Annotated in this window: 48 protein-coding genes, 1 pseudogene and 1 riboswitch (2 of these 50 cut by a window edge); of the genes and pseudogenes, 21 read left to right on the top strand and 28 right to left on the bottom strand. The window is 44.3% G+C overall.

Annotation, left to right across the window (positions count from 1 at the left end):
• Together EV690_RS09685 and EV690_RS09680 are read left to right on the top strand one after the other, a co-directional pair.
• A protein-coding gene (locus tag EV690_RS09685; RefSeq protein WP_131912811.1) for a methyl-accepting chemotaxis protein crosses the window boundary here: on the top strand, positions 1–462 show its 3' end. 1,527 nt of this gene lie to the left of the window's left edge; the window shows 462 of its 1,989 coding nt (coding positions 1,528–1,989); its start codon lies beyond the left edge, outside the window; its stop codon occupies positions 460–462.
• A 55-nt stretch (positions 463–517) separates the two neighbouring features.
• Complete coding sequence (locus EV690_RS09680) at positions 518–1,498, top strand: zinc transporter ZntB (protein ID WP_131912810.1); 981 nt, start codon at positions 518–520, stop codon at positions 1,496–1,498.
• 333 nt (positions 1,499–1,831) lie between these two features.
• Here the strand turns inward: EV690_RS09680 and EV690_RS09675 are convergent, their stop codons facing one another.
• Positions 1,832–2,872, bottom strand: coding sequence for a HoxN/HupN/NixA family nickel/cobalt transporter (locus EV690_RS09675; RefSeq protein ID WP_207907524.1), 1,041 nt, complete (start codon positions 2,870–2,872; stop codon positions 1,832–1,834).
• Between the two features lie 408 nt (positions 2,873–3,280).
• Here EV690_RS09675 and EV690_RS09670 point away from each other — a divergent pair, with 408 nt between their 5' ends.
• From EV690_RS09670 to EV690_RS09660, 3 genes are all read left to right on the top strand, one after another.
• Positions 3,281–4,603, top strand: coding sequence for an aspartate aminotransferase family protein (locus EV690_RS09670; protein WP_224055015.1), 1,323 nt, complete (start codon positions 3,281–3,283; stop codon positions 4,601–4,603).
• A 124-nt stretch (positions 4,604–4,727) separates the two neighbouring features.
• Entirely contained in the window at positions 4,728–5,078 is a 351-nt protein-coding gene (gene cutA / locus EV690_RS09665) for a divalent-cation tolerance protein CutA (protein WP_131912808.1), read from the top strand.
• Positions 5,079–5,190: 112 nt separating this feature from the next.
• A complete protein-coding gene (locus EV690_RS09660) occupies positions 5,191–6,237 on the top strand; it encodes a GMP reductase (protein ID WP_131912807.1) in 1,047 nt (348 codons plus the stop codon).
• Positions 6,238–6,366: 129 nt separating this feature from the next.
• Here EV690_RS09660 and EV690_RS09655 read toward each other — a convergent pair whose 3' ends face one another.
• A complete protein-coding gene (locus tag EV690_RS09655; protein WP_131912806.1) occupies positions 6,367–6,675 on the bottom strand; it encodes a LysR substrate-binding domain-containing protein in 309 nt (102 codons plus the stop codon).
• Positions 6,676–6,764: 89 nt separating this feature from the next.
• Between EV690_RS09655 and EV690_RS09650 the strand changes: the two genes are divergently transcribed.
• From EV690_RS09650 to EV690_RS09640, 3 genes are all read left to right on the top strand, one after another.
• Complete coding sequence (locus EV690_RS09650; RefSeq protein ID WP_131912805.1) at positions 6,765–7,010, top strand: hypothetical protein; 246 nt, start codon at positions 6,765–6,767, stop codon at positions 7,008–7,010.
• Positions 7,011–7,078: 68 nt separating this feature from the next.
• Positions 7,079–7,963: a hypothetical protein gene (locus EV690_RS09645; protein WP_131912804.1), complete on the top strand. Its 885-nt coding sequence runs from the start codon at positions 7,079–7,081 to the stop codon at positions 7,961–7,963.
• Positions 7,964–8,162: 199 nt separating this feature from the next.
• A complete protein-coding gene (locus tag EV690_RS09640; protein WP_131912803.1) occupies positions 8,163–8,546 on the top strand; it encodes a VOC family protein in 384 nt (127 codons plus the stop codon).
• Positions 8,547–8,778: 232 nt separating this feature from the next.
• Here EV690_RS09640 and EV690_RS09635 read toward each other — a convergent pair.
• The 7 genes and pseudogenes from EV690_RS09635 to dalD all read right to left on the bottom strand — a co-directional run.
• Positions 8,779–9,192 (bottom strand): annotated as a pseudogene (locus EV690_RS09635) (SDR family NAD(P)-dependent oxidoreductase); the annotation flags it as partial.
• Positions 9,193–9,456: 264 nt separating this feature from the next.
• On the bottom strand, positions 9,457–9,690 hold the full coding sequence (locus EV690_RS09630) for a LysR family transcriptional regulator (protein ID WP_165872716.1): 234 nt from the start codon (positions 9,688–9,690) through the stop codon (positions 9,457–9,459).
• Between the two features lie 307 nt (positions 9,691–9,997).
• Positions 9,998–10,972 (bottom strand): ABC transporter permease, encoded by a 975-nt coding sequence (locus tag EV690_RS09625; protein ID WP_131913115.1) that lies wholly within the window; start codon positions 10,970–10,972, stop codon positions 9,998–10,000.
• A 28-nt stretch (positions 10,973–11,000) separates the two neighbouring features.
• Complete coding sequence (locus EV690_RS09620) at positions 11,001–12,497, bottom strand: sugar ABC transporter ATP-binding protein (protein WP_131912800.1); 1,497 nt, start codon at positions 12,495–12,497, stop codon at positions 11,001–11,003.
• 59 nt (positions 12,498–12,556) lie between these two features.
• Complete coding sequence (locus EV690_RS09615; protein WP_165872740.1) at positions 12,557–13,516, bottom strand: substrate-binding domain-containing protein; 960 nt, start codon at positions 13,514–13,516, stop codon at positions 12,557–12,559.
• Positions 13,517–13,543: 27 nt separating this feature from the next.
• On the bottom strand, positions 13,544–15,010 hold the full coding sequence (gene xylB, locus EV690_RS09610; RefSeq protein ID WP_131912799.1) for a xylulokinase: 1,467 nt from the start codon (positions 15,008–15,010) through the stop codon (positions 13,544–13,546).
• Positions 15,011–15,021: 11 nt separating this feature from the next.
• Entirely contained in the window at positions 15,022–16,416 is a 1,395-nt protein-coding gene (dalD, locus tag EV690_RS09605) for a D-arabinitol 4-dehydrogenase (RefSeq protein WP_131912798.1), read from the bottom strand.
• 187 nt (positions 16,417–16,603) lie between these two features.
• Here dalD and EV690_RS09600 point away from each other — a divergent pair, with 187 nt between their 5' ends.
• On the top strand, positions 16,604–17,572 hold the full coding sequence (locus tag EV690_RS09600; RefSeq protein ID WP_131912797.1) for a sugar-binding transcriptional regulator: 969 nt from the start codon (positions 16,604–16,606) through the stop codon (positions 17,570–17,572).
• 413 nt (positions 17,573–17,985) lie between these two features.
• Here the strand turns inward: EV690_RS09600 and atzF are convergent, their stop codons facing one another.
• The 10 genes from atzF to EV690_RS09545 all read right to left on the bottom strand — a co-directional run bounded on the left by atzF (position 17,986) and on the right by EV690_RS09545 (position 30,742).
• Positions 17,986–19,743: an allophanate hydrolase gene (gene atzF / locus EV690_RS09590; RefSeq protein ID WP_131912796.1), complete on the bottom strand. Its 1,758-nt coding sequence runs from the start codon at positions 19,741–19,743 to the stop codon at positions 17,986–17,988.
• Positions 19,736–23,350 (bottom strand): urea carboxylase, encoded by a 3,615-nt coding sequence (gene uca / locus EV690_RS09585; RefSeq protein ID WP_131912795.1) that lies wholly within the window; start codon positions 23,348–23,350, stop codon positions 19,736–19,738. The genes atzF and uca overlap by 8 nt, the downstream gene beginning before the upstream one ends.
• A gap of 89 nt (positions 23,351–23,439) precedes the next feature.
• Positions 23,440–24,081, bottom strand: a complete 642-nt coding sequence (locus tag EV690_RS09580; protein WP_131912794.1) for an urea amidolyase associated protein UAAP2 — start codon at positions 24,079–24,081, stop codon at positions 23,440–23,442.
• A 14-nt stretch (positions 24,082–24,095) separates the two neighbouring features.
• A complete protein-coding gene (locus EV690_RS09575; protein WP_131912793.1) occupies positions 24,096–24,818 on the bottom strand; it encodes an urea amidolyase associated protein UAAP1 in 723 nt (240 codons plus the stop codon).
• Positions 24,811–25,608, bottom strand: coding sequence for an ABC transporter ATP-binding protein (locus EV690_RS09570; protein WP_131912792.1), 798 nt, complete (start codon positions 25,606–25,608; stop codon positions 24,811–24,813). The genes EV690_RS09575 and EV690_RS09570 overlap by 8 nt, the downstream gene beginning before the upstream one ends.
• Positions 25,605–26,435: an ABC transporter permease gene (locus EV690_RS09565; RefSeq protein WP_131912791.1), complete on the bottom strand. Its 831-nt coding sequence runs from the start codon at positions 26,433–26,435 to the stop codon at positions 25,605–25,607. The genes EV690_RS09570 and EV690_RS09565 overlap by 4 nt, the downstream gene beginning before the upstream one ends.
• 15 nt (positions 26,436–26,450) lie before the next feature.
• Complete coding sequence (locus tag EV690_RS09560) at positions 26,451–27,515, bottom strand: putative urea ABC transporter substrate-binding protein (protein WP_131913112.1); 1,065 nt, start codon at positions 27,513–27,515, stop codon at positions 26,451–26,453.
• Positions 27,516–27,571: 56 nt separating this feature from the next.
• Positions 27,572–27,668, bottom strand: a riboswitch (guanidine-I (ykkC/yxkD leader).
• Between the two features lie 389 nt (positions 27,669–28,057).
• Positions 28,058–28,522, bottom strand: a complete 465-nt coding sequence (locus EV690_RS09555; protein ID WP_131912790.1) for a DMT family transporter — start codon at positions 28,520–28,522, stop codon at positions 28,058–28,060.
• Positions 28,523–28,897: 375 nt separating this feature from the next.
• Positions 28,898–29,767: an aldo/keto reductase family oxidoreductase gene (locus EV690_RS09550; RefSeq protein ID WP_131912789.1), complete on the bottom strand. Its 870-nt coding sequence runs from the start codon at positions 29,765–29,767 to the stop codon at positions 28,898–28,900.
• Positions 29,768–29,830: 63 nt separating this feature from the next.
• Positions 29,831–30,742 (bottom strand): LysR family transcriptional regulator, encoded by a 912-nt coding sequence (locus EV690_RS09545; protein WP_131912788.1) that lies wholly within the window; start codon positions 30,740–30,742, stop codon positions 29,831–29,833.
• Positions 30,743–30,851: 109 nt separating this feature from the next.
• Here EV690_RS09545 and EV690_RS09540 point away from each other — a divergent pair, with 109 nt between their 5' ends.
• The 3 genes from EV690_RS09540 (at position 30,852) to EV690_RS09530 (ending at position 34,179) form a co-directional block, all read left to right on the top strand.
• The gene (locus tag EV690_RS09540) at positions 30,852–31,844 is read left to right on the top strand and encodes an aldo/keto reductase (protein ID WP_131912787.1); all 993 of its coding nucleotides are present in this window, start codon (positions 30,852–30,854) and stop codon (positions 31,842–31,844) included.
• A 190-nt stretch (positions 31,845–32,034) separates the two neighbouring features.
• Positions 32,035–32,661 (top strand): LysE family translocator, encoded by a 627-nt coding sequence (locus EV690_RS09535; protein ID WP_131912786.1) that lies wholly within the window; start codon positions 32,035–32,037, stop codon positions 32,659–32,661.
• A 702-nt stretch (positions 32,662–33,363) separates the two neighbouring features.
• Positions 33,364–34,179 (top strand): endonuclease/exonuclease/phosphatase family protein, encoded by an 816-nt coding sequence (locus EV690_RS09530; protein ID WP_131912785.1) that lies wholly within the window; start codon positions 33,364–33,366, stop codon positions 34,177–34,179.
• 634 nt (positions 34,180–34,813) lie between these two features.
• On the opposite strand, the gene EV690_RS09525 is transcribed toward EV690_RS09530, so the two are convergent.
• The 7 genes from EV690_RS09525 to EV690_RS09495 form a co-directional block, all read right to left on the bottom strand.
• Entirely contained in the window at positions 34,814–36,271 is a 1,458-nt protein-coding gene (locus tag EV690_RS09525) for an aspartate kinase (protein ID WP_224055016.1), read from the bottom strand.
• 91 nt (positions 36,272–36,362) lie between these two features.
• Positions 36,363–36,767 carry an ectoine synthase gene (locus tag EV690_RS09520; protein ID WP_131912783.1) on the bottom strand — a complete coding sequence of 135 codons (405 nt, stop codon included), beginning with the start codon at positions 36,765–36,767 and terminating at the stop codon, positions 36,363–36,365.
• A gap of 82 nt (positions 36,768–36,849) precedes the next feature.
• A complete protein-coding gene (ectB, locus tag EV690_RS09515; RefSeq protein ID WP_131912782.1) occupies positions 36,850–38,154 on the bottom strand; it encodes a diaminobutyrate--2-oxoglutarate transaminase in 1,305 nt (434 codons plus the stop codon).
• A gap of 56 nt (positions 38,155–38,210) precedes the next feature.
• Positions 38,211–38,690: a diaminobutyrate acetyltransferase gene (gene ectA / locus EV690_RS09510; protein ID WP_131912781.1), complete on the bottom strand. Its 480-nt coding sequence runs from the start codon at positions 38,688–38,690 to the stop codon at positions 38,211–38,213.
• Between the two features lie 506 nt (positions 38,691–39,196).
• Positions 39,197–40,195 (bottom strand): LacI family DNA-binding transcriptional regulator, encoded by a 999-nt coding sequence (locus EV690_RS09505; RefSeq protein ID WP_131912780.1) that lies wholly within the window; start codon positions 40,193–40,195, stop codon positions 39,197–39,199.
• A gap of 58 nt (positions 40,196–40,253) precedes the next feature.
• Complete coding sequence (locus EV690_RS09500) at positions 40,254–41,693, bottom strand: 6-phospho-beta-glucosidase (RefSeq protein WP_131912779.1); 1,440 nt, start codon at positions 41,691–41,693, stop codon at positions 40,254–40,256.
• 15 nt (positions 41,694–41,708) lie between these two features.
• Entirely contained in the window at positions 41,709–43,613 is a 1,905-nt protein-coding gene (locus tag EV690_RS09495; RefSeq protein ID WP_131912778.1) for a glucose PTS transporter subunit IIA, read from the bottom strand.
• A gap of 372 nt (positions 43,614–43,985) precedes the next feature.
• Here EV690_RS09495 and EV690_RS09490 point away from each other — a divergent pair, with 372 nt between their 5' ends.
• A complete protein-coding gene (locus EV690_RS09490; protein WP_131912777.1) occupies positions 43,986–44,393 on the top strand; it encodes an NUDIX hydrolase in 408 nt (135 codons plus the stop codon).
• Between the two features lie 50 nt (positions 44,394–44,443).
• On the opposite strand, the gene EV690_RS09485 is transcribed toward EV690_RS09490, so the two are convergent.
• The gene (locus tag EV690_RS09485; RefSeq protein ID WP_131912776.1) at positions 44,444–44,989 is read right to left on the bottom strand and encodes a glutathione peroxidase; all 546 of its coding nucleotides are present in this window, start codon (positions 44,987–44,989) and stop codon (positions 44,444–44,446) included.
• 320 nt (positions 44,990–45,309) lie between these two features.
• On the opposite strand from EV690_RS09485, the gene EV690_RS09480 reads away from it, so the two are divergent.
• Positions 45,310–46,188, top strand: coding sequence for a formate dehydrogenase accessory sulfurtransferase FdhD (locus EV690_RS09480; protein ID WP_131912775.1), 879 nt, complete (start codon positions 45,310–45,312; stop codon positions 46,186–46,188).
• Between the two features lie 10 nt (positions 46,189–46,198).
• Positions 46,199–48,511 carry an FdhF/YdeP family oxidoreductase gene (locus EV690_RS09475; RefSeq protein WP_131912774.1) on the top strand — a complete coding sequence of 771 codons (2,313 nt, stop codon included), beginning with the start codon at positions 46,199–46,201 and terminating at the stop codon, positions 48,509–48,511.
• Positions 48,512–48,645: 134 nt separating this feature from the next.
• Here EV690_RS09475 and EV690_RS09470 read toward each other — a convergent pair whose 3' ends face one another.
• Positions 48,646–49,098 carry a MarR family winged helix-turn-helix transcriptional regulator gene (locus EV690_RS09470; protein WP_165872715.1) on the bottom strand — a complete coding sequence of 151 codons (453 nt, stop codon included), beginning with the start codon at positions 49,096–49,098 and terminating at the stop codon, positions 48,646–48,648.
• 1,094 nt (positions 49,099–50,192) lie between these two features.
• On the opposite strand from EV690_RS09470, the gene ndhC reads away from it, so the two are divergent.
• The 6 genes from ndhC to nuoG all read left to right on the top strand — a co-directional run.
• On the top strand, positions 50,193–50,636 hold the full coding sequence (gene ndhC / locus EV690_RS09465; protein ID WP_131912772.1) for an NADH-quinone oxidoreductase subunit A: 444 nt from the start codon (positions 50,193–50,195) through the stop codon (positions 50,634–50,636).
• 10 nt (positions 50,637–50,646) lie between these two features.
• Positions 50,647–51,321, top strand: a complete 675-nt coding sequence (locus EV690_RS09460; protein ID WP_131912771.1) for a NuoB/complex I 20 kDa subunit family protein — start codon at positions 50,647–50,649, stop codon at positions 51,319–51,321.
• Between the two features lie 29 nt (positions 51,322–51,350).
• Positions 51,351–53,159, top strand: a complete 1,809-nt coding sequence (nuoC, locus tag EV690_RS09455; protein WP_207907523.1) for an NADH-quinone oxidoreductase subunit C/D — start codon at positions 51,351–51,353, stop codon at positions 53,157–53,159.
• Positions 53,160–53,161: 2 nt separating this feature from the next.
• The gene (gene nuoE / locus EV690_RS09450; protein WP_131912769.1) at positions 53,162–53,680 is read left to right on the top strand and encodes an NADH-quinone oxidoreductase subunit NuoE; all 519 of its coding nucleotides are present in this window, start codon (positions 53,162–53,164) and stop codon (positions 53,678–53,680) included.
• On the top strand, positions 53,677–55,008 hold the full coding sequence (gene nuoF / locus EV690_RS09445) for an NADH-quinone oxidoreductase subunit NuoF (protein WP_131912768.1): 1,332 nt from the start codon (positions 53,677–53,679) through the stop codon (positions 55,006–55,008). The genes nuoE and nuoF overlap by 4 nt, the downstream gene beginning before the upstream one ends.
• Before the next feature lie 69 nt (positions 55,009–55,077).
• Positions 55,078–57,671, top strand: the 5' portion of a protein-coding gene (nuoG, locus tag EV690_RS09440; RefSeq protein WP_131912767.1) for an NADH-quinone oxidoreductase subunit NuoG. It continues 127 nt past the right edge of the window; the window shows 2,594 of its 2,721 coding nt (coding positions 1–2,594); it begins with the start codon at positions 55,078–55,080; its stop codon lies off the right edge, out of view.

Raw genomic sequence — 57,671 nt, 5'->3', positions numbered from 1 at the left:
TTAAACGCAGCCATTGAAGCCGCTCGAGCCGGCGACCATGGCCGTGGGTTTGCAGTGGTTGCAGATCAAGTGCGTCATCTAGCGACTCAAACGCAAAGTTCGACACAGGAAATTTTGCAAGTGATCCAGACGTTGCAATCGCAATCAGAGAAAAGTGTTCAGATGATACAAACCGGACAACAGATGACCCAAGAGTGTGTAGAACAAGTTAATCGTAATGATTCAACGTTACAGTCAATTGCTGAGCAACTGAATACAACCCAACAATATAGCGAGCAGATCATGGAGCAGGCTCGTCAGGCATTGGCTGTGGTGAATGATGTCAGTGAACATTCTCAACAAATTGTTCATCTAAGTCAGCAAGCCGATCATGAGGCCTCTGTGCAACAAGACGGAAGTGTGGCGTTAAAAGATCGCTCTGAACAGCAATTAAGACGGATGGACCAATTTAAACTTGCATAATAGTAAAAATTTGCCAAAGTTGAATCAATAACTTACTTCATAAAGAGCAAGTTGCATGGAAACATCAAATGATATTTTTATATGCGCGCTATTGTTTGATGGACAAGGTGGCGCTCAACCACTTGATGCCGAGCAGATAGAAAATTGGCAGCCGGATCAAGGTTTACTGTGGTTGCATATTGATTGTGCTAACGAAGCGGGGCGGCAGTGGTTAGTGCATCAAAGTGGGATTGATGAAGTTTTAAGCACAGCTTTGTTAGATGAAGATACTCGACCTCGAGTCACTCATTTTAGCGCCCTACAATCATTGGTTTTTTTAAGAGGGGTTAATTTAGCACAGGGTGCTGAGCCTGAAGATATGGTCTCATTGCGCATTTTTGCTACTCGTGAGCGCATTTTAACAACGCGCTGGCGCAAGTTAATGTCTGTTAGTGACATTATTGCGGCGTTAAAAAGAGGCGAAGGTCCAGTGAGTACGAGTGACTTTTTAGCTCAGATTAGCGACTTGTTGCTTAATCGTATCGATACGGTTGTTGAAGAACTTGAAGAGCAGATGGATGAACTTGAAGAAACGCTGATTGATGAAAATGCCCAGCGTTTAAGAGGTGATTTAAATGCTTTGCGACGGCGTAGTATTAAATTACGCCGTTATTTGGGGCCGCAGCGTGAAGCGTTGGCAAAACTGGCTACTGAAAGAAGGAGTTGGATCGATGAGGATAGTCGGTTGCAGTTGCAGGAATGCACTGATCGCTTAGTTCGTTTTGTTGAAGAGCTCGATGTCATTCGTGAACGGGCCATTGTTGCCCAAGAAGAGCTAACCAGTCAGGTTTCAGATCAGATCAACCAACGTATGTATGTTATGTCGTTGATTGCTGCGATCTTTTTACCATTAAGTTTTATTACAGGGCTTTTAGGCATTAATGTCGGTGGCATCCCATGGGCACAAAGTCCTTTGGGATTTGTCATCGTAAGTAGTTTGCTGATTGTGATCGGTGGACTTATTCTGGTCCTGTTTAAATTCAAAAAATGGTTCTAGTGGTTCCTCGCATTTCTGTATTGATTACATTCCATATTGATAGCAATGCTGTGAATGACGCTCTTACGACAGTTAACTCCATTTCATTCTATTTCTAACTGAATGTAGGTGTTTTTAGCATGTAGTTGATTGACTGTTTGGTCATCACTAATTTTTGTTGAGTTGATAGAAAACGGCGCGTTGTTCTAATCCTCCTTCACGAGGATGGGAGCAGACTGACTATAATGGCGAAACACCGAACAAAAAATTTTATGATTCAACTGAGTGATGTTATGTTGCTATAAAGTGACTTGACCTATGAATTATCTTCTATTTAGGTCAAGCCAGGTTTGTTTATAAGTTTGAGTGATCGAAGGTCAGTTTGTGATAGCCGCGCAAACGATAATTGAGAAGTGAGCAGAGCCAGCAGGCTATCATAATCCCGACAATCCAAAAGCCGATATTGCCTAGATGACTATTCGCATTTTCGATCCATTGGCTGAAACCTGACTGCCAATCGCCTTTCTCGGCTAGGATACCTAGCGCCTCAAAACCACCGATTACAAACGCAATAATTAACGATGATGCAGTAATGGTAAGGTTATAATAGAGTTTACGAAAGGGTTGTTCAAAAGCCCAGCCATACGCTTTAACCATAATGACGTTATCAACTGAATCGATCAAAGCCATGCCTGCAGCAAACAGAGCAGGGAAGATTAAAATAGAACTCAGTGGTAATCCATGAGATGAACTTGCCGCTGAAATTGCCAGTAGCCCGACTTCGGTTGCGGTATCAAAACCAAGACCAAATAAAAAACCAACTAGGTACATTTGCCAGCTGTGATTAATAAAACGAAATAGTCGGCGATATAACCATGTCATAATGCCTCCGCCCAGAGGCTCGTCAATAGCGGTATGTATCCCTTGATAATTCCCTTTTTTTACCTGCCGGAATTTTTTTAAAATATCTTTAAAAATTAAAAAGTTGATAAATGCTAGGAGTAATAAAAACAGTGCTGAAACGGTCGTCCCAATGGTGCCACCAACATCCTGAAACCAGCTTAATTTACTGCTAAATTCACTCGTTGCGACTCCGACTAAAATTGAGGCCAGTACAACAATGGTTGAGTGCCCCAAAGAGAAAAATGCCCCGACAGCAACGGGCTCTTTGTCTTGTTGCATCATTTTTCGAGTCACGTTATCAATTGCGGCAATATGGTCAGCATCGACAGCATGGCGCAACCCATACGTCCAGGCCAACAATGCCGTGCCGATTAAAGCAGGGTGGTGATTAAAGGTGATAAACGCCCAAATCCAGATCACTAGATTTAAAGCACTCAGGCTGCTTAGCAGTAGCAGTCCCTTGGTTCGGATTGAAACTGTATGTGACACAATAACGGCCTCTTGTTGATGGCAGAGCTGAACGATTTCATCCATGAGAACGTGTTATGACTTAGGCAAGCTCATCAATGCATCGTTTCGGTAAAATCGCCAAAAAATATACTCTTTTTGCCCACTGAGAACTATCTTAAAGTATGCATTTTTTTAGAAAAAGTATGATTTAAGTCATTCAATTTGCGATCGGTCTAGATGTCTTAATGTGCCGTTCACTCTGATCGCAATAAGAAGAATTGTGCAATGGTTGTCTCTTCATTCTTTGGGTTAAGGGGCAGTTGGGGGGCATCTAAAGACTGATGGATAGAATTAGAATTAAGAGTCAATTCATCTGGCTAGTTTCTATGGCACAACTGGCTCTATGGGCAATGAATATTTGTTTTTAAGCTGTTCTAAAATGCTTAATCCATGAGTAAGGAAGCAATGATGGAAGTAACCAACGACTATGTTTATCAACTGGACCGAGAGTATGTGTTTCATTCGTGGTCCGTTCAATCACAAATCGATCCATTGGTCATTGCCGGAGCACAAGGATGTAAGTTGTGGGATTATCAAGGCAAAGAGTATTTGGATTTTTCCAGCCAGTTGGTCAACGTTAATATTGGCTATGCTCACCCTAAAGTAATTGAAGCCGTGCAAAAACAGGCTCAGGAGCTGTCGATGATTGCGCCTGCTACTGCGAATTTAGCCCGTGGTGAGGCGGCCAAACGTATTATCGCGCACGCTCCAGATACTTTTAAAAAAGTGTTTTTTACGAATGCTGGTGCCGATGCCAATGAAAATGCGATTCGTATGGCTCGTATTTTTACCGGAAAATCAAAAATCCTATCTGGTTATCGTTCTTACCATGGCAATACCGGCAGTGCGATTGTTGCAACGGGTGATCCCCGCCGTATTCCTAATGAATATGCACACGGCCATGTTCATTTTTTCCAACCGTACCTGTATCGCAGTGAGTTTTACGCCGAAGATGAAACACAAGAATGCGAGCGCGCACTTGCTCATCTGCGTCGGGTGATTGAGCTAGAAGGTCCTGATGCGATTGCAGCTGTATTACTTGAATCGATTCCCGGAACTGCTGGCATTTTGGTGCCGCCTCAGGGTTATTTAAAAGGGGTTCGCCAGCTGTGTGATGAATTTAATCTGGTGATGATTTTAGATGAAGTTATGGCTGGTTTTGGCCGGACCGGAAGCTGGTTTGCATTTGAACAGTTTGGTGCCGTACCTGATTTAGTGACCTTTGCTAAAGGCGTTAATTCTGGATACGTGCCAACGGGCGGAGTGATGCTGAGTGAATCTATCTCTGAGTTTTTTAATGATCACTTTTTCCCTGGGGGGCTGACATATAGTGGCCATCCGTTAGCTATGGCAGCCATTATTGCGACACTTGATGCGATGGATGAAGAAAAAATTGTCGAAAATGCAGCGAGTATTGGCGCGAATGTATTGTCATCGGGGTTAGCGGCACTTGGAGAAAAACATGCGATGATCGGTGATGTCCGTGGGAGCGGTGTATTCTGGGCATTGGAACTGGTGAGTCATCCTGAGACTAAATCACCATTGGCATTAGAGAAAGTTGCTGCAATTAAAATGGATTTAGTCAAGCATGGGTTATTGCCATTTGTTGCTGGTAATCGTATTCATATCGTTCCGCCATGTGTGATTAGTAAAGAACAAGCAATGCAAGGCCTTAACATCCTTGATGATGTTCTGGGCAAACATACAATTTAAGTTGTAACAAGCTCATGTTAAAGCCGCAGTTCATTGGAGCTGCGGCTTTTTTATTGCATGGATTATTAGGCAAGTTTTATGTCAGACTAGAAAAGGTTCAAGCTTAATCATTAAGGAATGTTAAATGAGCCAATATTGCATGGTGTTAACGACAGTAGACAGCCAAGCTAACGCTGAGCTGATTGCCCAAAGCCTACTAAGAGAAAAGTTAGCCGCTTGCGTACAAATTCAGCCGATTGAAAGTTATTACTCATGGCAAGGTGGTATTGAGCATCAAGCAGAGCTGATGTTACGGATTAAAACTCGATGTGATTGCTACGAACGATTGCAACAGCATCTTTTAAAGATACATCCTTATGATGTCCCGCAAATTATTCAAGTGCCTATCATGACCGGTCTTCCTGATTATCTGGCGTGGTTGGATGAAAACTGCTTGGCAACTGGAACGAATAACGAACAACAATTCAGTGAATAGCTAAAGAGTGAAATTCAGGCATACAAAAAACAGCCACGAAGGACTGTTCAAATGGCCAGTAATACGATATGCTCCTCAGGTTTGTGTCTAAGAAATTATAAAGAGGAAAGCTATGCGCATAGAATCAGACTTGAAATTGGGCTTCAAGGACGTTTTGATTCGGCCAAAGCGCTCAACACTTAAGAGCAGGTCTCAGGTTGAAGTTACTCGGCAGTATACGTTTAAACATTCTAAGTGTCAATGGTCTGGTGTACCTATTATCGCTGCCAATATGGACACGGTTGGTACCTTTGACTTAGCTAAGGCGTTGGCTGCTCATCAGATGGTGACCGCGGTTCATAAACATTATAGCGTTGCGCAGTGGCAGGAATTTTTAGGTGAAATCCCCGCAGACTACCAGCATTATTTGATGGTGAGCACTGGTACGAGTGAGAATGATTTTACCAATACTCGCAAAATCATGGCATTGAGCGATAAACTCCAGTTTATCTGCATTGATGTGGCAAATGGTTATTCAGAACATTTCGTTCAATTCGTCGCGAAAATTCGGAATGAATTCCCAGGCAAAACCATCGTTGCTGGTAATGTTGTGACAGGGGAGATGGCTGAAGAATTAATTATTAGCGGCGCGGATATTATCAAAGTAGGCATTGGTCCTGGGAGTGTTTGCACGACGCGAGTTAAAACGGGGGTTGGTTATCCGCAACTTTCAGCGATTATTGAATGTGCGGATGCAGCACATGGATTAGGTGGCCATATTATTGCTGATGGTGGATGTACGTGTCCTGGTGATGTTGCTAAAGCCTTTGGTGGCGGTTCTGATTTTGTCATGCTCGGAGGTATGTTAGCTGCTCATAATGAGTGTGGTGGTGAAGTGGTTGAGCACGATGGTAAACAGTTTATGCGCTTTTATGGCATGAGCTCTCAGGCCGCTATGACTAAGCATTCTGGTGGTGTTGCCGATTATCGTGCCGCAGAAGGGAAGATTGTTGAATTACCTTTACGCGGCAGTGTCGAGCATACCGTGCAAGATATCTTAGGCGGCGTTCGCTCTGCTTGTACTTATGTCGGAGCAAGCTGTTTAAAAGAGCTCAGCAAACGAACCACTTTTGTGCAAGTGCGTGAACAAGAAAATAATGTATTTGGTAAAGAGAAATAGATTGCCGCGCTAAATAGAGAAGGCGATAGTGTATATCGCCTTGTTTAGAAAATTCGTATTTGATTTAATTATGCAGTCTCATTATGACATTAATGATGCCAAGCTAATCCCTTAAATTCATTTATATCATCAGATAGCTACTGGATCGGTGAACTTTCTTAATGCCTTGTCAATGAAAACCTGAACTTTGGCTCGACGCTTAGGCTCAGCTGGATAAATAAGATGCATTTGTCGAGGTGGCGGCGTGAATTCATTGAGAATAGTGAGCAATTTTCCGGTTATTAGAAATTCTTGTACAAGCACTCGCGGAGCCATGACGATTCCCTCTCCAGCTAGTGCAGCTCGAAGCAGTGCATGGCTATCATTTACTCTGAGCCTTGCAAATATGGATTGTACAAATTTTTGTCCGTCTTGATTAAAGGGCGAGTTGCGAATCACTTATATGACAAGTTAACGTCTGTCATTACCTATTTTTTATCGTTTTAGGCAGTGGATATAGCCTGTATTGTCACCATGGAATTCCATCGTTGACTCAGGTGTTTGAAATTGGCGTGATGATCGGCTTTTTACTAGGTGGCTATCTGTTAGCCAAAGACAATATCAATGGTTGGTTTTGTTTTTCGTTGATGAATTTATCGATGAGAATGTTAATGCTGATTCAGCACAAGCCCATTTTGGCCATTCAACAGGTCGTTTCATTAGCGTTTGTATTGTTTGGCTTAATCGAAATTATTAAAAATTATAAACGGCATACTGCCCCTTTAGTGCATTAAATAAACTGGTTTTCCCTGTCACAGTTTCACTGTAATGTATGATGGTGACTGTGATTGAGGGAACATTTATGGAAAGTGTAGTTGACCGGGAGATTAGCAAGTTTGAGCGGATTTATATTAACAGAACATTACGCCATCAACGGGTTGGTACAACTATCGGGAAGGTGCTTCTATGCGGGTTAATTGCTGCAATCTTTTTGCCGTGGGTGATTCTTTTTTATAAATCCAAGCTGGTTATTTTATCCTCAATGATAGTCGTAGGGTTTATGATTAGACCTATTTCTAATATGTTTAAGAATATTACTATTTATGACAATTATGCTCGTACTTGCCAGACTGTAATAGATTCGCAGACACAAACAATAAGTTCGGGTCAACCCGGTGCAGAAACACATATTCAGAAATTTTATGTTTATGGTAAAGAGCTACTTATTCCACCTGGTAGCGAAGGTGTTGTCTCTGAATGTGAGGATAAAGAAGTTACGTTGACTTACGTTGCTTGTCATCAGCTCCATACACCAAGTTTGTTAAAGTGCTTTATGTTTCCAGAAGGGCTCATTCTACTGGCTCTTCATTGTGATGATGAAACACTCATTGATATCCATAATATGTTGAAGATTTATGGGACCCGGCCATTTGCATCTAATTTTATGAGCAACCTTGTTACACTCGTATCAATGATTGCTACAGCAGCGCTTTTTTTCTATTGTTGGGTTGAAGTAGATTGGTTACATGGCAATGGTTTTTTTGAGATAGTAATTATGATAGGTGGAGTTATTCTTTGGCCGATTACTTCACTAGCCATTATACTGATTCCCTATTTCCTTTATGTAAAAATCAGAAAAATATTTAACCCCTATTATAGGGAAGACCCATTGAGTTATGAAGAAAAGCTTAAAGGAAAAACAAGCCATATTGAACTTGAAAAAAGCGATTTGTTTACTCGTAAATAATTGGGTATGTTACGTGTGATTAGATTAAATAAAGTGGCTATGTTTGGATGTGCAATATTTAGCAACATGTTATCACAGCTTTTTTAATAACATGTGGCTAAAGTAGTGATTGAACGGCTTGGCTAAAGGTTACTTAGATAAACGATTCATGAATTGAGTATGTTGGAAAATAATAATGTTCTGTAATTAAAGGTGAAATATGATCGACCATGTTACGATGGCAGTCAGCGATATAGAGCGGAGTAAACGCTTTTACGAGCAGGCGTTTAAGCCGCTTGATTATGAGGTTTCTTTTGGCGATGAAGGCTCGTTCTGGGCGTTTGATATTGGCAAAGGATTGTTTGAAATTTATCAGTCAAAAGAAGACAAAGATCTCACTCATTTTCATATTGCATTTCGAGCCCCTAGCCGCGATAAAGTTCATGAATTTTATGAGGCGGCAATCGCTGCAGGCGGCCGTGATAATGGCAAACCTGGGCCGCGGCCACAGTACACCGAGAATTACTACGCCTGTTTTGTTTATGACCCCGATGGCAATAATATTGAAATGGTGCACGATATCTGGAAGGACTGGGAAATGTAGTGACTAGAGACTGTTGATCTTTGGTGGTTGAATTTTGTTTAAATGAACCCCAAGGGCTGTATCTGAGAGGAATTTATCCAGCGTTAAACGTTCTTTGTGGAGAATAACTACATGGCATAACGTTTGCCTTGCCTAAACCTCTCTCAGATTTCTGTAAAACTAATCACAAAAGGTCAACAGTCCCTAATAAAGGCGGCTGAAAGATGTTCTCTGCCGCCTTTATTATCAATGTTTATAAGATCATACCGCCAGATGCTTCGATTCGTTGGCCGGTAATCCAATCAAATCCTTCACTAAACATAGCTGCCACTGCTTTACCGATATCTTGCGCTTCACCGACGCGATTAAGTGCCGTCACGGAAGCAACCATTGATTTTGCTTGTTCGCTGTCGCGAATGGCTCCACCTCGAAAATCAGTGGCGATAGCACCGGGGGCTAATGTGTTCACGCGAATCTTTCTGTTGGCAAATTCTTTGGCCATATAGCGAGTCATCACTTCAACAGCGCCTTTCGCCATCGCATAGGCCACAGATCCTGGAAACGAAAAACGGGCCAGACCTGATGAGATATTAATAATGTGTCCACTATCAGCTATGAGCGGCAGGATTTTCTGGGTGAAGAAAAACGGCCCCTCCAACGCCGGATTATTTATCATTGTCGCTCTTTCAAATCAGTAACAGTTTGTGACTAAGCATTTATAATTGTGGCAAGAGCATTTTACGCACTATGCCTCACTCAATCTGATGCAAGCACAGAGCATTGAGTTGTTGATGGGAGGTTATTTCGCGAAGATATACTGAGATATTAAGGGCTATGAGCGAAGTTGGTTGACGAAATCTGGCAGATATTGATAGATGGAACTTGCCACAAAACTTAAAGTCACTTGTCCTTGTTCGCCGCACGCAATTCGCTATGCTTTTTGCGTTGCATGGCTTGCTAAATCAAGCAGTTGCTGAGCCTCAACTAAAAATGCTTCTCCTGCTGGGGTGAATTTTACCGAGCGTGTTGAGCGCGATAGCAATGTTACGCCTATTTGATGCTCTAGTATCTGTATTTGGCGAGTTAGTGATGGCTGCATCATGTTTAAAGGCTGTGCTGCTTGGCTAAAATTCAGCTCCTGAGCAACCGCTACAAAGCAATTCACCTGAGTTAAATTAAGCAGTTATACAAGTCCTGAATAAATAGATTCAATGTTCGCATTAGATAGTATTAATGCTCTAGCGCAAGCTAGTAACGCATTGTTTCCTCTGTATAAGGACTAATTTGACCATGAGCACAAATACTAAAAATAGCGTTCAAGATGCGATTCGCCAGATCACTTTAACTAGCATTGAGGTACTACTAACCATGGCGGTGAGTGATGCTAAATAAAAACCCCGCCTTATCGGAGGCGGGGAAGGGGTTGCTATAAGTATTTGAACAACGGATTGATTCCAATCAACTACTTTTACTTAGGTTCGTTTGGATTTATAGCTTTCCAGCATCACCGCTAGAATGATGATCAGACCTTTGACTACCTGCTGGTTGTAACCGGAAATGTTCATCAAGTTCATTAGGTTGGAAATAATACTTAAGATCAGTACCCCGATGATGGTGTTCACCACGGTTCCTTTCCCTCCGGCCAAGCTGGCTCCGCCGACCACAACGGCAGCGATTACATCCAGTTCAAAACCAAGCGCTAGTACAGGAGAGCCCACCCCAGTTCGAGTTGCGGCCAAAATACCGGCGATGCCGCAGGCGAAACCGCTTAAACCATAAACAGCAATTTTCATTCGTTCAATGCGGATCCCAGCGAAGCGAGTTGCTGTTTCATTGGAACCTAATGAAATAGTTAAACGGCCAAAGATAGTATGTTTGTAAACAAATTGAGCGATGATAGTAAATAGTGCGAAGATGTAAACTGGGAGCGGAATGCCGAACAGGTAACCAGTGCCGAAGTTCACAAAGGCATTATTATCAATAAACGTGGGTTGGCCTTTTGCAATAATCAGCGCTAATCCACGCGCAACTGTCATCATCGCCAGAGTGGCAATAAATGGCGCAATATTGACATAAGCGACCAATATACCTGCAATAAGACCAATGGCGATAGCGGTTATTACTCCCAGTAAAATAGCGGGCCATAAACCGATTGATGGAATAAATAGTGCAACAACGACAGAGACTAACGCCATTATGGAGCCCACAGACAGATCGATACCACCGGTAAGAATCACAAATAGCATACCTAGCGAAGCGAGCCCAAGTGGCACGCTTTGACGCAGAACATTGGTAATATTGTCAGCAGTATAAAAGCGGTCAGATAGAAAGGCTGCCAGAACCAACATCACAATAAAAACCAGTAAAGTGGTGTTGTTGGATAAAAAGTTTAGGATCTCTTTTTTGTTTAGAGGGGGCTGTGGGATCCTGGAATAAATTTTTTTCATGTTATCAGTTTCCATAATTCCTCCTGGGTTACACCGCGGCTCGCTTGGGAATGGCATAACGCATAATGTTTTCTTCAGTAATGTCATCGCCTTGCAGTTCGCGGGTGATAACGCCTTCACTCATGACATAGACCCGATGACATAATCCAATGATCTCAATCATCTCGGACGATATGACGATCACTGCATAGCCTTGCTTGGCCAGATCATGAATGATGTTGTAAATTTCTACTTTGGCGCCAACATCAACACCGCGCGTTGGCTCATCGAGGATCAACACGTTACAGTCTGTATTTAGCCATTTGGCAATGACCACTTTTTGCTGGTTGCCGCCGCTTAAGCTACTGAGTGGGTCTTGTAAGGTGCCTAATTTGATTTTGACTTTGTTTTGAAAATGGGTACCGATCGCGCGTTCCCGGCCGGTTCGAATGACTCCGAAGCGGTTGGAAATTTTCGGTAGATTGGCCAGTGAGATATTCTCGGCGATTGGCCGATCCAAAATGGAGCCTTGTTCTTTGCGACTCTCCGGAACCAGCCCGATACCATTGCGCATGGCATCGATTGGATGACTAATCTTGACTGGCTGACCATCTTTAATGATTTTACCGGAGCTGAATTTGTCAATGCCGAACAGAGCCCGCGCCACTTCGCTGCGTCCAGAGCCGACCAATCCGGCCAAGCCAATAATTTCACCTTTATTGACATGAATATTGATGTCACTGAGCAAATCTTTGGTTGAAAGGTTTTCCACCCGTAATGCTTCTGTCCCGGTGGGAATATTACGCTCAGGATAGATATTGGTGAGTTCCCTGCCGACCATCATGGAGATGATGTCATTTTCACTGCAGGTCATTGGATCAAGATTGCCAATGGTTTCGCCGTCTTTGATGACTGTAATATCATCGGCAATTTTGAAGATCTCATCAAGGCGGTGGGAGATATACAAAATGGTGACCCCTTTGCCTTTGAGGAGCTTTAACTGCGAGAAGAGAATATCTATCTCTTTATCGGAGAGTACGGCTGAAGGCTCATCAAGGATCAGGATCCGGACATCCTTGACTAACGATTTGGCAATTTCCACCATTTGTTGATTGGCGACGCTGAGTGTACCGACTTTACGGGTCGGCGAAATTTGATACCCCAGATGGCTGAGTGCTTTTTCAGCGCGGTGGTTTAATTCTTTCCAGTTGATCGTCCTTTTACCAAGACCTAAATCACTGAGAAATAGATTTTCTGCGACGGTTAGGTCGGGCGAAAGTGCCAGTTCCTGATAGATAATACCAATATTCTGTTGTTGGCTTTCTTTTGGAGAGCTGAAATTTACTGATTGACCATGAATTTTTATGACCCCGGAATCTTTGGCATGAATGCCGGAGAGGATCTTCATTAAGGTTGATTTTCCAGCACCATTTTCTCCGCAAATTGCATGAATAGTACCGGCTTGGACTTTTAAATTGATCTTCTTTAAAGCATGTACGCCACCAAAGCTTTTCTTAACATTGGATATTTCAATCGCGTAGCTCATTTGTTACCTCCCGGGAGCCCGCCTCCGAGCACTATCAGAGGCAGGATCACTCATTGCGATTAGAATATGGATTTCGGGTTGTAGTATTTTTTCACGTTATCTTTGGTGATGAGGGTTGGTGTGATGTACTCATAATCAGGGAAGTCATGCTTACCTTGTTGGTACTGTTGAATAATGTTCAGTACTTTTTTAGTCAGCAGATCCGGATTGTTTGAGGCTGTTGCTTGCAGATCACCGTTAATAATTGCTTCTAGTCCTTTTTTGTAGCCGTCATGCGAATAGACTTTGACACCCTGCAGCTTGTTGGCAGCTTTTAGGGCACGGATTGCCCCCAGAGCCATGTCGTCCATCTCACTGTATACACAGTTGATTTTATTGCCTTGAGCGACAATTTGATCTTCCATTGCTTTCAGACCGCCTTGCTGATCCCAATTGCCCCAACCCTGGCTAAGTATTTTGAACTCAGTGTGATTGTATTTACGCAACTGGGCCTCTATCACTCCAGTGAAAAAACCATCGCGACGAGCTTTACCGACTAGATTGCCTTGGTTACCACTGATCACAACGCAACGCATCGGTTTATCGCCAAACTGGCTGACTGCGTATTCACCGATCATCTTGTTATCGACGGCGTTATTGGCCATGACTCGCGTGACGACTGGCGCCTTCAGGGAGATGTCACTATCCAGGTCGATTACTGGAATACCGGCCCGTTTGGCGATCTCGGTGATGCGTAGACCGGCCTCCGGATCCTGCGGGTTAAGCACCAGATAGTTGATTCCCTGGGCAATCATGTCCTCAACATCGGAGATCTGCTTATTCATGTCGCCACGGGCATCGGTGGTTACTAACTGATAACCATGCTCTTTAGCATGAATTTTCATGTATTCAGTCAGGCCGTTGAAAAATGCACCATTTAGAGTCCGGTTGGCAAAGCCGACTTTAATTTGCTCTTTGGCATGTGCGACGCTGAATGCCATCGGTGCTGCGACCAGCAGGGTGAGTAATAGTTTTTTTATCTTCATTCCTTTTATTTCCCTTTATGGTTATTGGTTGTGTGTTGAGTCCACCTGTTGACGGTAGAACTGTTGGAATAGTTGATAGCGATACTGTAGGGTATCGGAGCGGTCAGGGTTGGGTTCATAAACCGCAGTGACTGGTGGTTTTTTGCAGACACTCTGAAGGTTACCACCACAGGCCAGCAGACCTAGCCGTGCCGCGCCGAGCGCTCCGCCAGCTTCACTGCCCTGATGACAGACAATCCGGATTTGCAGAATATCGGCGAGTAGTTGCGCCCAGAAGCGACTGCGGGCACCGCCCCCCACCAATGAACACTGGTTGATCTGGGTGCCTGCTTCGCGCAGGACATTGAGTCCGTCCAGTAGTCCGAAACTGACTCCCTCAAGTACCGCGTAGCCCAGACTTGCCGCATCGCTGTCGTGAGTCAGTCGATGAAACTCACCGGTTGCCGACGGTGAGTTGTGTGGCGTCCGTTCTCCGGACAGATAGGGAAGAAATAGTGGTGCGTGTTGCAAGGCAGCATCGCTAAGCTGCTCAATTTGTGCGATCAGTTCTGCTTCTTTGGTACCTAGCAGATTACACAACCAGCGCAGCGCGCTGGCAGCGGTGAGCATGACACTCATCTGGTGCCAGCGTTGGGGTAGGGCATGACAGAAGGCGTGAACGGCCGACTTCGGGTTGGGCCGGAAAGTGTCATTAACGGCAAAGATCACTCCCGATGTGCCAAGTGAAATAAACGCATCGCCTGGTTCAATAGCACCAATGCCCACCGCGCTGGCGGCGTTATCTCCGCCACCACCGGCAACCACAACTTTGCTGCTCAGTCCCCATTCTGCAGCTAGTTCACGGCGCAGTAGCGCGGAAATTTCGGAGCCTTCCACCAGTGATGGCATATGGCTGCGATTCAGACCGCAGGCGTCTAGAATGGCGTCGGACCAGTCGCGTTTAGCAACGTCCAACCACAGGGTACCGGCGGCATCTGACATATCGCTGACCATAGCGCCAGTCAACCGCAATCGCAGATAATCTTTAGGCAGCAATACTTTGTTAATACGGGCGAAGATCTCCGGTTCATTCTCGCTGATCCATAACAGCTTCGGGGCAGTAAACCCCGGCATTGCCAAATTGCCGGTGATCTGATGCAACTGTGGCGCTTTGTCGGTGAGAGTCTTGCATTGAGTATCGCTGCGAGTGTCATTCCACAAGATAGCCGGGCGCAGTATTTGTTGGTTGTTATCCAGCAACACGGCACCGTGCATCTGACCGGACAGGCCAATGGCCTGAATTTGCGGCCATTGCTGTGGGATTTTCCGCATCAGTTGTTCAACGACCTTTAGGGTCGCCTGCCACCATTGCTGGGGATCTTGTTCAGACCAATGGGGGTGGGGTCTCTGGACTGTCAGTGGCTCATTGGCAGTGGCGATGATCGAGCCACTGTTGTTAATTACCACTGCTTTGATCTCAGATGTTCCCAAATCAAATCCAAGATACATGGTGGTTCTCCTCAAGCGACTGGTTCAGATAAGTGGGAATGAGCCCACTGCCGTAACTGCTTAATCTGTTGACGCAGCAATGCTTCAAAATCCGCATTATTAGCCTGTAAACCAAACAGTTTCTTATCGCGGGCGTAGACTGCAATCGGGTCAGGGCTATTGAACATGGCATGTACAGCCGCTTCATCGAGAATGCCGTCTTCATAGTTGTAAGGTAGCGATCCTTGATGCCAACGTTGCATAAATAGGAAGAACAGGGCTGGCAGCGCAGTGGCGGATTTAGGCACTGAACCGCGGTTGTAACAGTCGTCTAGGGTGGGAGTCACCATGCCCGGAATTTTAGAAAAGCCATCAGCGGCAACCCGCTGGTTGGTATCTTTGATGTAGGGATTGCTGAAGCGATCAAGGACGACATCACGATAATTTTCCAGATCCAGCGGGCAGGGCGTTAGCGATGGGATGACATCTTCGCTGATGTATTCGTAAGCCAGCTTATAGATATCCTGATGGCGGGTGCTTTCATCGATAAAGTTTAGGCCGATTAAGGTCCCGGCCCAAGCAATGCAACTGTGACTGGCATTGAGAATACGGATTTTGGCTTCTTCATAGGGCACCACCGATTCCACCATTTCGACGTCGACTTTTTCCAGTGCTGGCCGACCAGCGACAAAGTTATCTTCAATCACCCACTGAATGAAAGCCTCGCCCATTACCGGTGCCAGATCATCGATTCCCAGGGCTTCTTTAACGCGTGGTGCTATATCAGCAGTTGGTCGCGGTGTAATTCGATCGACCATAGTGTTGGGAGTTGTGCAGTTGTTGTTCATCCAACTAAGTAGTTCTTGATCACCTTTAGTTTCGAGGAACTGGATCATGCCGTCGTGGAAGCGTTCACCATTGTGACGGACATTGTCGCAGCACAACAGGGTCACTTTGCCACTGTTGAGCTGCATACGCTGGTGCAGAATTTTCGATAGTGCACCGTAGATGGTGGTGGCTTGGCCAGCCAAGTCGGCTTTGATGTCGGGGTTGCCTGCTTCCAGTTTGAAGTGAGTATCTAGGTAATATCCCCCTTCTGTGACAGTGAATGAGATCACCCGGGTAGCTGGATCGCTGCCTTGCTGGGTCAGCGCGCTGAGCTGTTTGTCCCACGGCACAATGGTGCGAATAGAGCGGATTTTTTCATAGGCTCGTTTTCCGGCCGGGGTCACTGTTTCCAGTACATACTCACCATGTTGATGAGCCAAATTATTGAGCAAATCGGTGGCATCGTCGCGAATATTGCCGAGCGCAATTGACCAGCGATCATCACCTTTGCTCAATAACTGGTTGAGATACCAGGCTTGATGGGCACGGTGGAAGGAGCCAGCTCCGATATGCATCCAGGTAAGGTGTTGTTGTTTCATAGTCAGTCTCTCAAATTATTAGTTTGGATTGAGCAAAAGTTCATGTATGAGCAATTGCTTATTTTTGAACATGCTAATTGAATAAATGATTTAACGTTGAGCATTTGCTCACAATTTTATACTTTTAATCTTTCCATCTTTTTGCCATAAATGCTGTTAGGCTTAGAGCGATTATTGGGGGATTGGAATGGATGCTCAGGATTTAAAACACGATCAGAGACTGGATAAGGCAGCAAGAGCTGCATGGCTTTATTACATCAGCGGTAAAACGCAAAATCAGATTGCAGATATTCTGGGATTGTCGAGGCAGATGACTCAACGATTAATTGCTCTGGCCAGTGAGCAAGGTATTGTGAATATCCAGATTACTCATCCGGTCGCTGACTGTAGTCTGTTGGCGCAGCGTTTGGCGAAGCGGTACGATTTAACTGTATGTGAAGTGGTTCCTGGTTGTGGGTTGAATCAGGATGAGTGCCTTAAGATGGTCGCCGCAGCCGGTGCTCAGGTGATGTCTAAATTTATCCATGCGAAAACTCCCCAAACGATAGGTGTGGGATCTGGCCGGACTTTACGCGCCGCTATTACTGAACTGGTTGCTTGTGACCGGCCGCAACATCGCTGTGTTTCATTAATTGGCGCTATTTCATCGGATGGCTCATGCACTCGTTATGACTCTCCGCTATGGCTTGCCGAAAAAACTCAGGGCAGATATTACATATTACCAGCTCCCTTATATGCAGATAGCGTTGAAGATAAAAATCAATGGTGTAGCCATCGAATCTATCAGTTGGTGTTAAAGCAGGCCTACCAGGCGACGGTTAGCTTTATTGGTATCGGGCAAGTAGATCACCAATGTCCACTTTATTTGGATGGATTTATTACGGCTGAGGAGGTGGCTGAACTTCAGCGTAAGTCAGTAGTCTGCGAGCTTCTCGGACATTTTATGGACGCTCGAGGAAATCTGATAGATACCTCGTTAAGTGAGAGATTAACGAGCATACCGTTATATCAAAGCCCCTCACATCAAGTGATCGCGATGGCTGGAGGGACTGCAAAATTCCAGGCTATTCTTGCAACACTACGTGGTCGGTGGGTAAATGGCCTAGTCACTGACGAGCAAACAGCAATAGATCTGCTGCAAATAGAGAATGAATGAGCTATAGCTCTGCTATGACTGTTTTCATCGCCTGGGTTAGTTGGCTGAGTTGGTCTGTGCTAATGATATAGGGCGGCATAATGTAGATGAGTTTACTGAACGGGCCGATCCATAAGCCAAATTCTACAACGCGTCGTTGAATAGTTGCCAACTCATTAATAGGTAATCAATTTATTTTATGGCACTGGCAATTGCTTGGGCTGATTGTTCGTTGTAAAGATAATATCTATACCTTTTCCGGCAAGTTTTAACGCTGAATCACGGCCTACTCCGCGGCTACTACCGCTTATAACTGGACTGTTACCAAAGTAGTGATTAACAAGCAACGCGAGCCAAGATAGAAAAATCCGCTACCCGTCACTGATAACGGATTTTCACTTTCTTAAATCTCTGTTAGTAGAACTTTTAAGTCTCTACGCTTTGAAATTACGCCAACTTTTCAAATGGGTGATTTCTTCAGCATTGTCGGTGGCACAAGGTTCGCTGATAAAACCACTGACCCATTGCCCATCTTCCAGCTCAACTTTGCCAAGCCCCAGTGGTGCACCAATTCCCATTAAAAACTCAGCTAGAAACTCAGAGCCTAATCGCCAGATCTCAACTTCAATCGATGTGCCTTGCTTGGTGTCGCGGACCATTGCCGGGCGACGCGGAAAACCTTCATTGAGAGCAAATAACCGATAACTCGGTGCCGTGTGGGTTTGCTTGATGAGCTTTGCTCCTTTATTGCTCAGTTGATGATTGAGCGCCATTCCTGATAGATGAGCCCCGCAAACACATAAATCAATGGTTTGGGGCTGGGCTTGAAGTGCCCCAAGAGGTAATGGCAGCTGTTTTTGCCAGCGGGATGCAATGCTAAGAAGGGCATCTTCATAAAAAGCTGGACCAAACAGGGTGATGCCAAATGGTAAACCTTGTTTCGTGCCATTTTGACGAAAGCCAGCCGGTAGCGCTATCGCACTGTAATCAAGCAGATTCATGAAGTTTGTATAAAATCCCAGATTAGAGTTTAGTGTGATGGGGTCAGCCTTGACCTCATCAATGGTATAAATGGTGCCCGTAGTGGGGGTGACAATGAAATCGACCTGTGCAAGTTGTTGGTCGGCCTGGCGTTTAAGTGCTTTGAGCTGGTAAAGCGCAGCATAAGCATCGGCGGCACTATAGTTGGCCGCACCGCCGATAATTGTTTGAATTACAGGGAGCGTTTGCTCTTGGTGGGCGCTAAAAAATTCGCGAAGGGCGGCAAGGCGTTCGGCCACCCATGGGCCCTCGTAGAGTAACTTAGCCGCTTGACTAAATGGTGCTAAGTCGATTATTACGGCTTGCCCTCCCATCTCGGTTAAGGTGGTTATTGCTTGGTGATAACAGCTCTTAGCTGCATCATCAGCGAAAAACTCTAATTGCTCTGCGCTGGCGACTCCAAATTTAAAATTTGGGGCAACGGCTTTTATCAACTCAGGTTGCAGACGGGCAAATTCATCTTGCTCATCAAATTGTGCGGCAACTGGCCAGATAGCCGCCAGATCATCGCTCGTTTTGGCAAAGATCGTGACACAATCTAAACTCTTACAAGCAGGAACAACACCGCGACAGCTGATGCGACCAATACTCCCTTTCAGGCCTAAAATGTTATTAAATGCCGCCGGAACGCGTCCGGAGCCTGCCGTATCTGTGCCTAATGAAAACACGACCTGTCCATCGGCTACGGATACTGCCGAACCGGCACTTGAACCGCCACTGATATAATCGCCATTGATACTGTTGTGACATTCACCATAAGGGCTGCGGGTACCCACTAAACCAGTGGCAAATTGATCCAAATTGGTTTTTCCAATCGGTACTGCTCCTGCTGCAATCAGTTTGGCAACCACAAAGGCGTGTTCGCTGGGTTGATAGCTGTAGTCAGGGCACCCGGCGGTGGTTGGCAGATCGGCTAAATCAATATTGTCTTTGATAGCAAAAGGAATGCCATATAGCGGCAGATCTGCCGGGCTATGGTCCGCTAAATTTATAATGTACGTTTCTAATTGTTCGTCGCTTAAGAGGCTAATCCAAGCCTGATGTGAGTCGTTTCTCGCACGCGCTAAACAATCGTGTAATAGTTCACCGACGCTAATTGCGCCATTGCTATAGGCGCGGTGCAATGCGGCAACTGTCATTGGTTCAATCATGTTGTTCCTCCAGAATCAATAAGGGTTGGCCAGCACGAACATTTTGGCCTGTGGGGTGGCAAATTTGCGTGACTTTTCCATGACAGGGGGCTTTGATCTCAATTTCCATTTTCATCGACTCGATGATCATTAAGGTTTGATCGTTTTGCACCGCCTGGCCTAGCTTAACTAACACTTTCCAAACGTTTCCAGAAACTAAGCTTTCAATCGCTTGTTCGCCATTTTTGAGGAGCAATGTCGGGGTGTCGTCTTCAACCATCAAGTCAGCTTCGCTACTAAAGTTCGCCTGTCCAGTTGCTATCCAGCGCTGGCGTTCTGCTTCAAATGCAGACTGTTGACGCTGTTTAGCGGCTGCTATTTCGCTAGCGTTGTCCTTAAGTAATTGGTTATATTGCTTGAGTGAAAATTCCGTTTCACGAATATCTAAGGGATAATTCCCTTTAGGGAACTCTCGGCGAATCCGTTTTAGCTCATCACTTGAAACTTCGTAAAATTCAATCTGGTCGAAAAAGCGTAACAGCCAAGGATTGCTAAATTCTGCGGTGGTACGATAGCGGTTCCACATCTGTAAGGTACGTCCGACAAACTGATAACCACCGGGTCCTTCCATGCCATACACACATAAATAAGCGCCACCAATTCCGACTGCGTTTTCGGGGGTCCAAGTACGAGCTGGATTGTATTTTGTCGTGACGAGTCGATGTCGAGGGTCAAGCGGTGTCGCAACCGGCGCTCCCAAATAAACATCGCCTAAGCCCATCACCAAATAGCGGGCATTGAACAGAATGTGTTTAACCTCATCGATTGAATCTAGGCCGTTAATGCGACGAATAAATTCAATATTGGATGGCGCCCAAGGTGCATTTTTACGAACCAGTTGATCATATTTTTCAATGGCTAAACGTGTTGCTTCGTCGTCCCATGAGAGCGGCAGGCGGACAATCCGTGCAGGCACACTCATTTTGTCGATATCGGTGAGTTCACTTTCGGCCTGTTCCAAATATGCCAAGAGTTGAGCAGTACTGAGAATGAGGTTGTTGTAGTGAATTTGTAGCGAGCGAATTCCCGGGGTTAGTTCTTCAACCCCGTCGATTTGAGCTTTTTCGAGCCATAACATTAACGCATGGGCGCGAAAACGCAAACGAATATCAAGGACTTGCGGACCATATTCGACCAGCAGAAAGTCGTCGCCACTGGGACGATAAACAACTTGCTCACCATAACGTTCTGGTGGGATGGTCTTTAAAATAGCGCTGGTGGTGGGGGCTCGCTCAATGGTAACGTCGCTCTTATTGAGCGTATTTAAAGTCTGTAACTGGGCACGTTCAAGCTGCTCGGCACTTTGCATTGAAATGGGAATAAAGCGAACTTTATCGCCAGCTTTGAGTTGTCCCATTTTCCAAAGATCTGCTTTGATGATGGTCGCAGGACAGACAAATCCACCCAGACTTGGCCCGTCAGGCCCCAAAATTACCGGCATGTCGCCCGTAAAATCGATCGTGCCAACAGCATAGGCGTTATCGTGAATATTGGATGGATGAAGGCCTGCTTCGCCGCCATCTTCTCTGGCCCAATCTGGTTTTGGGCCAATCAATCGCACTCCAGTGCGGCTCGAATTGTAGTGAACTTCGTAATCGTGGCTAAACAGTGTTTGGATGTCTTGCTCGGTGAAATAATCAGGTGCGCCATGTGGCCCATAAATAACGTGGAGTTGCCAAGTGTGAGTCAGTTCTGGATAAATCCCTGGTTCTGGTTTTATCCTTGGTGCTTGTGAGTGCGGCTTAAACAGATGCAAGACATCGCCGGCACGTAGGGCTCTGCCAACATGGCCACCGAACTGACCTAGTTTGAAGGTCGAACGACTTCCTAAATAAGTAGGGCAATCAATGCCACCCGCAATCAATAGATAACTGTGAGAACCCAGATCTTGTACTTTCCCAAGCTTCAATGTGCTACCTGCGGGAATATCGATAACTTGCCACATTTCAACAGGTTTGCCATCGACGCTAGCGTCAATGGTGGCCCCTGCTAAGATAATCTGACGAGCACAATTAAATCCAAGTGTTGGGCCTGTCAGCGTAATTTCGATGCCAGCACATTGTTCATCATTTCCCAATAGTCGATTGGCTAAGCGAAACGAATAGTTATCCATCGGCCCGGATGGTGGAACACCAATATGCCAGTAGCCGACTCGACCGGGTATATCCTGAATGGTGCTTTGTGTGCCGCCGGTGAGCACGTCAATGGTGGCTGGCTGTGGATGAAACGAGTTTAAACTGTTGGTTAAAATATGTCCTTTGGCAAAGGTATCGCTATTGAGTAAGTCAATGAGATAATGACGATTGGTTTCGATGCCATACACTTCACTGTGCTCGAGCATACTAATAAGCCCTTGCCGCGCTTGATTGCGATCATCTCGATAAGCAATTAATTTAGCCAGCATCGGGTCAAATAGTGCGGGGACTTCAATCCCGTTTTCAAGCCAATGGTCGATGCGCTGTTCTGGCAGTTGCAGTTTAGGGAAATGAACATGGCTGATGAATCCGGCGCTAGGGCGGAAGGCTTTTGCTGGGTCTTCAGCATAAAGACGCGCCTGAATAGCATGTCCATGAGGTGTTAATGTGGGTTTTAGCTCAGACAGTGGGCGAAGCTCGCCGGCTCCGAGTTCGACCATCCAGCGTACTAAATCAATATTAAAAACTTGCTCGGTGACCCCGTGCTCAACCTGCAGACGCGTGTTCATTTCCAGAAAATAGAATTTTTCAGTGTCGGCATCGAGGATGAATTCGACTGTCCCTGCGCTGCGATATTTGACTGACTGACCCAGTTGCACGGCAGTTTGCTGCAGTTGCGTGCGGGTTTGCTCTGAAAGATTCGGTGCCGGACACTCTTCGATGACTTTTTGATTACGCCGCTGGGATGAGCAGTCACGTTCCCCGATAGCGAGTACATTGCCTTGACCATCGCCAAATATCTGGACTTCAATGTGGCGAGCATGTTCGATGAATTTTTCAATAAATACGCCACTATTAGCAAAATTATTGGTACTTAAGCGTTTGACAGTGTCGAAGGCGCTCGCTAGTTCTTCAGCGTTGTCGCAGCGCTGCATGCCAATTCCGCCACCACCGGCGGTACTTTTTAACATGACCGGGTAGCCTACTTGCGAGGCTTTGCTTTGTGCTTGGGTAATGTCATCGAGCAGATCGCTGCCACCCAGTAGCGGTACTCCAGCTTGGGTTGCCAGTGCCCGTGCTTTATGTTTCAGACCAAAATCAATCATTTGCTGTGCGGTTGGCCCTAAGAATACGATGTTTTCGGCTTCGCAGCGTTTGGCAAATTCGGGGTTCTCACTTAAAAAGCCGTATCCGGGGTGAATTGCTTCAGCATTAGCGCGTTTGGCAATATCGATAATGAGGTCCTGATTTAAATAGGTTTGTGTGCTACTGCCGCTGCCAAGACAATAGGCCTCGTCGGCATGTTGCACATGTAGACTGTCGGAGTCGGAGTCGTGATAAACAGCTACCGATGTGATCCCCATCGCCTTGAGAGTGCGGGTGATACGGCAGCTAATAGCCCCACGATTGGCTATAAGCACTTTAGAAAACATAAGTTAACTCGCTTATAAATGCACAATGGTGCGGGTCGTCCCGCAGACAAGAGGAGTGTGAACCAAGGCCGTCCTTGCACTCGATTTTGCTATGCGTCCCAGATCACTAATTCGATCGGTGTTGGGTTATAGGCATTACATGGGTTGTTCAGTTGAGGACAGTTGGAGATTAAAACGATGACATCCATATGTGCTTTAAGCTCAACATATTTTCCGGGTGAGCTGATGCCATCAGCAAAGCTTAACCCGCCGTCGGTTGTGATTGGAACATTCATGAAAAAGTTCACATTATGTGTGAGATCGCGTTTGCTCATTCCTAGTTCGGGATGTTCGCTGACGGCCAGTAACCAGCTATCGCGGCAGGCATGCATATTTTTCTTGCTCAGTGAATAACGAACCTGATTACTCTCAGTGGCGCAGGCGCCTCCCAATGTATCATGACGGCCGCAGGTATCAGCAGTGATAGTTAACATTGGATTACATAAATTTGTTAATAATGTACTACCAGTTTCAAGATAAACATTGCCTTGTTCCCGAATGGTGTCGACAGCGCTGTAGCGCTCGGCAGTGTTTTGGGCACTGAAAAACAGTGTATCGGCAGCTTGGTTGCCTTCGATATCGATAATCCGTAGTGTTTGGCCTGATTTAACGGTGTGTAGCCAGTAGGCCCCAGCATTAACGACTTCGCGATAACTCGCATCACTAGCCGATAATTTACTTTCAGTCAGCATAAAATAGTCTCCTGTTAAGCGTGAGTCGCGAGGTTGTAACGGCGAGTATTTTCAAAGCCGCGAGTATTTTCCGGACGGAAATTTTTGCAATAGTCATCATTGTTCACTGGCGAGGCCTTGTGAACTTCATAGCTTATCGCGCGATGAGGATATTCTTGCGCTGGATTCATCGGGTGAGGGCAGGTATTCATGACAACTAGGGTATCCATCTCAAAGCGCAAAGTAATGGAATCACCGGCTTTGGAATGATCCGTTACAAAGGTAAAGTTACCTTCGTCATCGGTGAAGACTTTGCTGAATAGATTGACATTCGCCGCTAGATCTCGAGCTCCTAGACCAAACTTTGCGATTTCAACTAGAAAACTGTCGTAACCGTTTTGTTTCCAGTCGTTGCGTTCATTTTGATAATCGCGTTCTCCCCAGCGTTTGGCAACGAGCGCTTTGTTGGTCGTGCCTGCTACGGTATCAATCCAACCGGTATCGTCTTGGGTGATCGAGCAGAAAATTCGTCCCATATCCGAGTACAGACAGTTGCCTTTGGTAAGTTTAAAGGTGTGCTGGCATTTAAGTGTGTCAGGGGCGTTATAACGTTCTAGCAAATTATGCGGATTGTAAAACAGCATTCCGAGATTGGCACCGCCTTGAGTATCGGTAAATTTTAGTTCAGTGCCAGCTGCGACTTGCAATGACCAGTGGCTGTTACCTGGTAGGTCATCGGTGTAAAGCAATTCACTCATTGCTTGGTTCTCCTTGGTGGATGGTTTGTTGAATCGTTGCAAGCTCACTTTGTTTAAGTGTACTTGACTGACTTAATGATAAATCGTAGGTGATTTGGGCTCCGAAACGTTCTGGGGCTTGCGGGTCATGACGGACTTTGTCAAATACCCATAATCGCGAACCGAGCTTAAAACCTTCCGCAATATCGTGGGTAACCATAAAAATGGTCAGTTGTTGCTGATGCCATAATTCATGAATCAGCTTGTGCATATCTGCTCTGATTCCCGGATCGAGGGCTCCGAAAGGTTCATCAAGCAGCAATACCCGCGGCTTTTTCATCAATGCTTGGGCGATGGCCAGTCGTTGTTGCATGCCTCCAGAGAGTTCATGGGGGTAGCGGTTGAGTGCATGGCTCAATCCTACTTTGGCTAGCATGTCACTAGCTCGCTTAAGAATTTGCTGTCTGTGTTTGCCAAAGCATTTACCTAATAGTCGTGAGTGTGACAACTCATCGGCGAGCATCACATTGTCCAGTGCACTTAAATGGGGGAATACTGAATAGCGTTGAAAGACGATACCGCGCTGTTCGTCGGGTTCGTGGATAATGGGTTGGTTATCCATGAGTAGCTCGCCACGACTGGCTTGCTCAGTGCCGAGAATCAGTTTTAAAAAAGTACTTTTGCCACAGCCAGAGGCCCCAACTACAGTAATAAATTCACCGGGGTAAATATCGACATTCAGACGTTCTAAAACACAGGTGTCGCCATAGTCTTTATAAAGGTTTCTCGCACTTAGAATGGGCTGACTCATGTGTTAGAACTCCCGTTTAAACTGGCATACCAGGGAAAGGCTCGTAAAGAAATTCGTTTAAGAATCCAATCCATTAGAAAGGCTAGGAACGTAATCCAAACCACATATGGCAAAATAACCGCCATATCCAGATAACGGCGCACCAAAAAGATTCTGTATCCCAGCCCGCTAGTGGCGGCGATTGCTTCGGCGGCGATTAAAAATAGCCAAGCGCTGCCCAATGTTAAGCGAACTGCTTCGATAAGCCGCGGTAGAACCTGAGGTAACATGACGCGCAGAATAATTTGCCAGCTGGATGCTCCCAGCGTCTGAGCTTTGATAAGTTGTTCTTGGGGGAGACTGAGCGTTTTTAACTGCATGTCTCGCACCAACAAGGGGGCGACGCCAATGACAATCAGCATCACTTTTGCCAAATCACCCAGCCCGAAGACGATAAATAAAATGGGTAAAATTGCCATGGGTGGAATTAATGAAAATGCCGTAAATAATGGTGATAAAGGTGCTCGAAAAAGTGGAATAGCGCCATTGATGATCCCGACGATTAATCCAACCAGAGCGCTGATACCAACCCCCATAAAGAGCAGCTTTAAGCTAGAGAGCGTGTCGTTCCACAATAAATAGTGACCCGTACGGCGGCTGGGAACAAATGCCATTTGGTAGATGGCATGGTAGATACTCTCAAATGATGGCAACAGCTTATCGTGAGGGTTTATTGCCAGTCTTGATTGGGAGGTGATGAGATACAGTGCCACAATGATGATAAATGGCAACAATCCCAATAAGAGTCGGCTGGCACGATCGGGTTTACGATTAATGAGTCGGGTCATCCCGTGCTCCTTTTCTTACAATTTGCCTGAGGCGGCAAGGTTCATAAAGGTTGGGTCAAAGCGGAACTTGATATTCCCTTTATCGCCATAAACGCCGGCTGGAGTTTGAATACCGATGTAGCCTGCACTTGGCGCGCCATCGCCAAGCAACCCATGGTCATATGAGAAGCGAGCAATCAATGACATCGTTTCTTTCAGCCGGGGACTGGTGGTTTCTTTGAGTGCTTCTTGGGCTGTGTAGAACATATGGGTGGTTTTTAACTGTTGGTCGTAATTCGCTAAATCGGTGCCTGATGCTTTAGCCATGGCGGTACGAGCAGCGATCCCTTGCTTGCTATCAGAGTGCATCACTTTCATGGTTTCATACCATGCGCCAGTGAGTGCTTTACCTAGTTCGGGATGTTTTTTCAAAATATTTGTTTTAACGACCATGAGGTCTAAAATTTCACCCGGGATCATGTGTGAACTAAAGACTTCGTGGGCGCCAGGCTGGCTTTTAATCACATTCAGCATGGGGTTCCAGGTGACCGCAGCAGTGACATCTGGGCTTTGGAATGAGGAGACAATGTCGGAGTCAGAAGTGTTGACTAATGTGACGTCTTTTTCGCTTAACCCCTGAAATTGTAATGCGCGAGCTAGTAGATATTCAGAAACACTTAAAGAAACTAAGTTGACGCGTTGACCTTTGATATCTCTAAGACTTTTTTTGCCTTTTAAGACGATGCCATCATTACCATCAGAATAGTCACCGACAATGATCGCGCTGCTATCGATGCCACTGGCTGCAGGAATCGTCAGTGCATCCATATTAGTCATCACACAACCGGCAAATTTTCCAGCGGTGTATTGGTTGATGGATTCAATGTAATCATTAACTTGGGTCAGATTGATTTTAATGTTGTACTTGTCAGCCCATTTTTTCAAAATGCCACTTTGTTGGGCGTATTCCCAAGGCATCCATCCTGCGTAAATCGACCAAGCAATATTAAAAGTAGGTTTTGCTGCGGCGCTAAAAGAGAGCAACAATAAAACAGGAATACATAACGTACTAAGTTTTTTAAATAATCGAGACTTTAACATCATTCCCTCCTTGGGGGATGGTTACAGGTTACAGAGATCAGGGCTGTGCGCCGTTGGTCTCCCGGGCTTTTATCCCGCCGTGTAACCTCAAGGAGGTCGATAACTCTCGGACCAGACACTATCGAAATAGTCGGAACCCTAGTCATCCATTCGCTAATTTTATGAGCACAGAGGAATCAGCGTTAAGACTGCACGCCGTAATCTCCAGTGTTGCAATAATTAAATAGCAATAATTAGGCCAAGATATTAAATTCATTTAAATCATCATGATATAACGATTTAAATGTCAAATATGATTTTTAATCAAGATATACTGCACATAATTGGTGTGCTTATTTGGTGCGTTATTTAAGTTTTGAGTGCAAATATAACGAAATTCTGGTGGGTAAATTTTTCGCTCTTTTATCAGCTCAAACATGGTCCAAATGATCACTGTTTATGAGAGAACATAGCCTTGATTACCCTACCAGTCGGTCACATTATTGCTGCTTCAAGCTTTTATTTAGAACATGACCACTTAATTTTAAGAAACGACGATGTGCTTAAGATTTGAAAAGGCGGTCACCAAACATAAAGAACACTAATCCAACAAACATAATGCCCAGACCAGCATACTTATACCAATAGACTGCTCGCACAGGCATTTGTATCCAACCAAAACTGTCTACCAGCATTCCGGCAATCAGTTGTCCTAAAATGAATAGAAACATCGTATTGGTGATGCCAATCCGTGGTGCTAAAAAAATGGTCGTAAATACGGCAGATGCACCTAAAAAACCGCCAATCCAGCGCCACCAAGGTTGCTGAGTAAGGGCGCTTCCCACACCTGACCAGTGCACCTGAAATATTGCTATTAGACCTAAACATAATGTCCCAACAGCAAATGAAATAAACGCGGCCATTAAAGGCTGATTGTGCACACCTGAGCTTAATCGACTGTTCACTGCGGCCTGAATCGCTAAACCAAATCCGCTAGTGAGCGCCATAATAAAGTAAAATAACTTCATAAATAGTCCATATGTATGTGATCTTAAGAAAATTTCTTGGGATAAGGGCGTTATCTTGGCCGATCAAATCGTGGTGCGTCAATACAGTTAAGCCGAAGGCGCTAAAAAACGATTAGGCGCGGCTGAACTTTCGTGGTTGAATTTTGTTCATGGTGCGTTCAAATGAACCCATCAGGCAAGATCTGAAGGGGACTGCTCCAGCGTTACACATTATTGTTGGTCAATCACTATACTGCACAACGTCTGTCTTGCCTAAATCCTCTCAGATTGTTGCAAACTAATCACGAAAGGCCATTAACCCCGACGACTAGTTTTGAGGGCCAAGTTAAGGTTTTTCGTAGAGATGAGGTTATCATTTTGTTCAGTTTATGGTCATTAGCTTGAACCTATTTGATTTAATTTAGCGATTGATTCACTGGACAGCGTCAGTTCACTCGCGGCTAAATTATCGTGCAGGTGGGTCATGCTGGACGTGCCAGGGATTAATAAAATATTAGGGCTGCGTTGTAATAGCCATGCCAGTGCGACTTGCATTGGCGTTGCGTTCTCGACTTTCGCAACTTCATCAAGGGTGCTCGATTGCAGGGGTGTGAAACCACCAAGCGGGAAAAATGGCACATAGGCAATATTCTCTTGAGCAAGTTTGTCGATGAGTGCATCGTCGTGTCGCAGAGCAATATTATAGCAGTTTTGCACACAGACAATTTCATCGATGCTTTGCGCTTCTTGCACTTGGTTATAAGTGACATGGCTAACACCAAGATGGCGAATAAGTCCTTCTTTTTTCAGGTCAGAAAGAACTTGAAATGGTTCGCTAATCGATCCTTCAGCGGGTTTCTCTGCATCAAACATAGCACGTAGATTGACGACCTCTAGCTGCTCAACTCCTAAATTTTGTAAGTTGTCATGTACAGCTTGAATCAACTCTTTTTTGGCAAATGCTGGCAACCAGTTGCCTTGGTCATCGCGTCGGGCGCCGATTTTGGTGACCAGTGTCAGCTCGGATGGATACGGTTTAAGCGCTTGTGCTATGAGCTGGTTGGTAATGTGTGGGCCATAAAAATCAGAAGTGTCAATGTGGTTAATACCACAGGTAATCGCTTTTTGTAGTACTTTCTTGGCCATAACTGGATCTTTAGGTTCGCCAAAAACACCCGGGCCGGCGAGTTGCATGGCGCCGTATCCCATTCGGTAAACCTCACGATCACCGAGTTGAAATGTTCCTGCTTGTTTGATACCCGTCATGAGGTGACTCCTTGGTCATGCTTGTAAGCACTTTAGCGAGGTTTTGGCGATAAAACAACCGCATCATGGTTTTGCCTTAAGCGGGTAGGATCGACGCATAAAATCAATAAAAGCTCGAAGTGAGCTTGATGTGCTATGTTGGGGGGGATAGTAAAGCTGCCATCCAGCAAATTCTGGACAGTAATCGCTCAGAAACGCTATCAGTTTGCCACTTTTGAGCCATGGCGATAATTGATCCTGAGTCCAGAATACAATCCCTAAATGTTGTAGAGCCGCTTGCAGGGCCATTTGCCGGCTAGTTGTGACCAATGGACCATCGACAGGCAGAGAAAACCAATGATTCTGATCGAAAAACTCCCAACGATAGATCACTTTATCTTGTAGGTAGCGCCAGTTGAGGCAGCGATGGTTCATTAAATCACTGGGTTGGGTCGGGGTTCCATACCGTTCAAGATATTGGGGGGTGGCTGCAACGACCATTTTCAATGGCTTACTTAATGGATAGGCAACCATATCACGCTGAACATTTTCAGCTAAGGTAATCCCCACATCAAATCCGTCGCGGACGATATCGACCACAACATCTTCAGCGGTAATATCGAGTTTAATATCAGGGTAATTTGCGTAGAATTCTCCCAGTAGCGGAGTTAATAAGGTTTCTACAGCCATATTCGCTGAATGGATTTTAACAGTGCCAGATAACTGGCCAGCCTGCATTTTGGTGTCATTGAGGGCTTGGGTGAGTTCATCCATAGCGGGACGCAACCGCAATAATAATTGCTCCCCGGAATAGGTCAGCGCCACACTGCGGGTGGTGCGATTAAAGAGGCGAGTTCCGAGTTGTTGTTCAAGCCGTTTCAGCATTTGGCTTAAGGCTGGTGGGGTCACTCGCAATTGATGGGCTGCTTTAATAAAGCTACCTTGCTCTGCAATCGCGATAAAGGCTTGCAACTGAGTAAAGTCGCGATTTATCATGATTATGTTTCCAAATATTAATTATTCATTAAGATTATGAAATATTAAAACATAGTCATGGTTCATGCATACTTATTCTCCTGAAAACATATCGATAAAGGGCAATCCAATGTTAAAAATGCGTCAATTAGGTAAACACGGGCCTCAAGTTTCATCGATTGGCTTAGGATGTATGGGAATGAGTCATGGCTATGGTAAAGCCAATGAACAGGAATCGTTTCAAACGTTAGATAAAGCAGTTGAGTTAGGGATTAATCTGCTAGATACCGCAGAGTTTTATGGTCCCTATGAAAATGAAAAGTTACTTGGACGGTGGCTTAAAAAAAGCGCGGTGCATCGTGATCAACTCGTGATTGCGACTAAATTTGGTTTTGACTTATCAGGTTCGCGATCAAGTGGCCTAGATAGTCGACCCGAGCACATTAAAAAAGTGGTGGATGAATGCCTCATTCGTCTAAAAAGCGATCATATCGATGTGTTATACCAGCACCGAGTGGATCCGGATGTGCCGATTGAGGAGGTTGCGCAGTGCGTGAGTGATTTGATTCAACAAGGGAAAGTTCGTTGTTTCGGATTATCGGAAGCTGGCGTTGATGTGATAGAACGTGCACATCAGGTTTGTCCTGTATCGGCGTTGCAGAGTGAATATTCGCTGTGGGAGCGCAATATTGAAGAAGATATATTACCGCTACTTAAGCGATTAGAGATAGCTTTGGTTCCTTTCAGTCCACTGGGACGAGGTTTTTTAGCTGGGGGGGCTAAACCTGCTAGTGATTATGGGGAAGATGATTTTCGCTCGTGGGGCGATCCGCGTTTAGCGGCGGATAACTTTACTAATAATCAGAAAATAGCAGAAGCTGTAGCTCAACTGGCCAAGCAAAAGTCAGCTACATCGGCTCAGGTTGCGTTAGCTTGGTTATTAGCACAGGCAGAGCAAATTGTTCCTATTCCCGGATGTCGAAAAGTTGCCCATATAGAGGATAATGCGCAAGCAGATAAGTTAGCTTTGAGTGAAAGTGAAATAGCATTACTGAATGGACTGGGGGAACAGGTAAAAGGTGAACGTTATACGAAGGAATTTGCTCGCTTTACCAACCGCTAGCTATTCAAAAATGCTGAGTTGAGAGAAGATTTAGGCTAAGCTAGTAAAACTAACTTCGTGGCCCAAATTAGTGTTGAAGGTATATGGCGCCATAGTGCGCCATTGTTTTAGGTATGACTGATGCCGTTTATAACCTTGATGCAATAGGTGGCTCATTTTCTATATTGGAATATTCTTTTAGAGACTTCATATGTCACTTCATACCTTTGTTTTATTTATGTTAGCGAGTTTGTCGCTGAATCTCATCCCTGGGCCTGATGTTATTTATATTGTTTCAAATATGCTCAAAGGATCACGCAAAAGCGCAATAAAGGCTGCCTGTGGTCTGGGATGTGGGTACATGGTTCATACTCTTGCCGCCTGTATTGGTTTATCCGCACTCATTGTTAGTTCTGCGCTGGCATTTACTATGATCAAGTGGCTGGGGGCCGCTTATTTATTATGGCTTGGCATCAAATCACTTATTGCAATGTACCAAGGACAATCACGTTTGGATTTGGCAGGCACTGACAAAGCCGTAGGAAATGTTTTTTATCAGGGGATTGTTGTCAGTGTTCTAAACCCGAAAGTAGCGCTATTTTTCTTATCATTTTTACCCCAGTTTATTAGCGCAGAGAGTACCCACATTAGCGCCCAATTACTGGTATTAGGCGTTGCTTTTAGCGTACTGGCAACACTCGTTAACCTACTATACGCTTTTGTTGGAAGTGCCGTGCTGAATGGCACTAAAGCTGTGAAAATCAACCGTGTCATGCAAGGTATCTCCGGAGTATTACTGGTGGGGTTGGCGGGTAAAATTGTGATGTCTAAGTCATAGTCACCAACTTGTTAGCGAGTATGATTGGGCGGTGTTTAGGGACTGTTGACCTTTTGTGATTAGTTTTGCAGAAATCTGAGAGGGATTTAGGCAAGGCAAACGTTGTGCCGTGTAGTTATTCTCCACAAAGAACGTTTAACGCTGGATAAATTCCTCTCAGATACTGCCCATGGGGTTCATTTAAACGCATCCTGAACTTTGTTGCCCCTTACTTGCTTCACTCATTAAGCGACGCAGGAGGCGCCGCGTTAAAAATGCGTTTCATTTGAACAAAATTCAACCACCAAAGGTCAACAGTCCCTAGCGACGGTTATGCCAAGACTGAGATTGTCATCGTAAATGCAGTATTTGGTTGTAGTGTAAATAAAAGTAATTTTATATGAATTTTGATATGTAACACGATAGCATAATTTTGCATTCATAATGTCAATCACTAAAGTTGATATATTCTATATAGTCTCATTAGACCCGGCTCATTGAGCCGGTTTTTTTATCTCTATTTTCAATATTGTTATTCTTATCATTATTGATAGCTATAAATTATTACGAGTCAGTTTGTTAGGCTTTTTTATGATAAAATAATTGATAATTTAATAAATTATTGTTTTGTAGATATATCAATTGCGCTATTTTTTGATTTTCATATTTCTTTGTTCGAGTTGTAGAGTTTGTGCTGAGCCTCTTGTAATCGGCAGTTGGAATTTGCAATGGTTAGATGGTGGCTTATCATCGATGGGGCCTAAGCGAGATAATAAGGATTATCATCAACTTTACCGCTATATCCGGCAAGCTCATATAGATGTCTTGGCATTTGCTGAGGTTGGCTCTATTCAAGCGATCCAACACGTTGTTGGGAAAGACTACACTATTGAGATATCTCATCGTGCCACTCGTGAGCCAAGTGAGGGGAAATGGCGCCAATATACCGGTTTCGCAATACGCAAGGATCTTGTTTATAAGCGTTTTTCGGATCTTAATTTAAACGTCAATTATAATAATCGACTCCGAAATGCCGTGGATGTTGAGTTGAAGTCTGGCCCGGGTAAGTCCCTGCGGTTGTTAGCTATTCATTTAAGAAGTGGTTGTTTTACTCAGTCACAATCATCATCATTTGCCTGTCAGACGCTGGCTCGTCAGGCAAAACGACTTCATCAATGGATAGCTAGAAGAAATCAACAGCATCAACGCTTTGTTATTTTGGGCGATTTTAATCGGCGTATGCTGAACACTCATTCGCAGTGGTTTTATCATCTATTACAAGGTGGTGATTCACACCGGAAAAACCATTTAATTTTGATCAACCATGGGGCGAGTCATTGTTGGCATAAAAAAGTAGGTAAACATCATAAAATCTGGATGAATGAGCATAAACAATTTATAGATTTTATATTAATGAATCAATTAGCCGCCACGGCCTACATCGAAAATTCATTTCAAGAAATTGCGCCGAGTCGCTCTGAAGCGCGACATTTTAACTTAAGCGATCACTGCCTTATTATCGCTAAATTAAAGCAATAAATCTGATTTGCATATTAGGGGCACCCAACCAGGGCATTCTCCGTATCGGGAGCATGATTCTGTTCAATAAATAGGCTGGATTAATTTGAAGGTACTATGAAATGCATAGACTGTGTTTCCACTTTTAGCGGCTCGTTTAATTTGTTTGGGCTGAAAATGTGTGTGCTAATTTATAAAGCTGTAATGAGACGTTTGCCGTGATCTTGGATGAACATTTGGTAGTTGAGCGACTAAACCCTAGGGACTGTTGACCTTTGGTGGTTGAATTTTGTTCAAATTAAACGCATTTTGAACGCGGCGTCCCCTGCGTCGCTTAATGAGTTAAGCAAGCAGGGTGCAACAAAGTTCAGGATGCGTTTAAATGAACCCCAAGGGCAGTATCTGAGAGGAATTTATCCAGCGTTAAACGTTCTTTGTGGAGAATACTACACGGCACAACGTTTGCCTTGCCTAAATCCCTCTCAGATTTCTGCAAAACTAATCACAAAAGGTCAACAGTCCCTAGGGGAGGGATACCTGTTTTTTAAATTCATATCGCCTGCACAGATTCTCCTGATTATAAATAGAATCGTCGTGCAGGCTGGTTTTTTTAGGTCGACAATTTGGTTCTTGCCGTTTTATCAATAGCTATGAGTCACGATGCCAAGCAAATAGCGCGGCCATGATCATGAATTTCAACTAGACATTGATGTAAGCATTGTGTGGCGCTTTGGTAGTCATCATGGTGCACGATAAACTGAATATCGACTTCTCTTGGTGACTGATGGACTGCTTTGATGGCTATGTTGTTACGGGTAAGGCTGGCTGTGGTTCGGGCGAGGATCCCAGTGGCCTGTAAATCCGAGCCAATAGCGCAAACTAATGCCACTTTTTGTTGATTGATCAGAGCTTCTGGATATTCCTGCTCGATGACGTTGGTTAATCGTTTGAGTTGTTTAAGACTACCTTGTAGATAGTGCGTGATCGTGTTGGCATTCGAGTCTTTAGCTATAAAGGTCATATTAAACCGGTCGATTAAATTTAATAGAGAGCGTTCATAGTGTAGTTGGTTACCGGTCATGTTTTGATCGAAAACTTCAAAGCTATACAGAGCATTGCAACCGGCGATAATTTCGGCACAGGGTTTATCACTGATATAGTCATTGGTGATTAAAGTGCCTGGATGTTCGGGTTCAAAGGTATTTTTCACCCGCAATGGAATATCGCTTTGGCGTAGCCCTTTGGCGGCCATTGGATGGATGGCTTCGACACCCAAATTTGCCAGTTGGTCGGCGACATCATAGTTGGTCCGACCAATCGGAACCGCTTTGTTGTTTCCCACAAGTTTCGGATCGGCACTACTTAAATGGTACTCTTTATGGATAATCGCTTCGCAGGCGTTAAAATAAACGGCAATGCGGCTAAATGTCATCTCACTATAACCTCGGTCAAAGGTTGACATCAGACCTTTTTGGGTTTGTGCATAACCGGTTACAATGGCTAGCTCTTTAGCAAAATCCACCGTTTTAAATGCGGATTCAATGCGACCATCGAGGTCTTCGGCACTACCGTCTTGCCAACCAGTGAGATCAACAAATCGAGCATTGATGCCATCGCGCTTGAGTAATTCCACCAGATTCCAGGCACTGTGAGACTCACCTAAACTAGCTAACATTTCCCGCACATTTGCTAAATGCTCAGCAAGTGAAAAGTGGCCATTGCGACATAGATTTACAAGGTCTAACAAACAACTCTTGGCCCGGTTTAACCGTTTACTGATAAATGCATTTGCCCTAGCAAGCCGATGCTCATCAAAGATAAATAATTGTCGGTTAATCGCATGCATCTGTTGCTCAAGGTTTTTTAACGCTTTTTGCCAATTCTCATCGTCATTTTGTTGGCCATTGGCAAAGAGCGCGTAGATTCCAGGTTGACCGCTTTTTTTATACTCTAATAGTTGATCAGTGATGCCAGCATAAGCTGAAACAACAATAATGCGGTGGTACGGAGGCTGATGATGAGCAGCACATATAATATTGTCACGTACGCTCTCGTATTGACTCATGGACGTTCCGCCAATTTTTTCAACGCATAGCTGTTGGCTGTTTCGCACAATGGATCTCCATCGTTATTTACAGAATGAGTGGTTTTTAAACAGGCGATAAAATTTATGCGAGTGTATCGCCTGTTTGGGGGTTAGGGGGTTAACTCTCAAGAGGCGCACTCTCTAGACGATAAGAGCCATCTTTATCGTGTACTTCACTGCCGGTGACCGGTGGATTGAAGACGCAGGCGAGTTTTAACTCCTCGAATGCCCTGAGCATATGCCTATCATGCTGATCGAGAATATACAGTGTGCCTGGTTCGATTGGATAAACGTCCCCTTGTTCAAGGCTTTCTATTTCGCCTTTACCACTGATGCAATAAACTGATTCGAAATGATTTTTATAATGCAGGTAAAAGTCTTTTCCCTGATAAATCGTCGTGATATGAAACGAAAACCCCGTATTATCATCTTTTAACTGCATTCGGGTGCTTTCCCAATTACCATCGGGAGAGATAATGCGACGCTCGGTTTGTTCACACTGGGATAAAGTTCGTACAATCATCAGATTTCCTCTTGGTTGGATATATGAATGCATCTGAAAGCTGGCCGAAAATCACAATGATGATCAGCCAGTTCAAGCTGAATTAGCTTGCAATGTCGTAGTCAAGATATTGTTTTTGTTCAGGGATCTGGTCGATTTTGACAAGGACTTCCCGCATGGCTTGTTCGAGAATATCAAGCCCCTTATTGAGTGATTCAGTACTGATTGTTAGAGGGCATAGACATTTGAGCACTTCACTGTCGGCCCCACTGGTTTCAATGATGAGTCCTTTGGTAAAGGCATTTTGACTGATTTTACTGGCCAACTCGCCTGTGACACAGCTGATGCCCTGAAACATACCGCGACCTTTGGCTTTAAACTGCCCCTCACCATAGTGCTCAGCTAGTTTTTCCAGTCGGTTTTTGATCAGATGACTTTTGTATTGGATATTCTGAGCTAATCGATCATCTTGCCAGTAGCTGTCAATTGCGGCCTTAGCCGTCACAAAAGCGATGTTATTACCGCGGAAGGTGCCGTTATGCTCAGCTGGAGACCATTGATCTAAGTCTGGACGCAATAACAGTAAGGCTAAAGGCAGTCCATATCCAGAGATTGATTTGGACAAGGTCACCATATCAGGTTTAATACCCGCGCCTTCAAAGCTGAAAAATGTTCCTGTACGGCCACATCCTGCTTGGATGTCATCGACAATTAAAAGTATGTCATGGCGATGGCACAGTGTTTCTAGCGATCTGAGCCAGTCAAAGCTTGCGGCATTAATTCCCCCTTCGCCTTGTACGGTTTCAACAATGACCGCTGCGGGTAGGTCAACGCCGCTGCTGGCGTCATTCAACACTTTTTCCAGATATTGGGTAGTATCGATGCCATCTCCCATATAACCATCGAATGGCATTCGAGTATTCCCCGAGAGCGAAACGCCGGAGGCTTGACGATGGTGGCTATTGCCAGTGGCACTGAGAGCGCCAAGCGTGACGCCATGGAAACCATTGGTGAACGATATAATATTATTTCGTCCAGTGACTTTACGGGCTAATTTGATGGCTGCTTCGACTGTATTGGTTCCAGTGGGACCGGTAAACTGCAACCGATATTCAAGAGCACGGGGTTGCAGGATATGCTGATTAAAGCTTTCTAGGAATGCTTCTTTAGCATGAGTATGCATGTCCAGACCATGAGTGATCCCATCCTCTTGGATATATTCAAGCAATGCTTTTTTAAAAATGTCGTTATTGTGTCCGTAGTTCAATGTGCCAGCACCACTTAAAAAATCCAGATAAGCGCGCCCTTGTTCATCAAATAAATATTCATCCTTCGCTCTGTGAAAAACGCAGGGAAATGAACGTGCATAACTTTGTACGGATGATTCAAGTTCGTCAAAAATCGTCATGAAGACTCCTTTCGTATAATTGAAATAAGTGATGGGGGAATAATGAGTGATGTAAATTAGTTCAGTGGCCCAATGACAATGAGCGCTTCGCTCGGATGTTCTTGGTTAAAGTGGTGGTCTTTATCCATATATGGTTGTTCATTCATCATTGTGTTGTTGGCTTTGGCAAAAGATGCAAAAAGGGCGCGAGAGGGGGCATTATCTTGAGTAATGGTTGTATGTATAAAGACAGGCTTAACCTGAGCAATCAGTGCATGGAGCATTCGTTTGGCAATCTGTTGCGAACGCATTTTTTGACTGACTGCAACTTGCCATATAAATAATGTGTTCGGTTGTTGAGGAAGGTTATAGCCACTAATAAAACCGACCAGTTGCTCGGCGTGATAAGCACCAATCGAAGTGTCTGCAAAGTGGCTGCATTGTAAAAGATTGCAGTAGCTAGAATTCGTATCAAGTGGTGGAGAATTTTTAATCAGCTGATTAACTGCATACCCGTCAGCCATTGTAGGTTTTTTAAACACGACGTCGTCGAGCATTTGAAAATTCCTCTGCTGTAATTATTTGAGGGCTATCGATTATTTTATGTCATAAAAATAATTTAAATCATTATGTTAGAAATAAAATAACGATGTAATCCACCCTTTAATGTTTAGATTGCTAAATATAGTAGACTAAACATTTATAATGTCTAGTCATAATCCGAAATAAGTAGCTATTTTTATATTTTTTGATTTTTAAGTGATTTTAGTCACATTTTTTGGTGTTTTACTTGGTTTTCATTTTTGTTTTTGTTATCAAGATGTCAGGTTTTTCTAGTTGGATTGGTTAGTGCTTTAACTAAAAGGGCTGCTCTTTAAATGGTGGAAATGACCTAAAATTAAAGGCAATGGTATGGCTTAAACACTAAGGTCGATAGGTAAGAATACTAGCTGATCTTGAATTGGCTGAGGTGGCTATGAGCCTTGAAAAATGTCTTCGGTTACATCAATTGTAAGAAGGGGGGCTGTATCGACAAAAATGATCGGAAGTTTTACAGCCTAAATTATACGATGTTTAAAACTGAATCACGGATGATCAATTCACCTTCAATTAACTGATTCGCTTTTGTATCTGTTGGGGCAATTAATTGTAAAATTCCTTGTTCAACCATTTGCTGGATTGGGACGTTTATAGTGGTAAGGGCAGGATAGATATATTGACTAAATGGACTATTATCAATACCTGATATAGACACGTCTTCTGGAACCCGAAGGTTAGCTTCTCGCAGTGCTTTCATTGCACCACTGGCCATATCATCGTTCCCAGCCACGATCATCGAGAATGTTACATCCCGACTTAATAGCTCTTGCACTGCATCATAACCACTTTGCAATGACCAGTCTCCAGAGACGACGCGCTTTGGCTCTAACTGAATCTGGTTGGCGACTAACTTATCGCAATAGGCTTGATAGCGCTGCTGACCACTGGAAGAGTGTTCGCGTCCTTTAATAAATGCAATCTGGCGATGCCCTTGGGCAATGACATAATCCATCATCAACTCAGTGCTGTGATAGTGATCCATGAATACACACTGTTGTCTACATTCGGCTAGTTCACGATTAATGACAATAATCGGGGTGCTACTGGCAGTAATGATCTTAGAGAGTTCTTGGGCACTTAAGTATTCGGGGTAGATCAAAATCCCGGCACAGCGTATATCTAACAAGTAATCAATGGCTTGGCGTTCATCGTTTGCACTGTGTTTCCCATCAGCCAATATCAACTGATGTTGATATTTTTCACTGAATGAGGCCGCTGCATAAACCAGAGAGGAAAAATAAGGCCCGTTATACAACCCATTGGTCATCACCAGACCAATCAGGTTAGTTTTTTGCGTGGCCATCTGTCTGGCTAGCAGATTTGGGCGATATCCAGTCTCTTTAATTGCATGGAACACCTGTTTTTTGACTGCATCACTGACAATATTTTTGCCATTAAGAACTCGAGAAACAGTGGCTTTTGAAACTCCTGCTTTTTTTGCGACATCAAGCATTGTTACCATAATTATGTCCAACTTTATGACCAAAGCCGGGACCGCTCCCGGCTAACGGTTTATTACATTAAAGTTTGCTACCGTTTGAGGCAATCACGTTTTTATACCAGTAAAATGATTTTTTACGTGAACGATTCAGTGTTCCCGTACCGTCATCGTGTTTATCAACATAGATAAACCCATAACGCTTACGCATTTCACCGGTTGTAAACGATACTAAATCGATACAACCCCAAGGGGTATATCCCATCAACTCAACCCCATCGAGTGAAACCGCTTTTTCCATCTGTTCAATATGGGCTTTAAGGTAATTAATGCGATAATCATCCTCGCAGTAACCGTTCTCATCAACTTCATCGAGTGCCCCTAAGCCATTTTCAACGATAAACATTGGTACTTCATAGCGTTCCCAAAGCGATGCTAAAGTATAACGTAGTCCTACAGGGTCAATCTGCCAGCCCCAGTCGCTCGCTTTAACATACGGATTTTTAACAGAGTATTCACTACTGCCATCCATCAGTCCAGCATTGGTCGTTTTGGCATCGGCTTTAATGGTATTCGACATATAGTAGCTAAAACCCAGATAGTCGGCTTTACCTTCGGCCAAAATGGATTCATCACCTTCGGCAAATTGGATATTGTAGCCTTTTTGTTGCCACTCTTTTTTGGCATAGCTCGGATAATGCCCTTTTACCATCACATCAGAGAAGTAGTAACGATCACGCATTGCTACCTGAGAAAGCATCACATCATCAGGATTTGATGAATAGGGATAATAGGGGACCATGGCACACATACATCCGACTAGCAGGTTAGGGTTTAGTGCATGTGCTTTTTTCACCACTGTTGCTGCGGCTACAAATTGATGGTGAACGGCCTGATACATTGCCTCTTCGGGCCTTTCTTTACTCGGAAATTTTACCCCTGAGCAGAGCCAGCCAAAAATGTCAGTTGCCACGTTTTTCTGATTATTAATCTCGTTGAAAGTCATCCAGTATTTTACTTTGTGCTGATAATGCTCGATCACGGTCATGGCAAATTTAACAAAATAATCCAACACGGTGCGACTCATCCAGCCATCATATTTATTAGCTAGATGCAAAGGCATTTCAAAGTGACTTAAAGTCACCACCGGTTCGATACCATATTTTAAAAGCTCATCGAACAGGGCATCATAAAATTCCAGGCCTGCCTCATTTGGAACTTCTTCATCCCCATTGGGAAAGATCCGCGTCCATGCAATACTCGTCCGGAAACATTTGAACCCCATCTCGGCGAACAGTTTCACATCGTCTTTATAATGATGGTAAAAATCAATCGCTTCATGATTTGGGTATGATTCACTGGGCAAAATGCCATCGGTAATTTTACGCTGTTGTCCATAGGCCCCAGCCGTTACGACATCAACAACACTGATACCTTTACCGCCCTGATCCCAGCCTCCTTCTAGCTGATGTGCTGCAACTGCACCCCCCCAGAGAAAGTTATCAGGTAATGTATTAGGCATATTAAACTCCTTAAATTAACAAGCGATATGTAAAATGGGTTGACCGAGTGCAATGGTTTCATCATGTTCCAAGAGCGCTACCTTATATTGGTCATTATTGATGACTAATATTGGTGTTGTAATGTCGTAACCGGCGGCAAGTACATCATCTATTTCAAATAAGATGAGGTCGTCTCCTGCTTTAACTTTTTGACCTTCCTTAACTACCGCCTGGAAATGTTGGCCGTTTAAATTTACTGTATCTAGGCCAATATGAATCAACAGTTCGGCACCGTTGGCGAGGGTTAATCCAACGGCATGTTGTGACTCGATCACTGAAGATATTTCGGCATCGTAGGGGGCTTGAATGACACCGGTGCTTGGAATAATCGCAATACCATCACCTAACATTTTTTGCGAAAAAATTTCATCATTTACTTTTTCTAATGGAATGAATTCGCCAGCCACAGGGCTGAGTAGTGTCGCTCCTTCTTGAGTTGCACCGAGCACGGGTGAAGCGTCTGAAGCGTCGCTTGCAGAGCCATTTTTTGCCTCATCGGTTGCATTGTCTTCAATCGGGTCATCAAAACCCACCCAGAACACCAGAATAAAGGTCACAATAATGCAGACCGCGGCACCAGCGACTTCGCCAATAAATGATGACGGATTCTCAGAACTGATAGCATTAACCATGGTTAAAATACCGGGTAGTCCCGCGTAAATGTAATAGTAAGAACCAAATAGGCTGGTCACAATGGCGCCAATACTTCCGCCGATGCAACCACAGATAAACGGTTTTTTTAGCCGCAGAGTGACCCCATAAATCGCCGGTTCGGTAATCCCGAAAATTCCGGTGACGCCAGCCGAAAAGCCAGTGGTTTTGAGCTCAGTATTTTTGCTGCGAATGGCACAAGCAAAAGCGGCGGCCATTTGGCCGATGACTGCGATGGTTTGGAAAGCTTGGAAAGAGTCGTGGCCGTAAACTTGGAAGTTAGCTAAGACGACAGGCGTGATCCCCCAGTGAACGCCAAAGATCACAATGATTTGCCAAACTCCGCCAATTACCGCGGCAGCCAGAGGTGGAAATAGATCGTATAACCAGTTATAACCATGGGCGATCCACCCGGCAGCATCTGTCGTTACTGGCCCAATAATGACTAGTGTCAACGGAACCATAATGACGACACAGATCAGTGGAGAAAATAGCGCAGTTACGACATCTGGTAAAATTCTACAAGCGAAGCGTTCAACATAGGAAAGTGCCCAAACTAAGAAGATTGGCGGTAGCACCGATGCGTTGTAGACTGTTTTAGCTAACGGCAATCCGGCAAAGGAAATGTTACTACCACTGGCTATTTGTGCGGCCATTTTTGCCCATTCTGGATTAATCAACGCGCAGCAACAGAACACCGCTATAAACGGATTGCATTTGAAGTGTTTAGCGGCGGTAAATCCGATAAAGACAGGCAGGAAAGTAAATGGCGTCCAGGAGATAAAGTTCAGGATGCCAAAGGCTCCTGTTGTAGTAAATGAAGGGAAGGCTAACTTGGCTAAAATTAAACCGCCTTGTAAGATCCCCGCAGCAGCCAGCACATAGATGATTGGGGCAAAAATTGCGGCCATTGCCGAAATCACCGAATCTAGGATCCCTTGCTTAGGGGACTCTGCATTAGCCATTAAACTGGCATCGACCATCCCAGTTAATGTTTGAAACACATCACCTACATGGGTCCCTATAACCACCTGAAACTGGCCAGCTCCAAGTACCACTGTAATGACCCCGGGCAGTTGTTTCACATGCTCGACTGCATGTTCTGGTATTTCTTTCAGGACTAACCGCAGACGTGTTGCACAGCGGTTAATACTCACTAAGTTATCTTCGCCACCGACTTCACGAAGAATATCGTGAGCAAGTTTTGAGTAATCTCTTACCTTGGCCATGAATTCCCTCATCACTGTTATGACTTCTTTGAAACCGGTTTCAATGTGCGATATGATGTTCGTCTCTGCAACCGGTTTCAGAGTAACTTGTGCGGCAGATCGAAAAACGCTCTTCAGTTTTTACCAAAGCTCGTAGCTGCTTCACACAAATCTGATAGCAATGATATTTAGTCATCATTGAAAGACGTGATTCTCTAAGGGGTTATTGCTATTTATTTGGCTTTGCGGCGATTAAATATCGGTTTTTATCTCACCACTGACTTTATTTAAAACGACTGAGGATCAAGCCGGGAAACATCCGCAAGTCTATGGAGATTGAATTAATCTTGGTGGGCTTTAAAATAATAAAATCTATTGATAATTGGAAAATTTATGACTCAGCAAGTCATCGATAAATTGGCTTGGATCGCTTTGCATCAACGCCGCTTTCTCGCTGTTCGTTCTTATGGCAAAGAGCTTTTTTACCTTCCCGGTGGAAAACGTGAAGCAGGAGAGACGGATCAGCAGGCATTAATTCGAGAGATCCATGAAGAGTTGTCTATTCATTTAGAGCCATCTTCATTACGTCCGGCAGGAGTGTTTCGTGCGCAAGCTGACGGCAAAGCCATTGGGGTAGAGGTTCAGCTTACCTGTTATTGGGCAACAGCTGATAATCAACAGCCACAAGCAAGTGCTGAGATTGAACAGTTCGAATGGCTTAACAGTGATTCATCTGATCAATGTTCAGTAGCCGCGGTAAAAGTTTTAGAGTGGTTAATTGAGCAAGATTTAGTTGATTAACTACAAAGGCGGATAGATTGAACAATTATCCGCCTTTGGTGTATCGTCGATTACAGTGCTTTTTCGATAGTACTGGTGATTCGTTGGTCGGTTGGCTCAATATCGGGTGCAAATCGACCAATGACTTGGCCATCGGTACTGAGTAAAAACTTCTCAAAATTCCAAGTTATATCGCTCTCATTTTCCACACCTAGCCCTTTGTCTTTCAGGCGTTTTTCAAAGCTCATGTCAGGATTACGTAAAGTGTCAGGCTTGGCGGCAATTAAGGCTTGGTAGAGTGGATGGCGGTCAGCGCCGTTAACGGATATCTTCTCGGCCATTGGAAAATCCACGCCATAAGTAGCACTACAGAAAGTTGCAATTTCACTATTGCTTCCTGGTTCTTGGCTGGCAAAGTTATTAGCTGGAAAGCCCAGAACAACCAGTCCTTTGTCTTTATATTGGTGGTAGAGTTCAACAAGTTGCTCATATTGAGGTGTTAGACCACATTTTGACGCCACGTTCACAATTAATACCACGGAGCCAGAGAACTCCTCTAGCGAAGTGGGGGTACCATCAAGCTTGTTAAAAGGGATTTGTGTTATCGATTGACTCATCATAGCCTCTTTTCGTTATGTCTAACATGACAGTCTTTCACGCTAACACTTTAAGGTTGAATGTAAAGGTATTTGAGGATTATATGACGCTTCATGAGGGCGTTAATAAAATGTTAATTTATGTAAATATGTTGTTCTTGACTGGATCTTTTGATAAGAGTATTTTACAGCTCGAATAGTAATTGCAGTAATGTTGTTGATAATCAATTCATAAGTTAGCTATCTGGTCGAAGATAGCCTCCCATAGCGAATTCTTTTTTATCTTTGGCTAATAACCATTCAGAAAATCAGCTAACATAAATATACAAGGTGATAACATTATGATAACGCAAAATATCGCGTCAGGGGTCAGTTGTATCTATCGACAACGCTGCAGTATCAAAGATGATGAATATTTAATGCAGCTGGAAGGTGATGACGTAGCAGTAGAAGAGCCACTGCAAATTAGTTTGCAGTGGTTTGATCCAGCGCTGAATGATGTTTGTCATCGTGAATGGAGCCTTACTATGCGTACGCCGGGTAACGATATAGCTCTGGTCCGTGGGTTACTTTTGACCCAACAAGTCATCACCTGTTTAGATGATGTTGACTCTATCACTGTGTTCGATAGTGAGCAGCGCCATAGTCACAATCATCTGTTAGTCAGTTTAAAAAAAGGGATTGAACCGGACTGGGAGTTGCTTGCGCGTAGTTATGTTAGTCAGTCTAGTTGCGGGATCTGTGGAATGACATCGATGCGGTCACTGTGTTTAAAACGACCCGTATCAATTGATGAAGCCGCCGGATGGTTAGCTCCCGAAGCTGTTCTGCAAATGCCGCAACAGTTACGTAATCAGCAACAGTTATTTGCTCGGACTGGTGCTGTGCATGGTGCTGGATTCTGGTCTGGTGAAGGAGTTGTTCAAATTGCTGAGGATGTTGGTCGTCACAATGCGCTTGATAAATTGATTGGGCAAATATATGACCAGGATCTTTGGCAGCCGCAGAGTGTTTTGGTACTCAGCGGCAGAGTTAGTTTTGAATTGGTACAAAAGGCTATGTTGGCATCGATTCCCGTGATTGTCGCGGTTGGAGCGCCTTCGACTTTAGCTGTTGATATGGCCAAACAATTTAATATGACTCTAATCGGATTTACCAAAGCACGCCAGTTTAATGTATATCACGGCCATTGGCGATTAGCGCTAGATGCCGAACGATGAGATTTAAGAGATGAGTCACAAAGAGTATCAAGGTCCCGCGGGTGGTTGGGGGGCGTTAAAAGCAACGACTACCCATTTGTTGAAAAGTCAGAATGTTGCGAAAAATATTAGCAATTTGCTGCGTACCAACCAAGATCACGGTTTCGACTGTCCTGGTTGTGCTTGGGGAGAAAAAGGTGTCCCGGGACGTTTTCGATTCTGTGAAAACGGTGCTAAGGCAGTGAACTGGGAAGCAACAACGCGGCGTGTTGGTGAAGAATTTTTTGCCCAGTATCCAGTCAGCTGGTTAAACCAACAAACTGATTATTTTCTTGAGTTTCAGGGGCGTTTGGCTGAGCCGGTTCGTTATAATAGTGTTACTGATCATTATGAGCCAATTAGTTGGGACGATGCTTTTAAACTGATTGCGACTAAATTAAAAGAGCTGGATTCACCGAATCAGGCTGAATTTTATACCTCGGGGCGTGCCAGCAATGAGGCGGCGTTTCTCTACCAGTTATTGGCGCGTTGCTACGGCACCAATAACTTTCCGGATTGCTCTAATATGTGTCACGAAGCAACCAGTGTGGCTTTGGCTAAGACGATTGGGATTGGTAAAGGAACCGTTCGCATTGAAGATTTTGAACAAGCTGATGCGATTTTCCTGTTTGGCCAAAATCCAGGGACCAATCATCCGAGGATGCTCGAGACATTAAGTCATGCGACGAAACGCGGTGCTCGCGTTGTTGCTTTTAATAACTTAAAAGAGCGCGGACTGGAGCGCTTTGCTAACCCACAGCATCCAGTTGAACTGTTAACTTATAGCTCAACACCCACAACCAGCGATTATTTTACGCCCAAACTAGGTGGCGATATGGCGGCTGTTCGCGGCATGGTTAAACTGTTTAATGAACGCCATAAAAAAGCTGTTGCTCAGGGCAGCTCTTTGTTTGATTTAGAATTTATTGCTCAACAGACTCAAGGTATGGATGCGTATTTAGCGCTGGTGGAGCAAACATCTTGGGAGCAAATTACTGAACAATCTGGTTTGAGTTATGAACAGATTGTTCGGGCTGCTAACATTTATCAGAATGCTGAACGGGTAATTGTTACCTGGGCAATGGGAGTGACTCAGCATAAGCACTCCGTTGCAACCATCCACGAACTAGTAAATTTGCAGCTATTATTTGGTCAGATTGGTAAACCTGGCGCAGGGCTATGTCCGGTCCGTGGACATTCAAATGTACAAGGCGACCGTACGGTTGGAATTAACGAATCGCCAGCTGAGTCATTTTTGGCCCGATTTGATGAAGTATTTGATATTTCTGCACCTCGGGAGCACGGACATAATGTTGTCCAAGCAATGCAAGCATTGTGTAATGCTCAGAGTAAAGTCTTTATTGGCTTAGGTGGTAATATTGTTGCGGCTGTCCCTGATACGCAAAGGGTTGCCGATGCGATGCGCGGCGCAGAACTAACGGTTAATATTGCGACTAAATTAAACCGTTCACATGTGAATCCAGGTAAAGAATCTATTATTTTGCCATGTCTAGGTCGTACCGATATCGATATGCAAGTTGCTGGCCCGCAAAAAGTTACTGTTGAAGATTCATTCTCTATGGTTCATGCCTCATCCGGTCGGGTCGATGTTTCAGGTGAACAGATGCGTTCTGAACCAGCAATTATTGCTGGTATAGCCAAAGCACTACTCGGAGCTACCCATCCTGTTGATTGGCAAGCTCTAGTCGATAATTATGATCGCATCCGCGATTTAATTGAAGCGGTGATCCCTGGATTTGAGAACTTTAATGGCCGTTTAGATCAGCCCGGGGGTTTTTATTTGGGCAATTCTGCGAGTGATTTAAACTGGAAAACAGCCAGTGGAAAAGCACTGATGTGTGCTGATCCTTTGCCGGAAGCCATAACCCCTGTAACGGCTATAGAAAGATCTAAAGCGCCAGTATTTATTATGCAAACGTTGCGTTCACACGATCAATACAATACGACTGTGTATGGTTATGATGACCGTTATCGTGGTATTTTTGGCGAACGTAAAATTGTCTTTATGAATCCGCAAGATATGGATAAGCTCAATTTAACTGAAGGTGATTTGATTGATGTTCAAACACTCTGGACTGACAATCAAAAGCGCCAAATCACTGGGTTTAAAGTGATTCCGTATCAGATCCCACAAGGGAATCTAGCGGCGTATTTTCCTGAAGCGAATGCGCTGATTCCATTATCAAGCTATGGGGATGAAAGTTTTACTCCGACTTCTAAGTCGATAGCCGTTTTAGTGCGCTTACATCAACAAGATACGCAAGAGTTGCTAGTGAAAAGCTAAATGCATGAGCACAGGAGTATGGTATTCCTGTGCTCTGAGGCGATGGGATTTAAAAAACTTGTATTGAGGCAGAGGCTAACCAAACCAGACATCGGATGATGAACATTGGGCGATGTCTGAATTTTGTTTACCGATTAATTATTTTCCAAATTACGGCAGATGGAATTGTTTAATTTTTCCAGTGCATTACCGATCGATCGTTTCTCTTCATCACTCCAGTCTTGGAAGATCTTTTCGACATTCTCGCGACGAATCGATTGCATTTGTTCGTACTTATCAATCCCTAGCTGTGTGACTTGTATCAGGCAGCCACGGCGATCCGCTGGGTCAGGTAATCGGGTTAGTAATTCTAACGCCATCATGGCCTTGATCTGCCGAGTAACCGTTGATGAATCTAATCCTAATTGCGAAGCGAGTGCGCCCGAAGATTGGGGAGATTTTTCACATAATAAGTTCAGTAGCAAGTAGTGTGCTCTTTCCAACGGGTAAGTTCGTCGACGATGATTCGCCTCTAGCCAACGCGCTAAATAAGATAAATTAAACTCAATTTTTTCAATTGGAGACTGCTGATTGTTATCGCTTACCACTGATATTCCTCCCGTATCCCATCAAACACTAAACTAACAATCACATTTTTTAAAAGCGTATGTTGTGATCGCACCAAAGATAAAGATATGTAAATACCGTTAGGTTTTCCGTACTCTTTGGATTTAGTTGCATTATAACAGGTTTTGTTTGTTTATTTAGCCTTTACAACTAATTCTTTGCCTAAGGGACTCTTTTAGTGGTTATAGACAAGCTACTGGTTAAAAGTAACAAAATCGACAATGTGTCTGTTTTTATCGAAACTAGCAATTGGCCTTAAAATGGCGGTAAAGAAGGAACCAAGCCGGTTAATTTATAGACAAATAAATAAAAAACTATCATTTTCCAAAAAAAAATTTCCTCATTCAATTGGGACTGGTTTCGTATTTAAAAATCTATATATTTGCTTTATGTGGCTATTTTTCTGATTTAAAAACAGTTTTTATTCGAAAAACTAAAAGTATCTTTAAATGGCCTTGTTATAACTGCCAATCAGTGCCATATTTTAGGATATCAAAACAATGTTTTATTTTAAAAATGTTTTGATAGGGAGGTTTTGTTAAATAAATATTAATATTTATAAGGTGTTTTCCTGCTTTTTGAGGTAAATGAGCTGTTTTTGTGTATTTAGCCTTAAAAAGCTTAGTATTTAAAAGGTTTTTACTAATTTATCAATTTCAAAAACAAAAAGTTAATATTTGTTAAACATTAATTTTAAAAAGCTTGGGTTTGTTGGTTTCGCTGCCTTTTCGGTATGTTAAGGATCGTGAAATTGATGTAAAGTGTTTGGGTGGTTTGTAAGGATTCAGTATCTGAGATTTGTCTATTCTCTTTAAACTCAGGGAAGCAAGTCCCATTTTGCTGTGTGAATTTCAACCAGTGGGAATAACGTTTAATAAAAAATAATAGGTGTTATCTATTAATAATGCCAAATAGAATCTATCTTCATGTTATTCCCTAGGTCTTCTACCTAAAAATATTTTGTGTATAGGAGCAGTGTCTCTCCTTATGGAGTGTTTCCACTGTCTTGAAAATCGTTTCAACTGCACGTCGTGCAGTTGAGTAGTTTTATTAACCAAAATAGAGCACATAAATTATGTCTACAGCCATTGATGCAATCGCTCAGCATTGGGCATTTACAGTATTTTTGGTCGTCGCGATTGTTTTGTGTGGTGCCATGTTGGTAGGCGGATTCTTATTGGGTGGGCGAGCTAAAGCTCGGGCTAAAAACACCCCGTTTGAATCAGGGATTTCTTCGGTGGGGACTGCTCGCCTAAGGATGTCCGCGAAGTTCTACCTAGTGGCTATGTTCTTTGTTATTTTTGATGTTGAAGCGCTGTATTTGTATGCCTGGTCTAGCAGTATTCGTGAGAACGGTTGGATAGGATTTATTGAAGCCACCATCTTCATCGTTGTGTTGCTGGTTGGTTTGGTCTACCTAATTCGTACCAAAGCATTAGAGTGGGCACCAAAACGTGCAGAAGGTTACAGCGAACAATCTGAGATTATCAAATTAGTTGACGGTTCGCCGAAAAAATAAGAGGTTCATCATGGATTATACGCTTACTCGTGCCGAGCCAGATGGTGAGAATGATCACTATCCGCTGCAAAGCAAGCAAACTGTTCCAGACCCACTTGAACAGCACGTCCATCGTAGTGTCTACATGGGCAAACTGGAAACAGCCATGCACGACATGGTTAATTGGGGCCGCAAACATTCCCTTTGGCCATATAATTTCGGCCTGTCATGTTGTTATGTCGAAATGACAACAGCTTTTACAGCTGCACATGATGTCGCAAGATTTGGCTCCGAAGTGTTACGAGCTTCCCCTCGCCAAGCTGATTTCATGGTCGTTGCAGGAACTTGTTTTACTAAAATGGCGCCAGTGATCCAGCGCTTATATGACCAAATGCTTGAGCCTAAATGGGTGATTTCGATGGGGTCATGCGCTAACTCAGGTGGTATGTATGACATTTATTCAGTTGTGCAGGGCGTTGATAAATTTCTTCCGGTTGATGTTTATATTCCCGGATGCCCACCACGACCTGAAGCATACATTCAAGCATTAACGCTGCTTCAAGAGTCAATTGGAAAAGAGCGCCGTCCACTCTCATGGGTCGTCGGTGATCAAGGTGTCTATCGCGCCAATATGCCATCGGAGAGAGAACGCAAACACGGTGAACGAATTGCGGTTAAAAATCTTCGTACACCCGATGAACTTTAACGTGGTGTGAGCATTATACGGTTAACGACATAGTGATGAATATGACACAAACAATGACACAACACACCAGTGAGCCATGGCCAACGATGGATCACCATGATGATCCGGTGATTCCTGAGCTCATTAATCGATTTGGTAAATCGGCAGTTTATTTGCAGCCTACTCGTACCGGTATGCCAGTGGTATGGGTAGCGCGGGAAAAAATCATCGATGTGCTGACTTTCCTGAAAAAAATGCCAAGCCCATACGCAATGTTGTTTGATCTGCATGGTGTTGATGAGCGTCAGCGAACCCATCGCGAAAATTTACCGGAGGCAGATTTTACGGTTTTCTACCAACTGCTTTCGATTGATCGTAATCGCGACATCATGCTTAAAGTTGCATTAAGCGAAGATAGTTTGGAACTACCTACTGCCACGCAAGTTTTTGCCAATGCTAACTGGTATGAACGGGAGACCTGGGAGATGTTTGGCATCACCTTTAAAGGTCATCCCAATTTACGACGGATTTTAATGCCATCAACTTGGCAGGGAAATCCACTGCGTAAAGATTATCCTGCTCGCGCGACTGAATTTGACCCATTTGAGTTAACTCGGCAGAAAGAAGAGCTAGAAATGGAAGCTCTTACCTTTAAGCCTGAAGAATGGGGAATGCAGCGCAGTAGTGGAAATGAAGACTTCATGTTCCTTAACTTGGGCCCTAACCATCCATCTGCACATGGTGCATTTCGTATTGTTTTGCAACTTGATGGTGAAGAAATTAAAGATTGTGTGCCAGATATTGGTTATCACCATCGGGGCGCAGAAAAGATGGCTGAACGGCAGTCTTGGCATAGTTACATTCCATATACCGATCGAATCGAGTATTTAGGCGGATGTGTGAATGAAATGCCTTATGTTCTGGCTGTAGAAAAACTGGCCGGCATCAAAGTGCCTGAACGTACCGAAGTAATTCGGGTTATGTTGAGCGAGCTGTTTCGAATTAACAGTCATCTGCTTTATATCTCAACTTTCATTCAAGATATCGGTGCCATGACTCCGGTATTTTTTGCCTTTACGGATCGTCAGAAAATTTATGATGTAATCGAAGCGATTACCGGTTTTCGGATGCATCCAGCTTGGTTCCGTATCGGCGGCGTTGCTCATGATTTGCCCAAAGGCTGGGAACGTTTGCTTGAAGAATTTTTGGCATGGATGCCTAAGCGGCTTAATGAATATGTCAAAGCTGCATTGCATAATAGTGTCTTAAAAGGGCGCTCTCAAGGTGTCGCTGCCTACAATGCGCAAGAAGCACTGGATTGGGGCGTGACAGGGGCAGGGCTGCGGGCTACTGGGATTGAATTTGATGTGCGTAAATGGCGACCTTATTCAGGATATGAAAACTTCGACTTTGAAATTCCGGTCGGCGGTGGGGTGAGCGATTGCTATAACCGTGTCATGCTCAAAGTGGAAGAAATCCGTCAGAGCATGAATATTTTGCGCCAGTGCTTAAAAAACATGCCATCTGGACCATTTAAAGCCGATCACCCGCTGACAACGCCGCCACCTAAAGAGCGAGCATTGCAGCATATCGAAACCTTGATTACTCACTTTTTACAGGTTTCTTGGGGCCCGGTTATGCCAGCTAACGAATCATTTCAGATGATTGAAGCAACTAAGGGCATTAACAGTTATTACCTGACCTCTGATGGTAATACGGTGAGTTATCGAACTCGTGTTCGTACACCTAGTTTTGCGCATTTGCAGCAGATCCCATCAGTGATTCGGGGAAGTTTAGTTTCCGATTTAGTGGTTTATCTCGGAAGTATCGATTTTGTTATGTCGGATGTGGATCGTTAATCATGAAACAAGCCAATCAAACTATTTCGGTGAAAGTCGAGTACGGCAATGAGTTTACGCTAAGCGAAGCGGATGCTCAGGCGATTGAGCAGGAAAAACATCATTATGAAGACCCCCGTTCTGCATCCATTGAAGCGTTAAAGATTGTTCAGAAATCTTATGGCTGGGTTCCTGATGGGGCCATTGCCGTTATCGCTGACATCCTTGGAATCAGAGCGAGTGAAGTAGAAGGTGTCGCGACGTTCTATAGTCAGATTTTTCGCCAGCCTGTGGGGCGTCATGTTATCCGGTATTGCGATAGCGTATCGTGTTATGTAACTGGTTTTAAACAAATTTTAGAAGCTTTGGAAAAACAGCTACATATTACCAATGGCCAGACCAGTGAAGATGGTCGTTTTACATTACTACCCACTTGTTGCCTAGGTAATTGTGATCAAGGGCCGACCATGATGATCGATGATGATGTTCATTCACGTGTGAAGCCTTCAGATATTCCAACTATTTTGGAGCAGTATCAATGAGTTTAACTATCAATCGGACTGCTGAGACACACCCTTTGACATGGCGTGTTCGAGATGACGGACAACCTGTCTGGTTTGAAGAGTATCGAGCCAAAGAGGGATATGTCGGAGCTGAAAAAGCGTTGGCGATGTCACCAGAGGAAGTTGTTGCCCAAGTCAAAGATGCTGGACTGCGAGGCCGTGGTGGGGCTGGTTTCCCCACAGGGGTTAAGTGGAGCCTGATGCCTAAAGATGATTCTTTGGATGTCCGCTACATGATCTGTAATGCCGATGAGATGGAGCCTGGCACATTTAAAGACCGCTATCTGCTAGAAAAAATGCCTCATTTGCTTGTGGAAGGGATGATTATCGCAGCCAAAGCGGTTAAAGCTTATCGAGGTTATATTTTCTTGCGCGGTGAATATGTTGAGGCAGCCAATATTCTGCGCAAAGCAATCGATGAAGCGCGTGAGGCTGGCTTTCTGGGTAAGAATATTCAGGGCAGTGGCAAAGACTTTGATCTGTTTGTTCATACCGGGGCAGGGCGCTATATCTGCGGTGAAGAAACCGCGTTAATTAATTCATTAGAAGGGCGCCGAGCCAACCCTCGAGCGAAACCTCCTTTTCCGGCGATGTCTGGGGTTTGGGGTAAACCAACCTGCGTAAATAATGTTGAATCTCTTTGTAATGTTCCGGGGATCTTAAACCGTGGAGCTGATTGGTATAAAGGGCTTTCTGCTGAAATTAGTGACGATGCTGGCACTAAAATGATGGGGTTTTCCGGCTGCGTCAATAACCCCGGTGTTTGGGAGCTCCCAATGGGCACGACTGTACGTGAGCTTTTCGAAGACTATGCCGGTGGTATGCAAGAAGGATTGATACTCAAGGCTTGGCAACCTGGTGGGGCGGGAACTGATTTTCTTTTGCCAGAGCATCTCGATTTGCCGATGGATTATGATCATATTGGTAAGGCGGGTAGCCGCATGGGGACCGCACTGTGTTTGGCTATTGATAATCGAATTAACATGGTGTCGTTGCTGTTAAATCTAGAAGAATTTTTTGCTCGTGAATCCTGTGGTTGGTGTACACCCTGCCGAGATGGATTGCCATGGAGTGTTAAAATTCTGCAGGCATTAGTCAATGGCGAAGGGCAAGTTGGCGATATCGAAACGCTCGAACGGCTTTGTCATCAATTGGGGCCGGGTAAAACTTTCTGCGCACACGCTCCCGGAGCGGTGGAACCGCTGCAAAGTGCAATTAAATTTTTCCGTAGTGAGTTTGAAGCTGGTATTGGTTCAAAAGTTGGCAATGTCAGAGCCATCAAAGGTATCCAACCTAATCTGGCGTAACTCATAGTACTTAATTTGAACAGTTAAATGTCTGCGAAAGCTCGCAGCTCATTGGGAAGCATACAGAATATGGCAACCATTCATATAGATGGCAAAGAATATGAAGTCGATGGCGCAGATAACCTATTACAGGCCTGTTTGTCGTTGGGTATCGATGTGCCTTACTTTTGCTGGCATCCTGCTTTAGGCAGTGTGGGATCATGCCGTCAATGTGCGGTAAAAGAGTATAAAGATGCCGATGATAAACGTGGCCGTTTGGTGATGTCATGCATGACACCTGTGACCGACGATACTTATATTTCAATCGAGGATGAAGAAGCAACTGAATTTCGTGAGAGCGTTGTATCGTGGCTGATGTCAAATCACCCGCATGACTGCCCTGTTTGTGAAGAGGGGGGAAACTGTCACTTGCAAGATATGACAGTGATGACCGGTCATAGTTTGCGTGATTATCGCTTTACCAAACGTACTCATGAAAATCAGGATCTTGGCCCCTTTATTTCACATGAAATGAACCGTTGTATCGCTTGTTACCGCTGTGTTCGTTATTACAACGATTATGCGGATGGTGAAGATTTTGGCGTATACGGCGCTCACAATAATGTTTATTTTGGTCGTACTGAATCAGGTACTTTGCAAAGTGAATTTTCAGGAAATTTAGTTGAAGTATGCCCAACCGGGGTGTTCACTGATAAAACGCATTCGAGTCGATTTAACCGTAAGTGGGATATGCAGTTTGCACCGAGTATCTGCCAGCAGTGCAGCGTCGGTTGTAACATCAGCCCCGGTGAGCGTTATGGTGAGTTACGGCGCATTGAAAATCGCTTTAACGGTGACGTTAACCACTATTTTTTGTGTGACCGCGGTCGTTTTGGTTATGGCTATGTCAACTTAGATAGTCGTCCTCAGCGGCCAGTGCATTATCGTGGTGATGATCGTATCGAGCTTAATGCTGAGCAGGCAACTTTAGCGGCCAGTGGTGTGCTTAAACATGCCAAGCAGATGATCGGTATAGGTTCACCGCGAGCCAGCTTGGAAAGTAACTATGCGCTGCAACAGCTGGTTGGAAAAGAAAATTTTTATAGTGGGATTGAAGCAAGCGAGCAACTTCGTCTGGAACGGATGCTAAAAATTCTCAATGACGGTGGCATTCACACGCCGACTTTACGTGAGATCGAAGATTATGACGCCGTGGTTATTCTCGGTGAAGATGTCACTCAAACAGCAGCTAGGGTTGCATTATCTGTTCGCCAAGCCGTGAAAGGTAAAGCGCGTGAAATGGCGTCGGAACAGCGGGTTGCCGACTGGCAGATTGCTGCGGTACAAAACATCGGTCAGCATGCGCGTTACCCTTTATTTATAACCCACACTGATACGACTCGTTTAGATGATGTCGCGGCTTGGAGCTATAGTGCATCAGCAAGCGATCAGGCTCGCCTCGGATTCGCTATTGCTCATGCGCTGGATGATAGTGCACCGCAGGTGTCTGATTTAGACGAAGAGTTAACACAAAAAGCACAATTTATCGCATCTGCTCTTAAACAGAGCCAGAAACCATTGATTATCAGCGGTTCTCAGGCTGGAAATATTGCAGTCATTGATGCGGCGGCGAATATTGCTAAAGCGCTAAAAGAACAGGATAAAGCTGTTGGTCTGAGCTATGTTGCCCGTGAAGTTAATAGCATGGGATTAGCTATGATGGGAGCTAAGCCACTTGATGATGCATTAAGTGCTATGCATGGCAATGTTGATACTGCGATTGTGTTAGAAAACGACCTTTATCAGCGTTTAGATCCTAAACAGATTGAAGATGCAATTAGCAAGATAGATCATTTGTTGGTGGTCGATCATCAGCAGCATCGTTTGAGTGAACAGGCTGAGTTTATCTTCTCAAGTGCTTCTTTTGCGGAGGCAGATGGTACTGTGGTGAATATGGAAGGGCGCGCACAACGCTTTTTCCAAGTATTTGACCCAAGTTATTATCATCCTGAGGCAGTGATATTAGAAAGCTGGCGTTGGTTGCATGGTATTGAAACTGCGCTGCGTGATGAGCACCCTGATTGGACCACACTGGATCATGTTATCAGTTCACTTTGTGAAAATATTCCGCAGTTAGCTGCAATTGTTGATGCTGCACCGAATGCTGATTTTCGAGTTCAAGGCCAGAAACTGGCACGTTCACCACACCGTTATAGTGGCCGTACTGCAATGCGAGCTAATATTAGCGTTCATGAACCTCGTCAGCCGCAGGATGTTGATTCACCGTTTTCTTTCTCAATGGAAGGGAATAACAATCCAGATGCGCAACGTAATGAAGTCGCTTTCGCTTGGGCTCCAGGTTGGAACTCACCCCAAGCTTGGAATAAATTCCAAGATGAAGTCGGTGGGCACTTACGTTATGGTGATCCAGGTGTTCGGTTGTTCAGTGAAGAAGGTTCTTTAGAGTATTTTGCAGATATTCCAAAAGCGTTTCATGCAAAAACTGGACAGTGGCTGATTGCCGCGAATTATCGTTTGTTTGGAAGTGATGAACTGTCAGCTAAGAGTGAGGTTATGATCGAGCGGGCTGGAGTGCATTACTTGACGCTGAATCCAGTTGATGCTGAGCAGTTAGGATTAAACGAAGGAAGCGTAGCTGAATTTTCTGTCAATGGTTCAAGCTG

It is taken from the genome of Celerinatantimonas diazotrophica (assembly GCF_004339545.1).
GTDB classification, from domain to species: Bacteria; Pseudomonadota; Gammaproteobacteria; order Enterobacterales; family Celerinatantimonadaceae; genus Celerinatantimonas; species Celerinatantimonas diazotrophica.
This window is presented reverse-complemented; position numbering and strand designations above follow the sequence as displayed.

Excerpts from the sequence above, each read along its gene's own strand:
- EV690_RS09680 (WP_131912810.1), top strand. The coding sequence starts at position 518 with ATGGAAACATCAAATGATATTTTTATATGCGCGCTATTGTTTGATGGA.
- EV690_RS09670 (WP_224055015.1), top strand. The coding sequence starts at position 3,281 with ATGAGTAAGGAAGCAATGATGGAAGTAACCAACGACTATGTTTATCAA.
- cutA (WP_131912808.1), top strand. The coding sequence starts at position 4,728 with ATGAGCCAATATTGCATGGTGTTAACGACAGTAGACAGCCAAGCTAAC.
- EV690_RS09660 (WP_131912807.1), top strand. The coding sequence starts at position 5,191 with ATGCGCATAGAATCAGACTTGAAATTGGGCTTCAAGGACGTTTTGATT.
- EV690_RS09645 (WP_131912804.1), top strand. The coding sequence starts at position 7,079 with ATGGAAAGTGTAGTTGACCGGGAGATTAGCAAGTTTGAGCGGATTTAT.
- EV690_RS09640 (WP_131912803.1), top strand. The coding sequence starts at position 8,163 with ATGATCGACCATGTTACGATGGCAGTCAGCGATATAGAGCGGAGTAAA.
- EV690_RS09625 (WP_131913115.1), bottom strand. The coding sequence starts at position 10,972 with ATGAAAAAAATTTATTCCAGGATCCCACAGCCCCCTCTAAACAAAAAA.
- EV690_RS09620 (WP_131912800.1), bottom strand. The coding sequence starts at position 12,497 with ATGAGCTACGCGATTGAAATATCCAATGTTAAGAAAAGCTTTGGTGGC.
- xylB (WP_131912799.1), bottom strand. The coding sequence starts at position 15,010 with ATGTATCTTGGATTTGATTTGGGAACATCTGAGATCAAAGCAGTGGTA.
- dalD (WP_131912798.1), bottom strand. The coding sequence starts at position 16,416 with ATGAAACAACAACACCTTACCTGGATGCATATCGGAGCTGGCTCCTTC.
- EV690_RS09600 (WP_131912797.1), top strand. The coding sequence starts at position 16,604 with ATGGATGCTCAGGATTTAAAACACGATCAGAGACTGGATAAGGCAGCA.
- atzF (WP_131912796.1), bottom strand. The coding sequence starts at position 19,743 with ATGATTGAACCAATGACAGTTGCCGCATTGCACCGCGCCTATAGCAAT.
- uca (WP_131912795.1), bottom strand. The coding sequence starts at position 23,350 with ATGTTTTCTAAAGTGCTTATAGCCAATCGTGGGGCTATTAGCTGCCGT.
- EV690_RS09580 (WP_131912794.1), bottom strand. The coding sequence starts at position 24,081 with ATGCTGACTGAAAGTAAATTATCGGCTAGTGATGCGAGTTATCGCGAA.
- EV690_RS09575 (WP_131912793.1), bottom strand. The coding sequence starts at position 24,818 with ATGAGTGAATTGCTTTACACCGATGACCTACCAGGTAACAGCCACTGG.
- EV690_RS09570 (WP_131912792.1), bottom strand. The coding sequence starts at position 25,608 with ATGAGTCAGCCCATTCTAAGTGCGAGAAACCTTTATAAAGACTATGGC.
- EV690_RS09565 (WP_131912791.1), bottom strand. The coding sequence starts at position 26,435 with ATGACCCGACTCATTAATCGTAAACCCGATCGTGCCAGCCGACTCTTA.
- EV690_RS09560 (WP_131913112.1), bottom strand. The coding sequence starts at position 27,515 with ATGTTAAAGTCTCGATTATTTAAAAAACTTAGTACGTTATGTATTCCT.
- EV690_RS09555 (WP_131912790.1), bottom strand. The coding sequence starts at position 28,522 with ATGAAGTTATTTTACTTTATTATGGCGCTCACTAGCGGATTTGGTTTA.
- EV690_RS09550 (WP_131912789.1), bottom strand. The coding sequence starts at position 29,767 with ATGACGGGTATCAAACAAGCAGGAACATTTCAACTCGGTGATCGTGAG.
- EV690_RS09545 (WP_131912788.1), bottom strand. The coding sequence starts at position 30,742 with ATGATAAATCGCGACTTTACTCAGTTGCAAGCCTTTATCGCGATTGCA.
- EV690_RS09540 (WP_131912787.1), top strand. The coding sequence starts at position 30,852 with ATGTTAAAAATGCGTCAATTAGGTAAACACGGGCCTCAAGTTTCATCG.
- EV690_RS09535 (WP_131912786.1), top strand. The coding sequence starts at position 32,035 with ATGTCACTTCATACCTTTGTTTTATTTATGTTAGCGAGTTTGTCGCTG.
- EV690_RS09520 (WP_131912783.1), bottom strand. The coding sequence starts at position 36,767 with ATGATTGTACGAACTTTATCCCAGTGTGAACAAACCGAGCGTCGCATT.
- ectB (WP_131912782.1), bottom strand. The coding sequence starts at position 38,154 with ATGACGATTTTTGACGAACTTGAATCATCCGTACAAAGTTATGCACGT.
- ectA (WP_131912781.1), bottom strand. The coding sequence starts at position 38,690 with ATGCTCGACGACGTCGTGTTTAAAAAACCTACAATGGCTGACGGGTAT.
- EV690_RS09505 (WP_131912780.1), bottom strand. The coding sequence starts at position 40,195 with ATGGTAACAATGCTTGATGTCGCAAAAAAAGCAGGAGTTTCAAAAGCC.
- EV690_RS09500 (WP_131912779.1), bottom strand. The coding sequence starts at position 41,693 with ATGCCTAATACATTACCTGATAACTTTCTCTGGGGGGGTGCAGTTGCA.
- EV690_RS09495 (WP_131912778.1), bottom strand. The coding sequence starts at position 43,613 with ATGGCCAAGGTAAGAGATTACTCAAAACTTGCTCACGATATTCTTCGT.
- EV690_RS09490 (WP_131912777.1), top strand. The coding sequence starts at position 43,986 with ATGACTCAGCAAGTCATCGATAAATTGGCTTGGATCGCTTTGCATCAA.
- EV690_RS09485 (WP_131912776.1), bottom strand. The coding sequence starts at position 44,989 with ATGAGTCAATCGATAACACAAATCCCTTTTAACAAGCTTGATGGTACC.
- EV690_RS09480 (WP_131912775.1), top strand. The coding sequence starts at position 45,310 with ATGATAACGCAAAATATCGCGTCAGGGGTCAGTTGTATCTATCGACAA.
- EV690_RS09475 (WP_131912774.1), top strand. The coding sequence starts at position 46,199 with ATGAGTCACAAAGAGTATCAAGGTCCCGCGGGTGGTTGGGGGGCGTTA.
- ndhC (WP_131912772.1), top strand. The coding sequence starts at position 50,193 with ATGTCTACAGCCATTGATGCAATCGCTCAGCATTGGGCATTTACAGTA.
- EV690_RS09460 (WP_131912771.1), top strand. The coding sequence starts at position 50,647 with ATGGATTATACGCTTACTCGTGCCGAGCCAGATGGTGAGAATGATCAC.
- nuoE (WP_131912769.1), top strand. The coding sequence starts at position 53,162 with ATGAAACAAGCCAATCAAACTATTTCGGTGAAAGTCGAGTACGGCAAT.
- nuoF (WP_131912768.1), top strand. The coding sequence starts at position 53,677 with ATGAGTTTAACTATCAATCGGACTGCTGAGACACACCCTTTGACATGG.